Origin of the sequence: Nonomuraea sp. NPDC052129, assembly GCF_040680095.1 — a bacterium.
Taxonomy (GTDB): Bacteria; Actinomycetota; Actinomycetes; order Streptosporangiales; family Streptosporangiaceae; genus Nonomuraea.
Genome location: NZ_JBFAVX010000053.1, coordinates 1 through 55,491, shown reverse-complemented (window position 1 = coordinate 55,491; position 55,491 = coordinate 1). Strand labels below are relative to the sequence as shown.

The window sequence follows — 55,491 nt, the reverse complement described above, 5'->3', positions numbered from 1 at the left end:
GACGTTGTACGGCGGTACCCGACCGTCGTCGACTATCTGAGCGCACGCGCCGAGCGCGACACGTTCTTCGCCGGGCTCTCCGACCTCGACGGCGGCGACGTCGTGCGCCAGGCCATCGAGGAGTACCTGCACAAGTACGGCATGCACTGCCAGGGCGACATCGACATCACCAGGACGCGCTGGAGCGAGGACCCCACGCTGCTCGTCCCGCTCATCCTCGGCAACATCAAGAACTTCCCGCCCGGCGAGCGCGAGCGCCGCGTCGAGCAGGGGCGCGCGGACGCCGAGCGCTCGATGAACGACCTCCTGGACCAGCTGAGAAGCAAGGTCGGCGGCCGGAAGGCGAAGAAGGCCGCGCGGCAGATGAGCCTGGTGCGCCACTTCATCGGATACCGGGAGTACTCCAAGCACGCGTGCCTGCAGCGCTACGGCCTGTACAAGCAGGCGCTGATGGGCGAGGCCAGGAAGCTGGTGGCGCAGGGCGTGATCAAGGAGCCGGAGGACGTCTACTTCCTGTCGCTGGAGGAGTTCAGGCAGGTGGTCAACAGCGGGCGGCTGGACTACGCCGTGATCACCGAGCGGCGGGAGGCGCACGAGACGTACCAGAAGCTGACCCCGCCGCGAGTGATCACCTCGGAGGGCGAGGTGATCAACGGTGAGTACGACGCGGGCGACCGGCCCGAGGGGGCGCTGGCGGGCATCCCGGTGTCGTCCGGCGTCGTGGAGGGCCGCGCGCGGGTCGTCCTGAGCATGGAGGACGCCGAGGTGGAGGAGGGCGACATCCTGGTCACGGTCTTCACCGACCCGAGCTGGTCGGCGCTGTTCGTCTCGGTGAAGGGCGTCGTCATGGAGGTCGGCGGGGTGATGACGCACGGCGCGGTGGTCGCGCGGGAGTACGGCCTGCCGTCGGTCGTCGGCGTGGAGGGCGCTACCCAGCGCATCAAGGACGGGCAGCTCATCCGGGTGAACGGCAGCGAGGGCTACGTGGAGCTGCTGTCCTGATCGTCCGCACGGTCGATCTTCGTTGTGTCGCGTGGCTCGACGTACGGCTCCCGTCCAGGAGACTGACCGGCCTCGATGGCGCGTTCGCGGGCGAGCTCGGCGTCGAACTCCACGCCGAGCAGCACGGCGATGTTGGTGATCCACAGCCAGATCAGGAAGACGACGACGCCGGCCAGCGCGGCGTAGGTCTTGCTGTAGGTGGCGAAGTTGGCCACGTAGAAGCCGAACACGGCGGACGCGACGATCCACACCGTGACGGCCAGCACGCTTCCGGGGGTGATCCACCGGAAGCCGGGGTGTACGACGTTGGGCGCCGCCCAGTACAGCAGGGCCAGCACGAACGTCACGACGAGGACCAGGATCGGCCACTTGGCGATGCCCCACACGGTCAGGGCGGTCTGACCGATGCCGAGGAGCCGGCCGGCCTGGTCGGCGAGCCCGCCGGTGAACACGACGGCGACCGCGCCGGCCGCCATCAGGACCACCAGCACGGTGGTGATGGCCAGACGCAGCGGCAGTGTCTTCCAGACGGGGCGGCCTTCCGGCATCTCGTACATGACGTTCGAGGCCCGCATGAAGGCCCCCACGTAGCCGGAGGCCGACCACAGGGCGATGGCCAGACCGATGACGGTGGCGAGGCTCGCGGCGCGCGGGCTCTCCTGCAACGCCTGGAGCGCGGTGTCGATGATCTGCCGCGCGGGCCCCGGCGCCATCGCGCTCAGGTTGTCCACCAGCGGCTGCGTGGCCGACTGGCCGAACACGCCGAGCAGCGAGACGACCGCCAGCAGCGCCGGGAAGATCGACAGGACCGCGTAGTAGGTGAGCGCCGCCGCCCAGTCGGTGACCTTGTCGTCCCTGAACTCCTTGACGGTCCGCTTGAGCACTCCCCACCAGGAGCGCCTGGACAACTCCGCCGGCCCTTCGACTACCTGCGTCACGATCTTCCCGCCCTCAGCTGGTCGTGGCCTGGCGGCTACCCTCGCCCTCCATCCCTACGCCTGCGACCGCTATACAGACGCATAGTAGGCTTTCTCAGCAGGCAGCGAGCTATACAAAAGGTGGCAGCGTGACGATCGCACCCGACCCCGAAGACCTCACCGCCCGCGCCCGGATCCGCGACGCGGCTCTGCAGCACTTCGGCGAGCACGGGTTCGAGCGGGCCACGATCCGGGGCATCGCCGAGACCGCCGGTGTGTCCTCCGGGCTCGTGCGCCACCATTTCGGTTCCAAAGAGGCGCTGCGCGACGCCTGCGACGAGCACCTGGCCAAGTTGATCCGCCGGATCAACGACCAGGTCCGGAGCGACCCCATGCCGAGTGACGTGAACTATGTCGCCGTCGCCCGGACCCTCCTGGGGCCCTACCAAGCGTATGTGGGGCGGGCCCTGGCCGAGGGACGGGCCGAGGCGGTCTTCGACGAGCTCGTACGGCTGGGCGAGGAGTGGATCGAGGAGTACGACAGGACCCGACCCGATCCCTCTCCGGTGCCCCGCAAGGCCAGGGCGGCGGCGGTCACCGCGATGGCGCTGTCGGTCACCGTCCTGCGCCACCACATGTCCCGGGCCATGGGCGTCGAGGTGCTGAGCCCGGAGGGGGACAAACTGCTCGCCAAGACCCTGATCGACATCTACTCACATCCCATGCTCAGCCTGGAGGACGCCGCCAAAGCCCAGGCCGCCCTCGATCAGCACGGCTGAGACTCAGCGCGGCTGAGGCTCAGAGCGGCTGAGGCTCAGCCCTGCCGAGGCGACCACCCGGCGGTCCCGGCCACTATGCGCACGGCCGCGCGGGCCAGCGGCTCCAGCCCCGCCACATCGATCTTGTCGAGAGTGTCGGCCGAGTCGAACAGGTACATCGGCGCCGACAGGAAGTGCACGAGCGGCACCCCTTCCGGATGGAAGAACGCCCCGTCGGTCGGCGGCATGGGCGAGAACACGTCGGGCGGCAGCACGAAGGACCGCCGCAGCCCCTCCTCCGCCAGCGTCTCGGCGACCAGCTTCTCCAGCCGCGGCACCCGGCTGGTGAACCACCACCTGACCTCGGGGTCCGCGGTGGGGACGAGCTCGCCGTCCACGGCCTCGCAGCGCAGCGCCGCGTGTTCGAGATGAACCTGAAGCACCACGTCGGCCAGCGCCGGGCGATGGCGCTCGATGAACGCCCTGGTGCCCGCCGCATGCGCCATGTGCCCGGACGTGAGCAGGAACATCAGGTTGTGCGGCCGCGCCGAGACGGGCACAGCGGCCCAGTGACGCGCGGCGGCCAGGACGAGCGCGATGCCCGAGGCGTCCTCGACGGCCGAGGCCCACGGCCCGTCGTGGTGGGAGCCGACGATGACCGTGTGCGGCGAGTTGCCAGGCAGCGTGGCGACCACGTTGTGCGTGGTCACCGTGTCGGTGACCGACTGGGCGACCAGCTCGCCCGTGCAGGGCAGCCGGTCCAGGAGCCGCCGGGCGTCGGCCCCGGACAGCCACAGACCGGGAATCGGCCGCTCGATCGCGTCATAGGGCACGTAGTAGTCGCGTGTCTCCCACGGCAGCCCGGTCAGTGCCCCGATGAAGCCGGCCGCGCCCGCCTCCAGCGCGGGCTCGACGACCTCCATCATCCGCGGTCCGAACGGGAGGGTCTGGACGAGCGTGTCGAAGACGCCCTCCGGGTCGTAGGACGACGTGGCCAGCGTGCTGACGTACGACTGCGGCAGCTCGGTGAAGGCCAGTTCGTCCACCGCGATGTCGCCGGGCCGCGCGTCGGCGAGCGGCGCGATCCTGGCGCGCAGGCCGTCCGTCGGCAGGGTGTGCGGGAGCGGGAACCCGGTCAGCTCCGTGCCGTCGTCGAGCCGCAGCACCCCGGTGCCGGGCTGCCAGCGGGGCACCTCCACCGGCTCCAGCGAGACCTCCAGCCCGAACTCCGTCAGCCGCTCGGCCAGCCACCGCTCGGTCCACGCGTCCGCCGGATAGCCCGGCCGCCGGATGCCCCGGGACACGACGGTCTCGATCCAGCCGAGCATCTCGGCGGCGGAAGGCACGTGATCCATGGGCTGATCCAACCATTGACAGCGGCCCTTTGTGAAGCGACAGTTTCGGTCATCCGTACAACTTGTGGAGGCTGTATGAAGCTCGTCGTGGCCGTCATCATGGTCCTGCTGGGGATCATGGCCAGACCGGCCCAGGCCGCGGACACCATCGAGGCGCACTACAAGGTCGCGGGCCCCTGGGCGGTCACGACCGCCGACGCCCCGGGTTACAAGCTCTACTACCCGGCCGACCTCGGCGCCGGAGGCGTCAAGCATCCGATCATCACCTGGGGCAACGGCACGGGCGCCGTGCCCACGCAGTATTCCGGGTTACTCAACCAGCTCGCCTCCTGGGGCTTCGCCGTGGTCGCCTCGACCGACACCACGACCGGCACCGGGTCGGAGATGATCGCCGCCGCCCAATACCTGATCGCCAGGAACACCGACAGCTCCAGCGTCTTCTACGACAAGCTCGACGTGACGAAGGTCGGCGCGGTCGGCCACTCCCAGGGCGCCGGCGGTTCGGTGAACACCGCGACCAAGTCCGGCGGTCTGATCGACACCGTCGTCCCCATCGCACTGCCCGCGCCCATCTGGGTGGGCTCGGGAGACAAGTTCTATGTCGACCAGTTGGCCTGCCCGGTGCTGTTCGTCAGCGGCGCCAACGACACCCTCATCTCGCCCAACTCGGCCCTCCAGACGTACTACGGCCAGGTCCCGGGAGCGGCGGCGAAGGCGCAGCTCAAGGGCGCCGACCACAACACGGTCCAGGGCACGGGCGGCGGCTTCCTCGGTTATGTGACGGCCTGGCTGATGTACCAGCTCCAGGGCGACACCTACGCCAGGGGCGCCTTCGCCGGCACCACCCCGGAGCTCAACACCAACGCCAACTGGCAGAACCAGGTGGAGAAGAACCTGCCCTAACGGCGCAGCGCGAAGGCGGCACGCGGGTTGCCGATCAGCGCCGCCTTGGCCACCTCACCCAGCCCCGCGGCCTCCAGCCGCGGCACGAACCGCTCCAGAAGGTACGTCAGGCCGGGCCCACCGCCCAGGCTCGGCCAGTACGACCTGCGCGCCAGGTCCATCCCGAACAGCACCCGATCCCCCAGTCCGCGCTCGGCGAGCTCGGTGACAAGCGCGACGATCTCGCTGTCCGGACCGTACTTGACGCGGCCCGGCCGGTCGAAGGCCAGATAGGCCCCTCGCTCCGCCAATGAGGCGAGATATCCGGCGTCGGGATTGTGGTCGATGTGCCCGAGCACCACCCGATCGGCCGCCACCCCTTCCGAGGCCAGCGCGTCGAGCAGCTCGTGTCCCATCGTGCCCTTGTCGCAATGGGTGACGACCGGCACCCCGGTCCGCCGGGCGGCGGCGGCCACCGCGCCGACCAGCCGCGCCACACCGCGCCCGAACGAGTGGTACGCCGTGGCGATCTTGATGGCGCCCGCGCGGGCCGACGACCGCCGCACCAGCGGCCCCACCAGCCCGTACTCGTCCATGCCCTGGTCGATCTCGGCCACGAGGAGCTCCGTGATCTCGTCGACCGAGTAGCGGTGCATCCAGTGCATGTCGCTGTAGTAACCGCTCTTGTGGAACCCGGTCACCGCGATCACGTGCAGCCCGGTCCGCTCCGCCAGTTCCTTCATCAGTGACGGACTGCGGCCGAACCCGAGCGGCGTCATCTCGACCACCGCGGAAAGGCCCAGCCGCTGCGCCTCTGTCACCTCCACCACGGCCGCGTCGAGGGAGTCGAGCCGGTAGTCCGGCTCGTTGCGCACCGGCCAGCCACCGGTCATGAACAGGTGCTCATGCGCATAGGTGATGCCAAGCTCCTCGACATCCCCCAGCACGGTACGGACGGTCACAGAAGCGCCCCTTCTTCTCGCAGCCGCGTGCGCAGCAGCTCCACGTCCACCGCCGCGGGCTCCACCCCGGCCTGTACGGCCAGCGCCGCGGCCGTCCCCGCCGCCTGCCCCATCGCCATGCACTGCCCCATGGACCGGGCGGAGGCGTGGGCGTCGTGCGTGGCCGACAGGCAGCGCCCGGCCACGATCAGCCCGCCGACCTCGACGGGGAGCAGGCACCGGTAGGGGATGCCGTAGGTGCCGAAGTCGTGGACGTACTCCCAGCGGGTGGCGGCCCCCGAGTCGTGGTCCTCGATGGGCGCGCCGCACCGCGCGATCGTGTCGGGAAAATCCCTCCCGGCCAAAACATCATCAGAAGTCAGGACATATCGCCCGACCAGGCGTCGTGACTCCCGTACCCCGATACGTACGGACGTGCTGAGCAGCACGGCCGAGCCGTACCCCGGGACCTTCGCCCGCAGGAAGGCGACATAGTCGCGGACCTGCCGCCGACCGACCCGCTCGGCCTCCGCCAGCTCGACCGGGTCGGTCGGGTCGAGGCCGGTCACCCGCGTGAGGTTGGTGTGCACGATCCCGTCGTTCACGGTCCGATGGACGGAGCCCTCGCGCCTCGGCAGGTCGGCGTCGGCCATCAGCGCGTGCAGCTCCGCCGTGCTGGTGGCGGACAGATCGACCCCGCCGAGCCGGAACGTGGCCGTCATCGGCTGGAGCCGCATCCCGGGCCGTTCGAGGGTGGCCCCGGCCCGCCAGGCGACCTCGGCGTCCCCGGTGGCGTCGATCACCACCCGGGCCTTGACCAGGAACCGGCCCGCCACGGTCTCCACGACGACACCGGTGCCCGGCACGAAGTCGCAGACCCTGGCGTGCAGGAGCGCGTCCGGGACCAGCTCGTCCCAGACCAGCTTGAGCTCCTCGGGCTCGTAGGTCACCCCGGTGCCCGCGCCGTAGGTGTTGGGCCGCTCGAAGGCGGCCCCGGCCTCGAAGAGCCGCTCGCACACCTCCCAGCCGACGCCGCCGACGACCTGCCGCGAGACGGGGCCGGGGGCGTAGAAGCCGTAGAAGGTGTCGAGCACCGCGGCACCCGTACCGCCGAGGAAGCCCGCCGACTCCACCAGCAGGCATGACGCCCCGGCACGCGCCGCCGCGACGGCGGCCGCGCACCCCGCGCTGCCTCCGCCCGCGACCACGACATCGCCTTCCCACAGGACGTTCATCGCAGGTGCCACCCTCCGTCGACGGGAATGACCGCGCCCGTGGTCCGTCCGGACGACGGGGACAGTAGCCACAGCACGGCCTGGGCGACCTCCTCCGGCTGGCACAGCTCGGCGCCGAGCGGCATCAGCGACGGCAGCTTGGCCTTGATCGCCTCGGAGGTCTGGGCGCGGCGGCTCATCGGCGTGGCCACCAGCCCGGCCGAGATCAGGTTGACCCGCACGCCGTGCGGCGCCGCCTCGCGGGCCGCGGTCCTGATCAGCGGGATCAGCGCGCCCTTGGCCGAGGCGTAGGCCACGGTGCGGAAGTCGTCGTCGAGCGACGAGGCCAGCGCCGAGCCGATCACCACGATCGACCCGCCTTCCCGCATCGCGGGGATCGCCGCGCGCAGCAGCCGGAACACCGACTCGTGGTTGACCCGGTGCACCTCGTGCCACGCCGTGTCGGTGCACTCGACCACGCCGCCGTCGCCGAGCGAGCGGCCCGACATGCCGACCGCGTGCACGACGCCGGAGATCTCCCCGTGCGCGGCCGTCGCCTGGGCCAGGGCCTTCTCCGCGTGCCCCGGCGCGGTGATGTCGATCCCGCCGGCCAGGTCCACGCCGAAGGCGGCCCCGCCGGTGGCCTCGACCGCCGCCACGCAGGCCCGGCCGATGCCGCCGTCCGAGCCGGCCACCAGTACGGCGCTCATGGCTTCCTGAGCACGGCGGCGGCGCGGCGGGCGTGTTCGAGGTAGGCCGCCTCGAACAGCTCCTCCGAGCGCGGGCCGCCGACGAGCTTGGCGCTGGAGATGACCGGCGGGACCCAGCCGCCCGCGACGAGCAGTTCGGCGGTACGGACCTTGATCTCGTTGACCACGGAGACCGCGGCCAGGGTGCTGCCCGGACCGACCGGCTCGGCCAGCCCGTCGACGGAGCACAGCGCGTCGCCGACCGGGGTGCACAGGTCGATCACCACGTCGGCGTGGTCGGCGAGCCGGGTCCCGCTGGGGTGACCAGGCTCGACGGCCGTGGTCTCCCGCATCGACGTGACGGCCACCACGGGCAGTCCCGCCTTGCGCAGCCCCATCGCCATCTCGATCGGCACGGCGTTCAGGCCGCTGACACTGAACACGATGGCCGCGTCGGTCGGCCGCAACTCGAAGTTGGCCAGGATCGCGTCAGCGAGCCCTTCGACCCGCTCGATGAACATAGCCTGCCGCATCCCGTTCGACCCGGCCACCTGCGTGTAGAACGTCATCGACAGGTCCACGATGGGATGGAAGCCGGGATAGGAGCCGTAGCGGGGGAACATCTCCTCCACACCCATCCGCGAATGTCCGGTCCCGAACGTGTGCACCACACCCCCGCCGCCGATGGCCGAGGCGGCCGTCCGAGCGGCCGCGGCGAGCGCGTCCTCCTGTGTCCGCTCGATCTCGCCGAGCAGGTCCATCGCGCGCCGTATCCATTTCATTCAGATCTCCTCCCGTAGAGCGCGGCGCCGATCGCCCCGGCCATCGGACCGAGTACGGCGGGTATCACCGCGATTTCCCCGATGAGCGGACGTCGCCGCTCAAGTTCCTTGTCCAGGGCGGATCGCATGAGATCGAGCGCGCCGGAGATCCCGCCGCCCACGACCACCGTGCCGACGCCGAAGAACGCCGCCGCGTCGCCCAGCGCGATGCCGAGCGCCCAGCCGGCCCTGGACAGCACGCCCAGCGCCCGCCCGTCGCCCGTCCTGGCTGCCTCGGCGATCTCCTTGGGCGAGCCGGAGCCGAAGGCCCGCACGATGCCCGGCCCGCCGGCGAACGTCTCCACGCAGCCCCGATTGCCGCAGCAGCACACCGACCCCCAGGGGGAGACCGTGACGTGCCCGATCTCGCCGAGATTGTCGCGCGGGCCGACGAGTATCCCGCCGCGCAGCGCCACCGCCCCGCCCACCCCGGTCCCGAGCACCGCGAACAGCACGTCGGGCAGCCCGCGAGCCGCCCCGAGGAGCAGCTCGGCGAGCCCGAACGCGCGGGCGTCGTTGACCACGGTCACCGGCACCCCGGTCAGGGCGCCCAGCCGCGAGCCGACCGGATAGCCGTCCCAGTCGCCGGGCGGGTTCGGCACGAACAGCGCGGTCCCGGTGTCGCGGTCCACGTGGCCGGGCAGCCCGATCCCGATGCTCTCCACCCGGCGGGCGGCCAGCGAGGCCACGAACGTCATCGTCTCGTCGGGGTCCGGCGGCGTGGGGACGGTGCCCTCGCCGACCACCGTCTCGCCGTCCAGCAACACCCATTTGGTGTACGTCCCGCCGACGTCGATCCCGAGCCGCGTCACAGCCCGACCCTCAGGACCCGCGATTCGAACCCGGCGTCCTCGGGCGCCGCGACCGGGCGGAACGGCTCGACGCCGAGCAGCCGCAGGTAGGCCAGCAAGGGCTGGGAGTGGCTGTGCAGGTTGGCGACGGGGTACGCCTGCATGGCCACGCCGACGTCGGCCAGGTCCCAGGTACGCCCCGGCCGCTCGGTCTCGGGCGCCAGGTAGGCGTCGGGGCCGGACAGCGTGCCTTCCCATACCTCCGGATAGGCAGCCGTATGGGCGGCCAGGGACATCCGGCGCCACCACTGCCAGCCCAGTTCGGGTGCGTGCTCGGCGGCGGCCCAGATCAGCGTCATGTTGACCGCGTACCAGATCGTGCCGACCCCGCCGGGGCCGTAAGCGCCCTTGTCGGGCCAGCGCAGCCGGGCGCCCAGCGGCGAATCGGCGGCGGAAGTCCGCTCAATCGTGTGCAACAGCTCCACGGCCCGCTCAGGCGGGGCGGCGCCGCACAGAATCGCCCAAGGCTGCACTTCCAGCCACAGGTCGGACTCGCCGACGACGGCTCCCGGGCCGTACGCGCGCCGGTACCACCGGCCGTTCCACTCCCCCGCCACCAGCTCGCGCAGCTCCTCGCCGAGCTTGCGGGCCTCGGCCGCGGTCGCGTGGTCGCCGAGCCGCTCGGCCAGGACCGCGTAGCGGGGCAGGACCCAGGCGGCCATGGCCGAGTTCAGGACCGACTCGCCGTGGGAGATCATCACCTCGCGGTCCACCCCGCTCTCGGTGATGGCCATGTCGTTCCAGTCGGCGTTCAGTATCCGCAGGTGGCCGTGCTCTCCCCGGCCCACCACGTCGGTGAGGAACCTGAACTGCCGGCGCAGGTTCGCGCCGAGCGACACCGGGGCGGCCCCGTGGACCGGGTGGTACGGCACGGGTTCGCCGAAGGCCGCCAGGTCGCCCGTCGCGCTCAGGTATTCGGCCGCCAGCCACAGGGCCCACAGGTTCTGGTCCGAGGGCCGGAACAGGTCGGTCCATGGCTGCTTGTCCGGTCCGAGCGCATAAGGCAGGTCACCGTCGGGGCCGCCCCAGGCGCACGTGTTGCGCAGCACGGACAGGGCCAGGTCCGGCTCGATGTACACCAGTGGCAGGGCGTGCTGGAGCGGGTCGCGCGCGGCGCCGTTGAAGCCGTGCCGGAAGGAGTAGCACGAGCCCTGGTCGAGGGTGTGCCCGCCGAGCACGCCGTCGGCGCAGGCCGCGCCGGTCAGCAGTGCCGCGTGCCACGGGACCTCCCGTTCGGCCTCGGGCGCCCGCGCCGCGACGGCCCGCGGCAGGCGGTCGCGCAGCGCGGCGAGGCTGCCGGCGAACGACCCCGTCACCTCGCCCACCCAGCCGTCCGTCTTGTCGTCCAGCAGCCCGTATCTCAGCTCCAGCAGGCGCTCTCCGCCGGCTGCCAGCTCCAGGGGTATGGCCAGGCGGCCGGACCCGGTCCTGGGGCCGCCGACGAGCTCCAGCTCCAGCCCGGGGTCCTCGGTCGGCTTCGCGCCGTTGATGAGCTCAACCCGGGCCGCCCCGGCCGTCCACTCCTCGGTCAGCTCCAGCCGTACCGGCTCGTCGAGCAGGTTGCGTACGTGCAGCCGGATCAGCACCCACGGGTGCTCGCCCTCGGGGCACAGCACCGTGCGGTCCAGGGCCACGCGGTCGTCGGCGACCCGGACGATCGCGAACGTCGGTCCGAAGACCCGCTCCGATGTCGAAATATCGGTTGAAAGGGTGCCGACGCGCGTCACTCCGGTGCCACGGGTGAGCCACAGCAGCCCGGTGTGCTCGTCGAACAGGTCGCTGAGCCCGTAGTTGTCCGCGACCAGCGTGATCCGCCGGTTCCCGACATGGACGAAGTGCCGCCGGGTGAGCGGGTCCAGGACGGGGTCCCACTCCGCGCGCGGGTCGCTCTCCTGGTCTGCCGTGTAGGCGAAGGCGGGCAGCCCGTACGCGGTGGTCCATTTGCCGAACGCGCTCATTTCCGTACCCCTCCCAGGGTCAGCCCCGCCACGTAGTAGCGCTGCAGCAGGAACATCAGCACCAGCGGCGGCACCGCCGTGATCAGGGCCGCGGTGCTGACCAGGCCGATGCTGAAGTCGTACTCCGTCTGGAGCTGCGAGAGCCCCACGGGCAGCGGCCAGAGGCCGGGATCGTTGGCCACGATGAGCGGCCACAGCAGGTTGTCCCACTGCGCGAGGAACTGCAGCAGGAAGAGCGTGAGCAGCGCGGGCCGCAGCAGCGGCACCCCGATGCGGAGGAAGATCCGCAACTCGCTCGCACCGTCCACCCGCGCCGACAGCAGCAGCTCATGCGGCAGGGCCAAGGCGAACTGTCGGACCAGGAACACCCCGAACGCGCTCATCATGAACGGCACGATCATCCCCTGGTAGGAGTTGATCCAGCCCAGCTCCTTGACGATGAGGTACATCGGCACGAGCACCACGATCGGCGACAGCGACAGCGTCCCCACGATGACCGCGAACAGCATCCGGCTGCCGGGGAACCTGAGCTGCGCGAGCGCGTATCCGGCGGCCGAGGAGAAGATCACTTCGAGGACGCCGATGCCGAGCGCGAGGATCAGGCTGTTGCGCAGGTAGACGGGGAAGCCGCCCTGGTCGAACAGCTGCGAGACGTGTGCGCCCAGCTGGGAGACGTCGAAGCCGAACCCGCCGAGATCGGTCGCGTCCGACGCGGACGAGACCGCGAACATCGCGTACACCGGCAGCAGCAGGACGGCCACGACCAGGGTCAGGATCGTGTTGCGGACCACCCTCACCCGTCATCGCCTCCCCTGAGCACCCTGAACTGCACGAGTGAGAGCGCCAGCATGGCCACCAGCAGGACCATCGCGATGGCCGAGGCGTAGCCCATGCGCTCGAACCCGAAGCCGGTCGCCCACAGGTAGAGCGGCAGCACCTCGGTGGCGCCCGCAGGGCCACCCTTGGTGAGCAGGAAGGCGGGCACGAACGACTGCATCGCCCCGACCACCGCGATGACCAGCACGAACAGCAGCGTGCGGCGCAACAGCGGGAGCGTGATGCGGTAGAAGACCCGAATCGGACCGGCACCGTCGAGCGCGGCCGCCTCGAACACGCTCAGCGGCAAGCCCTGCAGCCCGGCGGTCAGGATGATCACGAACAGCCCGAGGTGCTTCCACGTCGTCATGATCACCAGGGCCCAGAGCGCGAGCCCCTCGTCGGTCAGCCACGGCTTCGGCTCCGCTCCGACGAGCCCGATCAGCGCGTTCGCCAGGCCCTTGTCGGCGAAGATCACCGACCACACCATCGAGGTGGCCACCAGCGGCATCGCCGCCGGGATCATGACCAGCCCGCGGAGGAAGGCGTTGTAGCGGCCCGGCTTGCTCAGCGGCACGGCTATCGCCAGGCCGAGCACGATCGACGGGACCACGGAGCCGATCGTGTAGGCGGCGGTGACCCGGGCCGAGTTCCAGAAGCCGGGGTCGCCGAGCATTCTGCGGTAGTTGTCCAGGCCGGTCCATTCGGGCGTCCCGGAGAAGTCGTAGCTGGTGAAGCTGAGATACACGGCCGCGACGAACGGCACGAGCCAGAAGACCAGGAAGTAGACCGCCGCCGGTAGGGCCAGCAGACCGCCGGTACGCGCCTCCGCCCACCGCTGGCCCTTGCCCGAGACCTTTGTGACGGGCGGCACCAGTCGTAAGGACACCGTCACAGCGTCATCCGCATGGCCTGGTCGAAGTCCGCCGCCGCCTGCTCGGGCGTCTTCTTGCCGAAGGCCACCGCGTCGGCCGCGTCGGTCAGCGCCTTGGCCATCTCGTTCCACACCGGCGTCTGCGGGCCGAAGTCGGCGTACGGGGCCGCGTCCGCCATGATGTCCAGCGCCTTCTGGTCGGCGCCCGACAACTTCTCCCAGCCCTTGACCGGAGTGAGGATGCTGGCGTCCTTGAGCTGCTTGGCCGCGACGTCCTGGCGCTGGAGGTAATCGACGAAGTGCCAGGCGGTGTACGGCAGCTTCGACTGCTTGGCCACCGCCCAGCCCCAGGTGTAGGCCGGGGCGACCGGCTTGCCCGCGTCCCAGCGCGGCATCGGCGCGATGTCGAAGACGTCGCCGAACGTCAGCTTGGGGTTCAGCGTGGGGAACAGGTCCATCGCGAACAGCCCGGAGACCAGCATGGCCGCCTCACCGGTGGCGAACAGCCCGAAGCCGGACAGCGGGCTCGACAGCTTCGGGTTGCCCAGGCTGCCGTAGTAACGCAGCGCCTCGACCCCCGCGTCAGTGGCCAGCGTCGCCTTGGCGGCGTCGGGGCTGAGTATCGTGCCGCCCTTCCCCTTGACCAGGGCGAGCAGCTGCATCAGCGTCCACTGCGGATTGCCCAGGATCCACTGCAGGCCCACCTTCTTGCCGTCGGCCGAGGTCAGCCGCTTGCTGTACTCGGCGACCTCTTCCCAGGTGGTGGGCGGCTTGTCCGGATCGAGGCCGGCGGCCGCGAACCTGTCCTTGCGGTAGTAGAGGTAGCAGATCGTGTAGTCGGTGGGGACGCCGTAGAGCCTGCCCTCGTATGACAGCGAGCTGATCGCGTGCTCGTCGTAGTCCTGGACCAGCGCCTTCTCGTCGGCCACGCCCATGGCCTTGGGGATGATCGGGGCGAGGCGCCCCTTGCGCGCGTGACCCGGGATGGTCCAGCCGCCGATCCTGAACAGGTCGGGCGGCACGTCACCGGCGAAGGCGGTCAGCAGCTTGGCGTCGAGCTTGTCCACGGGCACGTAGAGCGGGGTGATGTCGACGCCGCCGAACTCCTGCATGTAGCTGCGCAACAGCGGGGTGAACACCGCGTCGTACGCCTTGGTCTGGTGCAGCCAGACGGAGATCTTCCCTCGCGGCACCCCGTCGGCGGGCACCGAGGCCACCGGATCGGCGGAGCCGCAGGCGGCCAGCAGGCCGGACGCCGTGGTCAGCGCGGCGGTCTTGAGCAAGTTGCGCCGGGTCATCATGGACATGCTCAACCTCCGGAACGGCGATGCCGTCCAGGTAGATGACTGTTTTTAGGGGGGTGTTACTGGCCCATCAGGGCGTTCTTGGCGTCGTTGAGCTCCACGGAGAACACGGCGAAGTCGCCGCGCGCGTGGCGGATGGTGTATTCGAGCGCGACACCGCTCTCGGTGCACGTGTTGCGGGCGGTCGCGAGCAGGGCCGCGGCCATGGGGACATGCAGCAGTTGGGCGAGCCGGTAGTCGGCGTTGACCGCGCCGATCGTCTCCCTGCCGCTCGCGGGGGCCAGTCCGTACTTCACCCGCAGCAGGTCGTAGAGCGAGCCGGTCAGGTCCTCGTCGAGGATGCCGGGCACCAGCTCGGCGGGCAGGTGGGCGCTCTCCAGCATGCAGGGCGCGCCTTCGAGCAGCCGCAGCCGCTCGACGAAGACGATCTGCTCCGTCTCCCGGACACCGAGCGCCACGGCGACCTCGGCGCCCGCCGGCTGCAGATGGGCCTTGAGCACCTGCGTCGTCGGCCTGCGGCCGAGCCGCGCCATCGTCTCGGTGAAGCCGACCGGGCCCGCGCCCAGCTCGGGGGCCACGGCCAGCGGCGCGGTGTAGGTGCCGCTGCCCTGCCTGGCCACCAGCAGGCCCTCCTGCACCAGGTCGCCGATCGCCCGTCGAGCGGTCGCCCGGCTCACGCCCGCGTACGCCATGAGGTCCTTCTCGGCGGGGATGGGCGTGTCGGGCTCGCAGTCGCGGATGGCCGCCCTCAGGCGCTCGCGCAGTTGGTAGTAGAGCGGCACCACGGCTGACGGGTCGAGGGTCAGCCGACGTTCCCAGTCGGTCATACGCTCACGTCCTAAGTTGTACGGACGACCGTATCTTTTCCGCTCGACCCGGATGGTGTCAACCACTCGTTGTGTATCGTGCTGAGGTCGAGCGCCGGTGGAGGATCTGTGCGGGGCGTCATGTGTACGGTGATCTGCGCGTCTCTCGTGCTGGGCGGCGCCGAATCCCGGCCCCACAAGGGCGACTCCCGGCCCGCCGCGAGCTCGCCGAGCACCGCCACCCTGGTCGACTTCACTGCCACCCCGGTCGGCTTCACCGCGGCCAAGGTCGACTTCAACCGTGACGGCTTCGAGGACTACGCGGTCTCAGCCCCGGCGGGCACGGTCGGCCACATCCTCAAAGCCGGATATATCGCCATCTTGTATGGGGCGGTCGGTGGCGTCGATCCGGCCCGGCGCCGGATCCTGCACCTCGACAGCTCCAACGTGGCCGGCGATCCTGTGGCCGGGGACGCGTTCGGGGCCCGCACCGCCGCCGGTGACTTCGACGCCGACGGCTACACCGACCTGGCGGTCAGTTCGTACAACCCCTTCGAGCTGGACCGGCGGTTCGTCACCCTGCTGTGGGGCGGCAAGGACGGGCTGGCGCTGGGCACCCCGCTGGTCGACCCTCCGCGCACCGACGTCCCGCCGGACCTGGTCGACCGGACCGAAGGCCGGGAGCTGGCGGTCGGCGACTTCGACGGCGACGGCAAGGACGACCTGGCCGCCACCAGCGAGCGGGGGCTGGTGAACGTCTTCCACGGCCCGTTCCCGCGTGACGGCCGCCCGGCCCGCAAGGTCGTCCTGGACGGGACCTACGAGCAGCCGACCAGGCTGGTCGCCGGCGACCTGACCGGCGACGGCAAGGACGACCTGGTCACCACGCACGCCTGGGAGGAGACGGCCGAGCCGTCCCTGTTCTGGAAGGGCGGCCCGCAGGGGCTCGCCGGGCGACCCAAGCGGCTGGACGCGGCCGCCACCGGCACCGTGGGCGACCTCGACGGCGACCACTACGGCGACCTGGTGCTGCGCGTCATCCCCAGCGGCTTCGTCGACACCCTGAAGGCCGACAAGGGCACCATCAAGGTTCTGTACGGCTCGCCGGATGGTCCCGGCCGCCGTACCCACACTCTCACCCAGGACAGCCCCGGCGTGCCGGGGAGTGGCGCGCGAGGTGACCAGTTCGGCTTCGACCTGGCCGCCGGGGACGTGGATGGTGACGGGTACGCCGACATCGCCGCGGGTGTACCCGGCAAGACCGGCGGCGGCGCCGTGCTGCTGCTCAGAGGCGGCAAGAGCGGCCCGGCCGGGGCGCGACTGTTCACCCAGGCCAGTCCGGGCATCCCGGGGACCGCCGAGGACGGGGACCGGTTCGGCGCCTCCGTCAGCCTGCGCGACCTCAACGGCGACGGCCGGGCCGATCTCGGCGTGAGCGCCCCAGGAGAAGGCGGCAAAGCTGTGAAGACCGGCGCGGCCTGGGTGCTGCCCGGTTCACCCGGCGGCTTGACCGCCGAAGGCGCCCTCTCGTTCGACCCGGCCGCCATGCAGGCGTCCGACACGGGCTCCCACCTGGGAATGTGGTCCGCCAAATAGGGCCGCCGAAGGGCTGTCCCGGCGTAGGCGCGGGCCGAAAGATCAGTTTCGGCTGAACCGACTCCCATACCCCCGCGTACCTACTCACGTCCGGACACGTGCCCCAGGAGGTGTCGTGGAGCTCAGCCTTTTGCGAGCGCAGGCGCACAGCCCTTCGTACTTCTCACTGCTGCGCGGATCATCGGGACAGCTTGCCCCGGTGGACTTCTGCATCCCGTGTAACCCTTACTTCCCGACCCCGGAAATATTCGAGCATCTCGGGAGAAACCTGGAGACGATCCTCAAGTTCTATCCGAGCGACGCGGACACGATCACCGCGGAGCTCTGTTCCACCCTCGGGCTCCACCCCAAGACGGTCGCGATGGGCAACGGGTCCACCGAGCTGATCACCTGGATCGACCACCTGCTGGTGAAGGAGAGCCTGGCGGTGCCGATCCCCACCTTCGGCCGCTGGACCGACCAGCCGATGGAGACCGGGAAGCGGGTCGACATGTACCCGCTGATGGAGGGCCACAACTTCGGCCTCGACGTCAATGACTTCGTGCGCTTCGTCCGCATGCGCGGCTCCCGTGTGGCGGTGATCTGCAACCCCAATAACCCCGACGGCGGGTACCTGCCCAAGCACGAGGTCCTGCGCCTGCTCGACCTGCTCATCGACCTGGACCTGGTGATCGTCGACGAGTCGTTCGGCGAGTTCGTGGACGCCGAGCCGTATCCGGGCGTGGCCGCGGAGGCCGCGGTCCGGCCCAACGTGATCGTGCTCCGCAGCCTGGGCAAGAACTTCGGGCTGCACGGCATCCGGTTCGGCTACATGGTCGCCAACCCGGCGCTGGCCGGGAAGGTACGCGACGCGCTGCCCAAGTGGAACCTCAACTCCTTCGCCGAGGTGGTGGTGTTCATGATGAAGCAGTGCCGGCCCGAGTACCAGGAGAGCCTCAGGCGGCTCGGCCAGGACCGGCGGGCGATGTTCCACCAGCTCAGCGCGATGCCGGAGCTGACCGTCTACGCCTCGCAGGGCAACTTCCTGCTGGTGAAGCTGCCGCCGGGGCACGACGGCGTGCCGCTGCGCGACCACCTGCTCTCCGAGCACGGCGTGTACGTCCGCGAGTGCGGCAACAAGCTGGGCACGACCAGCCAGTTCCTTCGCCTGGTGGTCCGGCCGCAGGAGGACGTACGGCGATTACTGGTCGGCATGACCCAGTATCTGTACTCCGGCAGCCTGCACGAGATTCCCGTCACCGGCCTGCACCATCGAGCCGTGAACCCGTTGTCCGCCTGACTCACCGGCGGTAACCCCGCATTCGTGGTGCCGCGCCCGTCCACCCGGGCGCGGCACCCGGCCCTACCCAGTAAGCCGACTGGACCGAGAAGGGACCACGTCGCGGTGCGCATGAAACGCAAGATCTCCTACACCGCCGCCACGGGCACACTCGCCCTGCTCACGGCGTGCGGCGGCAACGACATGACCGGCCAGGACGGCAGGTCGGGCGGCGCGCTCGGCGCCGCCACGTCGGCCGCGTCACCGTCGGTCATGTTCAACGACGCCGACGTCATGTTCACGCAGATGATGATCCCGCACCACGAGCAGGCGGTGGAGATGGCCGGCCTGGCGCCGTCCCGCGCGAGCGACATCGAGGTCACGGAGCTCGCGGAGAAGATCAAGGCCTCCCAGGAGCCGGAGATCCAGACCATGAAGGGCTGGCTGACGGCGTGGAACAAGCCCGAGATGTCCAGCCACGTGGGTCATGAGATGCCGGGTCTCATCTCCGAGGAGGCCATGGAGCAGCTCAAGAAGGCCAAGGGCAAGAAGTTCGACAAACTGTTCGCGAAGCACATGATCGTGCACCACAACGGCGCGATCGAGATGGTCCGTACCCAGGAGGCCGAGGGGGCCGACCCCAAGGTCAAGAAGGTAGCCACGCACATGGCGACCCACCAGCGGGACGAGGTCGCCCAGCTAGAGACGATCGTCGACCGCCTCTGAAGCCGGGCGCTCAGCCCACCGGGAAGCGTGTCACCCACCTACGTTGCCACGTCCAGGAGGCTGATACCGAGCATGCGCGCCCCCGTCTCGGTCCGCGGCTGGTGACGGCTGCCCGCGGCGAACACCACGTAGCTTCCCTCCCGGTACCGCGTGTCGCCCTCGATCACCTCTCCGCTGAGCACGTAGTAGCGCTCTTCCCCGTCATGTACGTCCACCTCGGGCCACTGCGTGCCGGGGGCGAAGTCGATGAGCCAGCCCCGCGCCAGCCCGGTCGCGGTGAGCCGCCGCCTGATGATGCCGGGCGCCACCTCCACCGGCTCCACGTCGTCGATGTGCAATGCCTGCCGGTCCGTTTCCATGCCGCCATCCTGGCGAGCGCGACGGGCACCCACCCAGTGCCAGAAAAGACGTCATGGAGTACTTTTCTGCCATGTCGTCAGAGCATCGCGTCGTCGCGCTGGCCAGTCCGCCCCAGGCGACGTTCGAGCTGAGCTGCGCCGCCGAGGTGTTCGCCACCGTAAGGCCGGGGCTGGCCCGCCCCTACGACTTCCGCGTCTGCGCCGAGACGCCGGGACCGCTGCCCACCCTGGCCGGTTACTCGATCACGGTCACCGAGGGCCTGGCCGCGCTGGAGAGCGCCGACACGGTCGTCATCCCCGGCTGGCAGACGCGCACGGCCTCGGGGGCCGTACTCTCCGCGCTCCGCCAAGCGCACCGGCGCGGCGCGCGGATCGCCGCCATCTGCTCCGGCGCGTTCGTCCTGGCGCAGGCCGGGCTGCTCGACGGACGGCGGGCCACCACCCACTGGCGGCTGGCGGCCGAACTCGCGGAACGCTTCCCCGCCGTCCCGGTCGATCCCGACGTGCTCTACGTGGACCATGGCGACGTCGCCACCAGCGCAGGCACCAGCGCGGGGATCGACCTGTGCCTGCACCTCGTACGGACCGACCACGGCGCCGCCTACGCCGCGAAGGTGGCCCGCCACATGGTCATGCCGCCGCACCGGGAGGGCGGGCAGCTCCAGTACGCCATCGCGCCATCGCGTGGCCGGGCGCCCGACTCGCTCGCCCCGCTGTTGGAGTGGGCGGCGGAGCGGCTCGGTGAGCCGCTGACCGTCGACGACCTGGCGGCCCACGGCGGTGTGTCGACCCGGACGCTGGCCCGGATGTTCACCGCCCAGCTCGGCACCAGCCCCGGGCAGTGGGTGCTCGCCCAGCGGATCGCCGGGGCGCGGGCGCTCCTGGAGGAGACGGACCTGTCCGTTGACGCGATCGCCGCCCGGGTGGGGCTCTCCTCGGCCACGAACCTCCGCCGCCGCTTCAACGACGCCCTGCGCACCACCCCCGCCGCCTACCGGCGCGCCTTCCACCTGCGCACGCGGACCGAGTCACCGGCCTCAGGTACGCGGGCGACGCCGAAATAGGGTCCAGGATCGGATCCTGTCTCAGCACGGCCACCTCCAGCTCCCGCAGCGGCTGGCTGGGATGAATGCCCAGCTCGTCGACCAGAGTGCGGCGCAGCCGTTGGTAGACGGCCAGTGCCTCACCCTGCCGACCGGCCCGGTACAGCGCGAGCATCAGCTGCGCGTGCACCTGTTCGTGCAGCGGATGCTGCCTGCTCAGGTCGGTCAGCTCGGGGACGAGCTGCAGATCCTGCCCGAGGGCCAGCCGCGCGCCGATGAGGGCGTGGCGCGCCTCCAGCAGCAGCTGTTCCAGCCGCTGGGCCTGCTCGTCGAACCAGGCCAGCCCGGCCAGTTCGGCCAGCGGCGCGCCCCGCCACAACGCCACCGCGGCCCGCAGCCGGTCGGCCCGCACCTCCGGGGCCGCGGACTCCATTCCCTGCCGGATGAGGCGCTCGGCGGTCTGAACGTCGGTGGCCTCCCGCTCGCCGAGGTCCAGCAGGTAGCCGGGCCGGCGGGCCATGATCGCCTCCCGGCGGTCGAGCACGCCGCGCAGGTAGGAGACATGGGACTGCACCGTCGTGGCGGCCGAGGCCGGTGCCGTCGTACCCCAGACCGCCTCGACCAGGAGATCGACACTGACCACGGCACCGGGCCGCAGCGCCAGCGCGGCGAGCACGGCCGTGCGGCGAAGCCCCCGCACCGGTCGCGGGACGTCGTCCACCAGCACATCCACTGGCCCCAACAGCCTCACCCGCATACCAATCCCCCTTCTGCACCACCAGCCCCCGTCGTCTCATACCCCGTTCCAGCCTGGTTGGAGCTCCATTACAGCCCGTGATGGCACCCTGACGGAGTCTCCACCCAGGAGGGATCAACATGAGGGTGACCGTCAAGCCCGGCCTGTCGGCCAGGACACGCATAATCAGGACAATCGCCGGGCTCTTCGCCCTGGTCATGGCCATGGTGGGCCTGGTGGCGACACCGGCCTCCGCCGCCGTCGCCCACACCATCTGCGCGCTCTCCCCGGGGAGCGCGGGCGTGTGGCGCTACGACGACGACGGCACCAGCTGGACCCAGATCGGCGGGCCCGCCGGGAAGCTGTACGGGGGCGGCTTCGGCCTGTTCGCCACCTCGCCCGACGGCAGCGGCATCTGGCGCTATCTCCACTCGTCCAATCTCTGGCAGAACGTGGGCGGCCCCGGTCTCACGTGGTCCGTCACCAACAACGCCCTCTACGGCCTCGCTACCGACCGCAGCGGCGTGTACAAGTGGAACGGCGCCGGCACCAGCTGGACCCAGGTCGGCGGCCCGGCCAACTGGCTGTACGGCGGCGGCTTCGGCCTGTTCGCCACCACCCCGGACCGCAGCGGCATCTGGCGCTACCTCAACACGCCCTACGCCTGGCAGAACGTGGGCGGCCCCGGCCGGACCTGGTCCGTCACCAACGACGCCCTCTACGGCCTGAGCCCTGACCGCAGCGGCGTGTACAAGTGGAACGGCGCCGACACCGACTGGACCCAGGTCGGCGGCCCGGCCAACTGGCTGTACGGCGGCGGCTTCGGCCTGTTCGCCACCACCCCGGACCGCGGCAGCATCTGGCGCTACCTCAACACGCCCTACGCCTGGCAGCTCGTCGGCGGCCCCGGTTGGGACTGGGCGGTCACCAACGGTGACATCTACGGCCTGAGCCCTGACCGCAGAGCCGTCTACAAGTGGACCGGATCGGGTACCAACTGGATCCAGGTCGGCGGCCCGGCCGAGCAGATCGTCCCCTGCCCGTAACGGGGTGCCGTGCACACGGACCATGGGCTCGTGTGCACGGCCCCACGGTCCGCGTGGGGGATCACCAATCGCCGCCCAGCGCCTCCTTGGCGGCCGCGATGCGGTCCTCGTTACGCCGGTAGAACACCCACTGCTTGATCTTCTTCCCGCGCACCAGCCCCGCCCCGCTGAGCACCTTCAGATGCCCGCCGCAGGTCGGCTGGCTCACCCCCAGCTTCTCCGCGATGAACAGCGAGCAGACCCCGTCCTCGACCAGGTCACCGTCACGCTGCGGCCGGAAGTGCCGCTCGGGCTCGCGCAGCCACTCGAGGATCAGCAGCCGCTTGTCGTTGGCCAGCGCCTTGACCAGGTCCACATCCAGCACCAGGGCATTGTGGCAATTAGCTAACTAGCTGTCCAGCGGCCGGTCCCGCAGCCGGGCCTTCTGGATCTTGCCCGAACCCGTCCGGGGCAGCTCGTCCACCAGGTCGAAGTAGCGCGGGATCTTGTACCTGGCCAGCCGCCCGTCGAGGAACTCCCGCAGTTCCTCGGCCGTCACCGCCGCCCCGATGACCACGAACGCCCGCCCGACCTCGCCCCACGTCTCGTCCGGCACCCCGACCACGGCGACCTCAGCCACCGCCGGGTGCTCGAAGAGGACGCCTTCCACCTCCGCCGGATAGACGTTCTCCCCGCCCGAGATGAACATGTCCTTGACCCGGTCCACGATGTACAGGTGCCCCTCGGCGTCGAACGCGCCGATGTCGCCCGAGCGCAGCCAGTCGCCATCCGCGAACGCCGCCGCGGTCGCGGTGGGGTTCTGCCAGTAGCCGGGGCTCACGTTGGGCCCCTGGACGAGCACCTCGCCCCGCTCTCCGACGGCGGCGTCGGTGAGATCGGGCCGGACCACGCGTACATCGGCGAAGAACACCGGCACCCCGGCCGAGCCGACCTTGCGCACGCTCTGCCCTGCCTCCAGGAAGGTCGCGCCCGGCGCCGTCTCGGTCAGCCCGTAACCCTGGCAGAACACCAGGCCCCGCTCCTGGTAGACGCGGATGAGCGCGGGCGGGATGGGGGCGCCGCCCGACATCAGGTTGCGCAGCGAGGAGAGGTCGGCCGTGGCCCAGCGCGGCGACCGGGCGAACGCGGCGAACATCGTGGTGACGCCGAACATCCAGGTGATGCCGTGCTTCTCGATGAGGTCGTAGCACCCGTCCACCTCCCAGGCCGGCATGATCACCGAGCAGCCGCCCTTGGCGAACGTGGGCAGCAACGTCTGGTTCAGCGCCGCGACGTGGAAGAGCGGCGCGCTGATCAGCGTCATCTCCTCGCTCGTGACATCGACGCCGATCAGCATGTTGTAGGTGTTCCACACCAGGTTGGCGTGGCTGAGCATGGCGCCTTTGGGCCGCCCCGTGGTGCCGGAGGTGTAGAGGATGAGCGCGATGTCGTCGAGCCCGACGCGTACGTCGATCGGCGCGGGATCACCCTCGGCGAGAAAGGTCTCGTAGTCCGACACCAGCAAGGGCGGGGCGTCGGGGAGCGCCCCGACCACCTCGGCGCACTCGGGCGCGTGGATCAGCACGGCCGGGTCGCAGTCGCCGAGCATGTAGGCGATCTCGGGCGCCGCCAGCCGGAAGTTCAGCGGTACGAAGATCCCGCCGAGCAGGTGCGTGGCGAACATGGTCTCCGCCAGAGCCGGGTGGTTGGGGCCCAGATAGGCGACCCGGTCCCCCGGCCGCACCCCGGCCTCGCGCAGGCGCGCGGCCAGCTTCGTCGTACGCGTGTGCACCTCGGCGTAGGTGACCGCCCGGCCCTCGAAGACGAACGCCGTACGGTCCGGCGTCATCTGGGCCCGGCGAGCCGGCCACCCTCCCACTCCCGCGTTGTTCATGGGCGTACGGCCTCCCGCGTCGGTAAGTCGCCGTGATCGCGAGGCTAAGCAGCACGATCACGCCCGTCAACAGCGTCGGTCGGCAATTTCCCAACCTGAGTCAGAGTTTTGCCGACTGTGACGGATCCGTCTACCCTCTTGCTGTGATGCTCGGCGAAGGAGACGTGCTGACGGCCCGTCCGCAGTCCCTGATGTTCAGCTTTCTCGGCGTCTACGTGCTGGGGCGCGACACCGCCGTCTATTCGGGCAGCGTCATCGACGTCTTCGCCCGGCTCGGCGTCACCGAGGAGGCGGTGCGCTCGACGCTCACCCGCATGGTCAAGCGCAACCTGCTGGCCCGGCACCGTCAGGGGCGCAGGATGTACTTCGGGCTCACTGAGCACGCGGCGGAGGTGCTCGACGACGGGCGCCGCCGGGTCTGGGAGACCGGCGCGGTCAACCGCGACTGGGACGGTGCCTGGACCCTGGTGGGCTTCTCGATCCCCGACAGCCGGCGCAGCACCCGGCACGACCTCCGCTCCCAGCTCATCTGGGCCGGGTTCGGGCTGCTGCAGAGCGGGCTGTGGATCGCGCCGGGCGCCAAGGACGTCGCGGGCATCCTCGCGCCGCTCGAACTCGGCGATCACATCACCGTTCTGACGGCGCGGGCGTTCGAGCCGACCGAGACGGCCGACCTCGTACGCAAGGCGTTCAGCACCGAGCGGATCGCCGCCCGCTACCGGGCCTTCCTCGACCGCTGGGACACTCCGCGCCCGCTCCCCTACGCGGCCGACGACCTGGCCCGGCAGCTCCTCCTGCACACCGACTGGCTGCAGCTGGTCCGCCAGGACCCGCACCTGCCGGCCGAACACCTGCCGGCCGACTGGCCGGCGATCCGGGCCGAGCAGGTGTTCCGCGCCCTGGCCCGCGACTACGCGCCGAGCGCCAGGGCGCTGGCCGACACCGTGCTGGACGAACTGACGCTCACCGCACCGGCCCGCTGACCAGCCAGCCCAGCCGTGGTGAGCTGAACCGATCAGCGGGTGCCGGCCGCCGCCCGGCGCTTGGTCCACACGTCGAAGGCGACCGCGGCCAGCAGGACCGCGCCCTTGACGAGCATGACCCGCTCACTCGGCGCGCCGACCAGCGACATGCCGTTGTTGATGACGCCCATGATCAGACCGCCGGTCACCGCGCCGACCACCTTGCCGACGCCGCCCTGTACGGCCGCGCCGCCGATGAACGCCGCCGCGATCGCGTCCAGCTCGAAGGAGTTGCCCGCCGTGGGCCCCGCCTGGTTCAGCCGTCCGGCGAAGATGATCCCGGCGAGCGCGGACAGGACGCCCATGTTCACGAAGATCCAGAAGACGACGGACTTGACCTTGATGCCGGACAGCAGCGCCGCCTGCAGGTTGCCGCCGATGGCGTAGATCCGCCGGCCGAACACGGCGCGGTTGGTCACCAGCGAGTACCCCAGCACCAGTGCCGCGAGCAGGATCAGCACCCAGGGCAGGTTCTTGAACCTGGCCAGCTGCACCACCACGGCGAGGATCACCGCGGCGGCCGCGGCGATGCGGAGCAGGAAGATCGGCAACGGGTCCACGCTCTGGCGGTAACCCAGCCGCGCCATCCGGCTGCGCCACTGGCTGGCGGCCATGCCCGCCACCGCGATCAGGCCGAGCAGCAGGCTGAACAGGTCGGCGCCGCCCAGCGGGCCGAGCCCGATGTTGCCGAGATAGCTGTCGGTGAAGCCGTTCGACAGCGTACGGACGGCGTCAGGGAACGGTCCGATGCCCTGGTTGCCCAGCACGGTCAGCGTGAGCGCGCGGAACAGCAGCATGCCGGCCAGCGTCACGATGAACGCCGGGATGCCGTAGTAGGCGATCCAGAACCCCTGCCACGCGCCGATGAGCCCGCCCGCGACCAGCGTGATGACCAGCGCCACCGGCCACGGCACGCCGTAGTTGACCATCAGCACGGCGGCGATGGCCCCGGTGACGGCCACGACGGAGCCCACCGACAGGTCGATGTGCCCGGCGATGATGATCAGGATCATCCCGATGGCCAGGATCAGGATGTAGGAGTTCTGGACGATGATGTTGGAGATGTTCTGCGGCTGGAGCAGCGCCCCCTTGGTGAGGAAGGCGAACAGCACGACGATCAGCGCGAACGCGACATAGATCCCGCTCTGCCGTACGTTGAACGACAGCCAGGATGATTTGCCCGCTTCCCGCGGCGGAGGCGGCTCTTGCCCGGTGGGCGCCGGCCCCGCGGCGGTGGATGAGGTACTGCTGCTCATCGGATCTCGTCCTGTCCTTTCGTCATGTACTGCATGAGGCCCTCCTGCGTGGCCTCCTCGCGCGGGACCTCACCGGTGATCCGGCCGGCCGACAGCGCGTAGATCCGGTCGCACAGGCCCAGTAGTTCCGGCAGCTCCGATGAGATGACCAGAATGGCCTTGCCGTCGTCGGCGAGCCGATTGATGATCGAGTAGATCTCGTACTTGGCCCCGACGTCGATGCCCCGGGTCGGTTCGTCCAGGATGAGCACGTCGGCGTCCGTGAAGATCCACTTCGACAGGACGACCTTCTGCTGGTTGCCGCCGCTGAGCTTGCCGGTGACGCTCAGCACGCTGGGCGCCTTGATGTTCATGCTCTTGCGGAACCCCTCGGCGACCTGGTGCTCCTCGTTGTCGTTGACCCAGCCACGGCGGGCCAGCTTCGGGAGCGCGGCGGCGGAGATGTTCCGCTTGATGTCCTCGATCAGGTTGAGGCCGTACCTCTTGCGGTCCTCGGTGGCGTACGCGATGCCGTGGCGGATCGCGTCCTGCACCGTCCGGATCTCTATCTGTCGGCCGTCCTTGTAGATGCGGCCGGAGATGTCGGTGCCGTAGGTGCGGCCGAAGACGCTCATGGCCAGCTCCGTACGGCCGGCCCCCATGAGCCCCGCCAGGCCGACGATCTCGCCCTTGCGCAGGGTGAGGTTGGCGTTGGAGACCACCACCCGGCCACGCTGGGCCGGGCTGTGCACCGTCCAGTCCTCGATGCGCAGCGCCTCCTCGCCGATGTGCGGCTCGTGCGGCGGGAAGCGGTGCTCCAAGGCGCGGCCGACCATGCCGGAGATGATGCGATCCTCGGTGACGTGGTCGGCGACCATGTCGAGCCGCTCGATCGTCCGGCCGTCGCGCAGGATGGTGATCGAGTCGGCGATGTCGATGACCTCGTTGAGCTTGTGCGAGATGATCACGCAGGTGATGCCCTCGTCACGCAGCCCCCGCAGCAGGTCGAGCAGGTGCGCCGAGTCCTCGTCGTTGAGCGCCGCGGTCGGCTCGTCGAGGATGAGCAGGCGCACCCGCTTGGACAGCGCCTTCGCGATCTCCACGAGTTGCTGCTTGCCGACCCCGATGTCGGAGATGAGCGACACGGGGTTCTCCCGCAGCCCGACCCGGTTCAGCAGCTCGGCCGCATCATGGTTGGTCCGGTTCCAGTCGATCAGGCCGCGAGTGGCCTGCTCGTTGCCGAGGAAGATGTTCTCGGCGATGGACAGTTGCGGGCACAGGGCCAGCTCCTGGTGGATGATGACGATCCCGCGGTGCTCGCTGTCACGGATGTCGGCGAACCGGCACGGATCTCCCTCGAAGAAGATCTCGCCCTCATAGGAGCCGTGCGGGTAGACGCCCGACAGCACCTTCATGAGCGTGGACTTGCCCGCGCCGTTCTCGCCGCAGATCGCGTGGATCTCGCCCTGCCGTACGGACAGGTTGACGTCTTGCAGCGCCTTTACTCCGGGGAAGGTCTTGGTGATCCCGCGCATCCGCAGGATGTCATCAGTCATGACGTCAGCCCAGCTGAGACTTGGTGTAGTAGCCGGTGGTGACGAGTTCCTTCTCGTAGTTGGTCTTGTCGACGATCAGCGGCTGGAGCAGGTACGACGGCACGACCTTGTTGCCGTTGTCGTAGTCCTTGGTGTTGTTGACCTCGGGCTTGCCGCCCTTGAGCACGGTGTCGGCGATCTTCACGGTCACGTCGGCCAGCTGCCGGGTGTCCTTGTAGATGGTGGAGTACTGCTCACCCGCGATGATCGACTTCACCGACGCGAGCTCGGCGTCCTGACCGGTCACGATCGGGTACGGCTGGCCGGAGGTGCCGTAGCCGTTGCTCTTGAGCGCCGACAGGATGCCGATCGACAGGCCGTCGTAGGGCGACAGGACGCCGTCGACCTTGGTGCCGCCGCTGTAGGTCTTGGTCAGCAGGTCTTCCATGCGCTTCTGCGCGGTGGCCGGGTCCCAGCGCAGGATGGCGACCGTCTTGAAGTCGGTCTGGCCGCTCTTGACGGAGAGCGTCTTCTTGTCGATGAACGGCTTGAGAACCGACATGGCGCCGTTGAAGAAGAACGTCGCGTTGTTGTCGTCGGGCGAACCGGCGAACAGTTCGACGTTGAACGGGCCCTTGGCGCTGCCCGCGGAGCCGTCGGCGTTGAGCAGCTTCAACCCGACCAGCAGCGACGTGGCCTGCTGCACGCCGACCTTGAAGTTGTCGAAGGTGGCGTAGTAGTCGACGTTCGGGCTGTTACGGATCAACCGGTCATAGGCGACGACCGGGATCTTCTTGTCGGCCGCCTCCTGGAGCTGCGTGGTGATGGCCGTGCCGTCGATCGAGGCGATGATCAGGAGCTTGGCGCCCTTGGTGATCTGGTTCTCGATCTGGTTGACCTGGGTCGGGATGTCGTTCTCGGCGTACTGCAGGTCGACCTTGTAGCCGAGCTTCTCCAGGCTGGTCTTGACGTTGTCGCCGTCGTGGATCCAACGCTCCGACGACTTGGTCGGCATCGTCACGCCGACCAGGGCGCCGGCCGAACCGGCCGAGGCGCTGGCGGCGGCGTCCTTGTCGACCGTCTTCTCGGCCGAGCCGCACGCGGTCGCGACCGTGGCTAGCGCCAGGACGGAGACCACGGTCGCGAATCGTGGAAATCTCATGTTTCTCCTTGCGGAAATGGGGAGGTGCCCGTGCGTCACGGGAGACAGCCGATCCCGCGAGTGTTATCGCTAACATTTCCGGTGTCAAGCGCAGCCGATAACGTAGACGTAACACAACCTTCACGGTTGAAGTGGCCCTGGGCCTGCGGCGCGGGCAGATGCCCGGTGGGTTCGGCGGGTTCGTGGACCTCGAAGTCACAGGCCAGCGGTGTCAGCCGGAAGGCCGGCCACTTCAGAGCGCCGGCGCGGCAGCGCGGCCTTCATATGGGACAGAAACTGACCTATATGCCCTCTAGCGTCGGGCTACCCGCTTCGAAGGAGAGATCATGGCCGTTCCCGAGGGCTACACCACCGTGACGCCGTTCGTCGCCTGCCGCGACAGCGCCCGGTTCATCGACTACGTCAAGGAGGCGTTCGGCGCCGAGGAACTCGGCCGAGTCACCGATGAGGAGGGCCGCATCGGTCACGCGGAGGTCCGGATCGGCGACGCGGTGGTGATGATGTTCGACGCCGTGCCGGACTGGCCGCCGACGCCCGCGTTCCTGCGCCTGTACGTGGACGACGCCGACGCCGTGCACCGGCGGGCCGTCGCGGCCGGCGGCACCTCGGTGACCGAGGTCACCCACCTGTACTGGGGCGACAAGGTGGGGCGGGTGCGCGACCCGCTCGGCAACCTGTGGTGGATCCAGACCCGCGTCGAAGAGGTCGGGCCGGAGGAACTCGAGGCGCGCCTCAGCGACCCGGCGTTCATCAAGGCGATGGAGTATGTCCAGAGCGCCGACTTCTTCCCGCGCTGACGGCTATGGCCGGGATCGAGGTAGTACACACTGTGGGGATGGAGTTCTTCTGCTACCACCGCGATCGGCCCAGCTCGGTGGCGCTGCGCGACGAGCTGCTGGAGGAGCACTGGTCCTACATGGACGGGTACGCGAAGGAGATGATCGCCCGCGGCCCGACCTTCGCCGCCGACGACGACGAGACGCCCACCGGCAGCGTGCACATCCTCGACCTGCCCGATTCCGCCGCCGCCCGCGCGTTCGCCTTCGACGAGCCCAACTACCAGGCCGGCGTCTACCGTGACGTGCTGCTGCGCCGGTGGCGCAACCTGCTGGGGCGCACCATGTGGGACTTCCCCGGCGGCCGGACCGGTGGCAACAAATACCTGGTGCTCGGCCTCGGCTCGGGGCAGGCCGCCGATCTCACCGTGCCACCCGGCCGGGACGAGCTGATCGCGTACGGGCCGCTGCTGGCCGACGACGGCACCACCTGGCTGGGCACGGCGGCGCTGCTCCGGGCGCCGGACCAGGACGCGGCACGCGCCATCCTGACGCCGGACCGGTACGCCGACATCGAGGTCCACGACTATGACTTCGGCGGGCGGCCGGACAGCTGGCCGACGGTTCCTCAACCTTCCGCATCGCGGCCATGACCGCGCAGTCCCCCGCCACACCACTGCCGACCCTCGGGCCGAAGCTGATCAAGGCCGAGATCCTCGTGGTGTTCTCCGTCTCGCTGGGGGCCAGCGGCCTCCTGGCGCTCGTCCGGCTGATCGGCGCGCTCACGGCGCCCGAGCAGCTGAAGGGTCAGCAGGCCGTGCTCGTCCGGTCGCTGGCTCCGGGGCGGCCCTGGCTGGACCTGACGTTGCAGCTCGTCGACATCGCGATCAGCGTGGCCCCGGTCGCGCTCGTCGCCTACCTGCTGGTCCGCTCCGGCGAGTCGATGCGGACCATCGGTGTCGACCTCCGCGAGCCGCGCCGCGACCTGGTGCGCGGCGCCCTGCTCGCGGCCGCGATCGGCGGGTCCGGGCTGGCCTTCTACCTGGTCGTGTACGCCATCGGGATCAACCTCTCGGTGGTCGCCGGGCAGCTGCCCGACGTGTGGTGGCGGATCCCGGTCCTGCTGCTGGCCGCCGCGCAGAACGGCGTGCTCGAAGAGGTGCTCGTCAGCGGCTACCTGCTGCACCGGCTGGAGCAGGCGGGATGGGCGCCGTGGCGCTCCGTCGTGGTGGCGGCGCTGCTGCGCGGCTCGTACCACCTCTATCAGGGGTTCGGGGGTTTCGTCGGGAACGTGGTGATGGGGCTGGTGTTCGGCCGTCTGTACCAGCGCTGGGGCCGGGCCATGCCGCTCGTCGTCGCGCACACGCTCATCGACGCTGTCGCCTTCGCCGGCTACGCCGCCCTGCACGGCAAGGTGAGCTGGCTCCCCTGAGCGGGCAGCCCGCTCACCCGAGCGAGGGCGAGCCTGTTCCCCTGAGCCCGCTCACCTTGCCGTGCGGGCGTCACTCCGGCGCTCCTCTCGTGCGGGCTCGGCGATACTCCGCCACGACCAGATCCGTGAGCTCCTGGAGCGAAGTCCGCGCCGTGGGCTTGTCGAAGGTGATCGTGCCGTGCTGGAGGAGGTTGACCCGGTCGCAGACCTCCAGGATCTGGGCGTAGTTGTGCGCGATGATCACGATGGACACCTCGCCGCGCGCCTTGAGGTCGCTGACCAGGTCGAGGATCAGCGCGCCCTCCTTGGCGCCCATAGCGGCCAGCGGCTCGTCGAGCAGCAGGATCCGCGATCGCGAGTACACCGAGCGGGCCACGGCGATCGCCTGCCGCTGCCCGCCGGAGAGCTTGGCCACCTCGACGTGGACCGAGGGTATGCGGACCCCCATGGCCTCCAGATGCTCGGCGGCCAACCGGCGCATGCGCCGGTTGCTCAGCAACCGCCCGAACCCGACGTGCTCGCGGCCCAGGAACATGTTGTGGTAGACGCTGAGCTCGTTGATCAGCGCCAGGTCCTGGTAGACGATGTCGATGCCCAGCGATCGCGCCTGCCGTACGGACTTCAGCGCGATCTCCTCGCCGTCGAGCAGGATGCGCCCCGAGTCAGGCTGGTGAAACCCGCACAGGAGCTTGACCAGCGTGGACTTGCCCGCGCCGTTGTCGCCGATGAGCCCCAGCACCTCCCCCTGCTCCAGGGTCAGGCTGACGTCCTGGAGCGCAGTGACCGCCCCGAACCGCTTGGACAGGGACTCGGTACGGAGGATCGCGGTCATGTCCGTCCCGCCCTTCGCAGCCGGGTCAGGGAGACGTTCGCGATCATGGACAGCAGGATCGCGGCGCCCAGGATGAGGAAATACGGGTTGGCGGAGATGCCGATGAGGTTCATCCCGTTCTGGAGCTCGGCCAGCACCAGCGCTCCGAGCGCGCAGCCGATGATGGTCCCGGACCCGCCCGCGAGCGCCGTGCCGCCGATCACCGCCGCCGAGACCGCGGTGAACATCAGTCCGGTGCCGCCGCCGATGTTCGGGTCGATGGTGTGGATGCGGAACGCCTCGATCAGCCCAGCGAACGCTCCCAACGTCCCGCCAATCATGAAATTTCCTATCTTGATGCGGCCGGTGCGCACGCCCGCCTCCGAGGCGCCCAGCGGGTTGCCGCCGACCGCGATCGTGTGCAGCCCCCACCGGGTCCTGGTCAGCAGGATGTGCAGCACGATCACGATGACCACGGCCCAGCCGAGGTGCGCCCAGTTCGCCGCGCCGAGCCACTGCCCGATCGTCCCGTCCACGGCGGCGGGGATCTCGGCCGGATAGGCGTGCGAGGTGGTGAGCACCACACCGGTCACCGCGTAGAAGGTGCCCAGCGTGGTCACGAACGACGGCACCCGCAGCACGACGGTGATGAACCCGTTCCCGAACCCGATCGCGGTCCCTGTCGCCAGCGCCAGCAGGATCGCCGGGATCGCGGGCACCCCCCAGAAGTCGATGGCGTAGTGCATCATGAACGGCGCCAGCGCCGCCACCACCCCCACCGACAGGTCGATCTCGCCGCTGACCAGCAGCAGGACCGTGCCGCACGCGACGATCGCCGCGGGAGCGGTGGCCTGGGAGATGTTGACCAGGTTGTCGTAGGAGACGAAGACGTCCTTCACCGACACGAAGTACAGTCCCAGGCCGATCGCGACCACCAGAACACTGGCTTCCCGGTGCCGCAGGAACTCCTCGCGGATCCTGCGCATTCGGAGCCTAAGCATGAGGGATGGCACCGGAGCGTGGCACGAGCTTCTGCGCGGTGTCGGAGCCCTCGAAGCGGGTCTTGGTGGTCTGGTAGGGGCCGACGTTGTCCCTCGTCACGAAGAGCAGGCCGGTGTTGGTCTCGGAGGGGAAGAGCAGCCCGCCGGACAGCTTGTAGAGGTACAGGTAGAGCACGGGCAGGAAGCCCTGGAGGTAGGGCTGCTGGTCGATGGTGTAGTCGAGGTCACCGTTCTTGATCGCCGTCAGGGTCTCGGGTACGAGGTCGAAGCCGCCGGCGACCTTGAGCCCCTTGCTCCGCATGCCGTACTTCTTGACCGTCTGCCCGATCGACTGGGTGGATCCGGCGTCGACGGCGAGCATCCCGGCCAGGTTCGCGTGGCCCTGGGCGTACGCGTCGATGATCGACAGGCCCTTGGTGATGTCGGCGTTCGTGCCGACCGGGGTGAACTTGACGGGTTTCCCGGAGTCCTTGATCGCCTGCTGGGCGCCGTCGATCCGCGGCTGGATGTTGAGCGCGCCGGGAGTGGCGATGAATCCGACGATCTCGCCGGAGTCCACCTGCTGGAGGGCCCGCTGGCCGAGGGCGTACCCAGACTCGTAGAGCCCCTGGCCGATGTAGGCCAGCCGCGCGCTGCCCTTGTCGTCGCGGGCACCGTCGGCGTTGTACGACACCACGGGGATCCCCGCGTCCAGCGCCTTGGCCACCGGCTCGCGGAAGGCGGCCTTGTCCACCACTGCCACCGCGAGCCCGTCGGCCTTGGCCGAGATGGCGGTATTGCAGGCGTTGACCATCTCGGCCACGATCGAGTCCTTCGAGCCGGTCCACTGGAAGTCGGTGCCGAGCAGCGCGCACGCGTCCTGCGCCCCGTACTGGGTGGGGGTGAAGAACGGGTTCGTGGTGACGTGGCAGACGAGCACGAACTTCCACTTCGGCGTGGCGGGGAAGTCTCCGGGAGCGCCTGAGCCACCGGAAGCGGCGGGTTTGCCCTGGCTGGAGGTGCACGCCGCCAGCAGCGCGGACGCCGCCGCCGAGGCGCTGACCAGACCGGCGCCGGAGAGCAGGCGCCGCCGGGCGACCGGGGTGAGGCCGAGGGTTTCGACTGCCTCTTCGACCTTGGGAGGGATCTTTTCCATGTGCTCGACCTCTAGTTCCTGACGGATGGGTCCAGGGGTGATCGCTTCCCCCGTCAGCACGCCCAATGAAGAAGCTAAGAGGTTTTCGGAGTGTGTCAATGGGCCATCCTTGACTGACCTGCCGGGAGTGTTGGTAAATCATTTATTTCCGACCGGTAAACTCCTCTTTGCAGGAGTTACGATCTACGTGACACGCGGGGCGGGTGTGTGAGACGAGCCTCGTGGGGACGTACTCATGTCATGCCTTGCCGACGCGCACCGACCTCTGGGAGACCCGATGACATCGCCCGCAGACGCGCTCCGGGGGAGCGGAGATCCGGAGATCGAGCGCCTGCTCGCACAGTTCAACGCCGACGTCGCGCAGGTGGAGCAGCTCAGAGACCGGATCACCGAGGTGCGCGGCCGGGGCGAGGCGGCGGACGGTCGGGTGGTCGCCGAGACCGCGCCGACCGGCGCGCTCGTGAGCCTCACGATCGATCCGCGCGCCATGCGGCTGGGCTCCGACGAGCTGGCCGCCGCGATCCTCGAAGCGGCCGAGGCGGCGGCACGCAACGCGGAGGAGGAGATGACCGACCTGGTCGATCCGTTCATCGCGGACACCGTGCTGGGGTCGACCCGTCGCCCCCGGGACAGCCGGTAGCCGGCTGATCTCCCATGGCCATCAGTCCCGCACGCGGTGCGATCTATGGCGTCGGCTCGGTCGGCATCGCCGCCTTCGTGTTCAAGATGCTCGCGGTCGACTACCCCGACGGCGATCCGGCGAAGGCTCGGCAGGCCGCCGCCGTCTGGGCGCGGCTCGCGGACCGGCTGGAGCAGAGCCAGAACCGGACCTACCCGTTCGCCGAGGCAGTGTGGAAACGGAACGGCGGCGAAGGGATCGAGGCCTACAAGAAGGCCGTGACCGCCGGGCTCTATCCGAACCCTCCCGCGCTGGGCTATGCCGACAAGCTCGCCCAGCGCTGCCGGCAGAACAGCACGGCATGCGAGGAGTACGCGGAGGCCATCGAGAAGGCACAGCACGCGTACTGGTCCCTCGCCCTGGCCAACCTCGCCAGTTTCATGTTCATCACCACCTTCCCCTGGCAGGCCGGGGCCGCCTACCAGATCACCCAAATCCTCATGCGGCGGGCCGAGGCGGGCCTGCTGGCGAAACTGCTCGAACACAACATCGCCCGGATCGTGCTGAGCAAGCTCACCGAATACAGCATCGGCAGCGCCTTCTTCGCGGTCGGAGACGTGGGCGTGGTGGCTGGGGTCAACGCGCTGCGCGGCGAGGACACGGGCTCGTGGAGCGACAACGGGAAGCAGATGCTGAAGGAGTTCACCGCGTCGGTCGCGTTCTACGGCGCGTTCGACGCCGCCATGCCGGCGGCCAGAGCGATGAGCAAGAACGCCGACGTGCAGTACTTCATCAGCCGGATGGTAGGCGGATCCACCTACGGCGCCACGTACGACGCCCTGAACGGGGAGAGCGGCGGGGACCTCGTCCCCACCTGGAAACAGACGCTCGGCAGGGTGCTGCTCTATTTCACGATGGCCCACAAACCAGCGGGATGACGCATGGCACCTGAACCTGACCCCAAGCCGCCGGAGCGGCCGGATACCGTCACCGTCACGCCCCCGGGCGGGGACTACGACTCGCTCTGGGAGATCGCCCAGCGGCTCTTCGAGGACCCCTCACTCTGGGAGAGCATCTACCAGGCGAACCGCGACGTCCTCGACAACCCCAACAACGTGCGGCCGGGCATGCGACTCCGCCTGCCGATGGAGATCTACCCGGGTCACATCAGGGCCGCCGCAGGGGGCTTCGACACCGAGAAACACGATCTCGGCGAATTCGTCAACGCCGCGGCGGCGGAGCTGAACGCCATCGGCAACTTCTGGGGCGACGACAAGCTGGGGACCACCTTCTTCAAGGGCGAAGGCGGCCGCATGGGCTACGAGGCCGTGTCAGGTCAGATCATCGAGGGCATCGACGCCCTCCAGGACGCCCATCACGAGATCCCGAAGCGGCTGCGGCTCGTGGCCGACCGGACCGAGGTCACCGACTGGGAGAACGTGACCACCGTACTCGCGGCGCTGCCCACGCCTGACCCCGATCGGCCGATCTGGGGCGAGCCACACCGTTAACGGCGGTCAGGGCAAGTGTTGGCGGCAGTCCGGACGAGTAGCTGTGGTCAGGACGAGCGCGACAGCACCGAGCGGACGGCCTCCGGGGTACGGCCGACGACGGCCGCCCCGTCCCCGGCGGTGATGATCGGGCGCTGGATGAGCATCGGGTGGCTGGCCAGCGCCTTGATCCAGCGGTTGCGGTTGGCCGCGTCGCGGGGCCAACCGGCGATGCCGAGATCGGTGGCCGTGGCCTCGCCGAACCGGGTGATGTCCCACGGTTCGAGGCGCAGCCTGGTGAGCACCTCGCGCAGTTCGAGCTCGTTGGGCGGGTCGTCGAGGTAGCGGCGGATGGTGTATTCGGCGTTCTCGGTGTCCAGGAGTTCGAGCGCGGAGGTGCACTTGGAGCAGTCGGGGTTGATCCAGATCTCCATGCTGACTTCCTTTGGGGATGCGAGGAGCGCGGAGCCATCCGGCAAGGCGTCCCATGGAGAAACAGGGGGCGCACTGGACGTGGCCAACCCCCTATTTCACTAGCAAGTGTTAGCCATACGGATTACCACGTCAATCTGCGACACCGCTTGTACGGCTTCCGCAACCCGGATACGCGCCGCGTCGAGCCGGGGTTCAGCCGCCTCGCCCACCACGGCATAGAGCACCTCGGTCACAGAGAGTGACAAAACGGGCGTCACTTAAGTAAAATCCCAAACCACCTCTTACGGCCGCAAATCCCCGGCCGAGCAGGGGCTCCCGACGCCTCAGGCCTCCCTCTGGTTTACCCCCATCACACATTGATGTCCGAAATTTCATGACAAAGGGTGCCTGGCACCGACAGAATGCGGAACGCCCACCCGCCGTCCATCCATACGGAGGACACCCATATGCGTAGACCCCTAGGGGTACTCGCGTGTGTCGTGAGCCTGGCCACCCTCGGTGCGCCGGTCGCGACGGCTCACGCCGCGACGGTGCCGCAACCCGCATGCCGCGTGACCGTGGCCAAGCCGCAGGTCACCGCCGCCGGAAAGATCCAGACATCCGCCACCAGGCGCGGCTGCGAGGGCAGCGCCCTCGTCCGCGTCCGCGTCATGCGAGCGGTGGCCGGTCCCGACCGGGTCGTCAAGAGCGCGTCAGGCAGGGGCATCAGCCCCCGGGTCACGGTCTCGATGCTGTGCGCTCCCGGTGTCTACTACGCGGTCGCCACCGACTACGCCGGCAACTCCGGCAAGTCGCGGCCGGTCCGGCTGTCGTCCTGCACGCCGACCACGCCGACTCCGACTCCCACCGACACGACCACGCCGACGCCATCACCGTCGCCGTCGCCGACGAGCACTCCCACTCCGACCGACACGACCAGTCCGCCGACTGACGTGGTGGGAACGGCCGACGAGAACGAGGTTCTGCGGCTGACCAACGCGGAGCGGGCGAAGGGCGGCTGCAAGCCGCTCAAGCACGACACGCAGCTGCACAAGGCCGCCTTCGGCCACTCCTCCGACATGGCGACCAAGAACTACTTCAGCCACACCTCGCAGGACGGCCGCAGCTTCATGGACCGCATCCGCGGGGCGGGCTTCACCGGCGGAACGGGCTGGGCCGAGAACATCGCCATGGGCCAGCCGACCCCGGCCTCGGTGGTCACCGGCTGGATGAACAGCGCGGGCCACAAGGCCAACATCATGAACTGCAAGTACAACCTCATAGGTGTCGGCGCGGCCAAGAACTCCAAGGGCCAGATCTACTGGACCCAGGACTTCGCCGCCAAGTAGCGGCCGCCCGAGCAGAACGATGCCCCGCGGCCGGCCGCCCGGCCGCGGGGCATCACCTTGTGTCAGTGCTCGCCGTGTCAGTGCTCGCCGGGCCACCCGGCTGGGCGCTCGTCAGGCCTGACGCCACTCCGCAACGCTGCCAGGCTCGTGCAGGTGCAGGTCGGGGGCCCCTTCCAGGGCCTTCTCCTCGCCACCGGGCGTGTACGTGACGATCAGCCGCAACGGCCGCCAGGTCGAGTTGAACGTCGAGTGGTAGGCACCCGCCGGGATGTGCACGGTGTCACCCTCCTTGATCGCGAACGGCTCACCGTCGTCGACCATCTGCGACGCCTCACCCGAGATGACGTAGATGATCTCCTCGGCCGTCGGGTGGTTGTGCCGGGCGTGTCCCTGCCCGGGATTGATGATGACCTCGCCCAGTGTGCTGCTCGCCCCCTCGATGGCCGACGGGGTGACGAACCACTTGATGGACCCCCAGTCGAAGGCCATCGTGGGCACGGAGTCCGGACTGACGTGCATGGCAGCTCCTCAGAAGTTCAGCGCTTTGAAGGCTCGTACCTGCTCGGTGATGGCCCGCTCCGTGGGCAGCCGCTCGACGGACGAGGCGCCGAAGAAGCCCACCACGCCCTCCGTGTGCGACAGGACATGGGCCGCGTCGGCGGGCTCGGCGATCGGGCCGCCGTGGCAGAGCACGAGGATGTCGGGCCGCACGGCCGCCGCCGCGTCGCGCATGGCCTGCACCCGGGTCACGGCCTCGTCCAGGGTCAGAGCGGTGCCCGCGCCGATGCTGCCCTTGGTGGTCAGCCCGACGTGCGGGACCAGCACGTCGGCGCCGGCCTCGGCCATGGCGCGGGCCTGGTCCTCGTCGAAGACGTATGGGGCCGTCACCAGGTCGCGCTCGTGGGCCAGCCGGACCATCTCCACCTCCAGGTCGTAGCCCATGCCGGTCTCCTCCAGGTTCTGCCGGAAGACGCCGTCGTACAGGCCCACGGTGGGGAAGTTCTGGACGCCCGCGAAGCCCATCGCGGCCAGCTGGTCGAGGAAGCGCGGCATGACCCGGAACGGATCGGTGCCGCAGACGCCCGCGAGCACCGGGGTGTCGGCGACGACGGGCAGCACCTCGGCGGCCATCTCGACGACGATCTGGTTCGCGTCGCCATAGGGCAGCAGCCCGGCCAGCGAGCCGCGCCCGGCCATCCGATAGCGGCCGGAGTTGTAGATGATGATCAGATCGACGCCGCCGGCCTCGGCGCACTTGGCCGACAGACCCGTGCCCGCGCCCGCGCCGATCACCGGCCGCCCCTCCGCGACGGTGCGGCGCAGCCTGGCCAGCACCTCCTGCCTGGTCACGAGGCATCCCCTCCGAGCTGCCTGGATCCCATTCCGAGCTGCCGGGTCATGCGGAATCCTCTCCCGAGATCAGGCGATGCAGCCGCTCGGCCATCGCCCGGCCGAATTCCGGATCGTTGATGTGCAGGTCGAACCGCTTGGTCGCGGGAAAGGCGGCCAGCGCCTCGAAGCAGGCCGCGTCGGCCTTGGGATCGTGGAAGTCCATGCCCGGCGCGTCCAGCGCGGACACGCCGCCCAGCGGGACGAACAGCTCCGTCGGGCCGCTCGCCGCGCCGAGCTTGGCGGCCACCCGGGCGCCCAGCTCGGCCATCTCCTCCGGCGTGGTGCGCATCAGCGTCACGGTCGGGTTGTGCACGTACAGCAGCCGGCCCGCGAACCGCTCGGGCACGGTGTCGCGCGGGCCGAAGTTGACCATGTCCAGCGCGCCGGGGGCGACCACCTGCGGCACGCCGTGCGCGCCCGCCGCCGTCAGCCGCTCGGGCCCGGCCGACAGCACCCCGCCGACCAGGTCGTCCGCCAGTTCGGTGGTGGTCAGATCCAGCACCCCGGCCAGCAGCCCGCTCGCCGCCAGTCCCTCCAGCGCCCGGCCGCCCGACCCGGTCGCGTGGAAGACCAGCACCTCGTAGCCGAGCTCGTCCAGCCGCTCGCGCGCCGCGTCCACGGCGGGCGTGGTCACGCCGAACATCGACGCGCCGATCAGCGGCCGTTCGTCGCTCTGCGTCGTACGCACCGCCCTGGCCAGCTGGTGTGCCTTGGCCATGCCCGCTGACGCGGCGGCCGCGTTTCCGAGAATCGCCCGGGAGACCCGGTTGACGCCGGCGATGTCGACCACGCTGTACATCAGCGTGACGTCCCTTGCTCCGACATAAGGCGACACGTCGCCCGACGCCATCGTGGACACGATCAGCTTGGGCAGGCCGATCGGCAGGTCGCGGACGGCCCGCGCGGCGATCGACGAGCCGCCGCTGCCGCCCACGGCCAGCACCGCGTCGACCCGGCCCTCGGCGTACAGCCCGGCCAGGATCGCCGCCGCGCCCTCGCCCATGGCGGTGACGGCGGCCCCGCGGTCGCCCCCCTCCTGGAGCGCCCGCAGGTCACCTCCGGCCGCCTCGGCCACCTCCGTGTTGGAGACGTCGGCGAGCAGCGGCACGCCGGACTCCTTCACTCCCGTGTCGACCACGAGCACGTCGCTGCCCAGCTCCACCAGCCGGTTGCGCAGCCATGCGTACTCCTCGCCCTTGGTGTCGAGCGTCCCGATCAGTACGACGGTCGGCATCTCACGCCACACCCCTCTGTTCGAAGACCTTCTTCGCCACATTGATCGCGTTGATCGCCCTTGGGAAGCCCGCGTACTGGACGCAATGAATGATCACCTCGACGATCTCCCCGGGCGTGAGGCCCACATTGAGCCCCGCGTTGATGTGCCCGGTGAGCTGAGGTTCGACGCCACCGATGTTGACCAGGGAGGCGATCGAGGCGATCTGCCGCTGCTTGAGGTCCAGGCCGGGGCGCGAGTAGATCTCGCCGAAGTTGAACTCCACGCCGTAGCGCCCGAGGTCGGCGCCGGGTCCCGACAGCGCGTCGAGCAGCCGGTCGGCCGCGCCCTCGCCGTACACCTCGTCGTACTTCGCTCTGCCGCTGTCCATCGACATCAGATCGAGTGACCTCCGTCCTGGGGCAGGATGACGCCGGTCAGGTAGGCGGCGGACGGCAGGCAGAAGTGCACGATGCTCTCCGCCAGGTCCTCCGGACTGCCAAGCGTCCTGGTGGGGATCTGGCCCAGCAGGGCCTCCCGCTGCTCGGGCGTGTCCCGGTCGCGGCCCGGCGTGTGCTGGGCGCCGGGGGCGATGCAGTTGACCGTGATGCCGTCAGTGGCGTACTCGATGGCCAGGGCCTTGGTCAGGCCGACCACGCCCGCCTTGGCGGCGGCGTAGCCGCTCGCGTGCCGGACCAGGCGCCCACCGCGCAGGGCCGCGATGGAGGCGATGTTCACGATCCGCCCGCCGCCGCGTGCCAGCATCGACGGTACGACCGCGCGGGTCACGTTGAAGACACTGGTCAGGTTGACGTCGACCATCCGCTGCCACTCGGCGGCGGTCATCTCGTGGAAGGGCCGCACCATGCCGCCGCCCGCGTTGTTGACCAGGATGTCGATCCCGTCCCAGGCCCGGATCACTTCGTTGATCGCGCCCTGAGTCGCGTCGAGGTCGGTGATGTCGGCCTTGAGTTCGAGTGCCTCCCGCCCGGTCTCGCGTACGGCCGCGCCGAACAGCTCCAGTCCCTCGGCCGCCACGTCCAGCCCGGCGACGTCGCAGCCCTCCCTGGCCAGCACCTGGGCGAACACCTTGCCCATGGCCCCGCCGGCGCCGGTGATCACGGCCTTCCTGCCTGCCAACCTCATAACGCAACCTTTCACTTGAGCGCTCCGGCGGTCATGCCCTGAATGAAGTGCCGCTGGAGGAGGAGATAGAGGGCGATGATGGGGATGCTCGCGAGCGTCACCCCGGCCGCGATCATCGACCGGTCCACGCTGTACTCACCGACGAAGAACATGATCCCGGTGGAGATCGGGCGCAGCCCCTCGTCCTGGCCGTACAGCAGCGGGATCAGGAACATGTTCCAGGTGAACATGAACTGCAGCACGACGAGCGTGATGATGCCGGGCCTGGCCAGTGGCAGGACGATGCGGGTGAAGACCCGCCACTCGGTGGCGCCGTCGATCCGGGCCGCGTTCGAGATCTCCTCGGGCAGCCCCCGGAAGAACGCGCGCATCAGGAACACCCCGAAGGCGAGGCCGAGCGCGACGCTCGGCACGATCACCCCCCAGTACGTCCCCAGGATGCCCAGATCCCTGACCAGGTAGTACTGCGGAATCATGATCGACTGAAACGGGATCATGATGCCGAGCAGGAAGGCGCCGAAGATGATCCGCTCGCCGGGCAGCCGGCGGGTGCCCAGGGCGTACCCGGCGAGGCAGGAGAAGAAGGTCACCAGCGGCACCACGAAGGCGGCGTACAGCACGGAGTTGCCGATGTAGGAGCCGAACCGGCCAGTCGTCCACGCCTCGGCGAGGTTCTCCCAGTGCAGCGCGGTCGGGATGCCGAACGGGTCCTGGTTGATCTCCGACGTGCTCTTCAGCGCCGAGAACCAGATCCACAGGAACGGCATCACGAACAGCAGTGCGAACAGCCCGAGTATCAGGTACCTGGCCGTCTTCACGGTGATCGTCATGCGCGCTCCCTGAGCCGGACCACCGCGACCGACACCAGCAGCGAGATCACGGTGAGCACCAGCGACAAGGTGGAGCCGTAGCCGACCTCGTTCTCCATGAACGCCTTCTGGTAGGTGTAGGTGGCGATGAGCTGGGTGGCGTTGTCCGGGCCGCCCTTGGTCATGATCCAGACGTGGTCGAACGCCTGGAAGCCGTGGACCAGCAGCAGCACGGTGACGAGCGTGATCGCGTTCGACAGCTGCGGGATCACCACGTGACGGAAGCGCTGCCAGCCGTTCGCGCCGTCCATCCGGGCCGCGTCGAGCAGGTCGGTGTCCACGTTGTGCAGCGCGGCGGTGAAGATCACGAAGGCCAGCCCGACGGTCGCCCAGACCGAGGCCACCATCACCGCGTACAGGGCGAAGGTCGGGTCGCCGAGCCAGCCTCTGGTCCACGATTCGAGGCCCACCGCCTCCAGCGCCCGGTTGAGGATGCCGAAGGCGGGGTTGTAGATCCAGCTCCAGACGATGCCGACGATGATCGCGGGCAGCACCTGCGGCATGAAGTAGATCGTGCGTAACGCCGTGAAGCCCCGTGGCCGGTTCCACACGAACATGGCCAGCAGCAGCGCCACGCCCATCGTCAGCGCGGTGCCCACGACGACCCAGACGAGGTTGTGCCCGAGCGAGCGCCAGAACAGGCCGTCTCCGAGCATCCGCTGGAAGTTGGCCAGGCCGACGAACCGCTTCTCGGGGCTGGCGCCGTCCCAGTCGGTGAGGCTCAGGTAGACCGACTGGGCCAGCGGCCACAGGATGAAACCCGCGTACAACAGCCCGGCCGGGACCAGGAAGAGGTAGCCGAGAGTCCGGCCGGACGGCGACGGGGTGACGCGGGCCCCGCGACGCGTAGCGGTAAGAGTGAGCGTCATGAGGTCACGCCCGCCTCCCACGCCTTCTGCAGCTCCTCCGCCTGCTTGGCCGGGGTCTTGTCCCCGGCGACCACGGCCTGGAAGCCGCTGGTCATCGCGTTGAGGAAGCCGGGCGCGGCCAGGCCGTGGTTGACGGCGTAACCGATGTTGGTCTTGGCGTCCCCGCCGCCGGTCTGGGCCGCCTGCATGGCGAGCTTCTGCAGCGGGCTGAGGTTCCAGCCCGCGGAGTCGAACGGCACCGGCGGGAAGATCTTGGCGCCCTCGACCCAGAGCCGTACCGCCTCCGGCTTGTAGAGCGAGTCGAGGAACTGGGCGGCCACGTCCGCGTTCTTGCTCTTGGCCGAGATGTAGTAGGCCGAGCCGATGCCGCCGGGATAGACGCGGGGTCCGCCGTTGACCGAGGGCATGGCCATGATGCCGATCTCCTGGCCCTGCATCTCCTTCTCGATCGTGCCGACCGCCCAGGTGCCGTTGAGGTTCATCAGCGCCTTGCCGGCCAGGAAGAGCGACTGGGCGTCGGGGCCGCCGAGCGAGTTGAGATCCTTGATGAAGCCGCCGGCCTTGACCAGGTCGACGAAGAAGAGCTTGATCGCCTCGACCAGCTGCGGGGTGTTCCAGCTGCCCTTGTTGTCGAAGATCAGGTCGCCCATCGGCTGGGCGCCCGCGAGGTTGTTGGCCATCATCGAGAAGGCCCACCAGCTCGGGTAGACGTCCGACTGGCCGTACGCGATGGGCGTGTAGCCCTTCTTGGCGGCGGCCGAGGCGAAGGTCAGTAAGTCCTCGAAGGTCTCGGGGACGGTCAGGCCCGCCTTGTCGATGAGGGTCTTGTTGTAGAACAGGACGGTGTTCTCCGACTCGTCGGGCAGGCCGTAGAGCTTGCCGCCGAGCGACGCCTCCCTGATCGCGAACGGCGTCAGCCGGTCCAGCCAGCCGTACTTCGCGGCGACGTCGTCGAGCGGCTTGATCAGGCCCGCCTCGGCCAGCACTCCGGCGTTGCCCGCGCCGACCTGGTAGTAGATGACGTCCGGGCCGGTGCCCGAGGCCAGCGCGGTCTTGCCGACCGTGGTGAGCTGGTCGCCGGTCTGCGAGGTACGGGTGATCGTCGCACCCTTGAACAGGTCGTAGACCTTCTTGACGGTCTCGTTCTGCGGGGAGGTGGTGAACTGGTCCCACACCTTCAGGCTCGCGCCGGCCGTACCTCCGCTCGCCGGTGCGGGGTCCGTCCGGCCCCAGCCGCAGGAGCTGAGCGTCACCGCCGCGGCGGCCAGGCCACCGGTGCGGAGGAAATCGCGGCGCGTGGGGGTGTTCAAGGCGTTGTCCTCTCATGTGCGGCCCAGGGGGCCGTGAAACGGTGCTGTCCGGAGGCCACCGAGCACACGACCGTCCCGTCACGCCGTTCGAGGACGGTGACGTGGGCGGTGGACTCGATCGCCTCGGGATCGCCGGTGGGGAGGTGCACCGTGGCGTCCGTCCCCGGGGGGATCAGCACGTCCACCGTGAGCACGCCGTCCGTCACCGACCATGCGGACTCGACTCGCCCCCGAGCGGTCTCCTGCACGGCGCGGGCCCGGGTGAGCTTGCCACCCGGCCGCGGGCGGATCACCAGACCGGCGTACGCGGATGAGTCCGCCGTCTGGCCGATCCCGGCGACTCCTCCGTAGAGCCAGTCGCCGATGGCGCCCAGGCTGTAGTGGTTGAAGGAGTTCATGGTGGCCGCCTGGAAGCCCCGGTCGGGGGTCCAGCCGTCCCATCGTTCCCAGATGGTCGTAGCACCGTGCCTGACGGAGAACAGCCAGCTGGGGAAGGTCTCCTGGTGGAGAAGTTCGTAGGCCAGGTCGGCGCGGCCGATCCTGGTGAGCACCGGGCACAGCAGCGCGACCCCGAGGAAGCCGGTGGTGAGATGGCCGTCGTGCGCGGCGATGTCACGCACCAGGTGCTCGGCGGCCACTTCGGCGGGCATGAGGCCGAACTCGATGGCGAGCAGGTAGCAGGTCTGGGTGTCGCCGTGGATGCGGCCGTCCGGTGCGACGAACTCCTGGTTGAAGGCTCTTCTGATCGCCGCGGCCAGCTGCTCGTACCGTTCGGCTTCCGGCCTGCCGAGGATCCGCGCCGCCTCGGCGACGAGCGTGGCCGACTGGGCGAAGTAGGCCGTGGCCAGCACGTCGCGCGGGGTGTCCACGCCGATCTGGAGCCAGTCGCCGTAGTTCCTCCCGGTACGGCGGCGCCAGATCAGGTCGGGATTGTGCCGTTCGATCTGGTCCACCCAGGCGGCCATCGCGGGCAGGCAGCGCTCCAGCACGCGGCGGTCGCCGTACAGGCGGTAGAGCGACCAGGGGACGATCACGCCCGCGTCGCCCCAGCCCGGCGCGCCCTCCCTGGTCAAGCAGACCAGCGGCGCCACGTCGGGGAAGGATCCCTCCGCGTCCTGCCCGGTCAGCACGTCCTCCATCCAGTCGGCGAAGAAGGCGGAGACGTCGGCGCCGCGGGCCGCCGTGGGGAGGAAGACCTGCGCGTCCGCCAGCCAACCGAGCCGCTCGTCGCGCTGGGGGCAGTCGGTGGGCACCGAGACGAAGTTGCCGCGCTGGCCCCAGCGGATGTTCTCGTGCAGCTTGTTGACCAGCGGGTCGTCACAGGAGAACTCGCCGGTCCACGGCAGTTCGCTCTGCAGCACCCGCCCGGTGACCTCGATCCGCCCGTCGAACCCGGTGATCTCGACGTAGCGGAAGCCGTGGACGGTGAAGGCGGGCTCGTACACCTCCACCGGGTCGCCGCCGCAGACATAGACGTCGGTGGCCTCGGCGCGGCGCAGGTTCGCCAGGTGCAGGGCACCGTCCTCCTCCAGGATCTCGGCGTGGCGGAGCTGGATCCGCCGCCCGCGCTCGGCGCCGTGGACGGTGAGCCGGACCCGGCCGACCATGTTCTGGCCCAGGTCGGCGATGGTCTCGCCACCGGGTCCGCGCAGGACGCGCATGGTCGGGAGGTCTTCGACCACGCGTACGGGGGCGCTGCGTGACCAGACCAGCTCCGAGGTGTCCGTGCCGGTGACGGCCACGGGCGTCCAGGCGGCGTCGTCGTAGCCCGGACCGTCCCAGCCGTCCAGCCTGGCGCGGGCGTCGTAGTACTCGCCCATCAGCAGGTCGGAGTGGCGCAGCGGGCCCGGCGACTCGCGCCAGTCCTCATCCGTGGCGATCACATGGCGGGATCCGTCGGCGAACTCCAGCACGAGCTGGGCGATGAGCGCGGGCGCGTCGCCGTACAACTTGCCCGCCTTGCGGGGGTCCATCCCGACGAAGCCGCTCCACCAGCCGTCGGCGAGCAACGCGCCCAGGACGTTCGGCCCTTTCTGCAGCCGCGCCGTGACGTCGTAGGACTGGTACCTGATCCGGTGCCGGTAGTCGGTCCAACCCGGTTCGAGCTCGGCGTCGGAGACGCGCGCGCCGTTCAGCGAGAACCGGTGCAGGCCGCGGGCGCTGGCGTGCAGCCGCGCCCGCACGGGGAGTTCCGCGAGGTCGAAGGCCCGGCGGAGGTGGGCGCACGCGGTCAGCTTGCGGGTGGTGAACGAGCGGTCGTCCTCGACCGGCGGCTCGAAGACCGGCTGCGCGCCGTCGTCCCTGGCGATCCAGGCCGCGCGCCAGCCACCCATGAGCCCCGTCTCGAACCACGAGTCCGTACGGCCCGCCACGGCTCCCCACGCGTCGCGCACCTCCACCGACCAGTCGTAACGGGTCGAGGGCCGGAGGGGCGCTCCCTCGTAGACGACCTGGTGCTCGCCGGCGCCTCCGGTGTCCCAGACGACCTGGTCTCCGGCACGCACGATCAGCCGGTAGGCGGTCTGTCGATCGCCGTGGTCGTCGGAGCGGAGCTTCCAGGACAGACGGGGCGCGGTCTCGTCCATGCCGAGTGGCTGTTCGAGGAACTCGCAGGTGAGGCCGTACGGAGACAGGCTGGGCATGGTCTTGACCACTTCCCTTCGCAGGCCCACAACCGATCTGAATCGTTTTAAGAGGGCCGGTGTGGCGCACGTTACATCGATGTTGCGCGATTGGTCAACCGGTTGACCAATGCCGCTTTTGAGACGTACCGTCCCATGTCATGGACTACGCGCTACTCGGCCCGACGGGCATCAGGGTGTCGCGGCTCTGCGTCGGCACGGCGACGTTCGGGGTGGCCCCCAGCGCCGCCGACGCCGCCGGACTCGTGCGCGGCGCGCTGGACCATGGGATCAACTTCTTCGACACCGCCAACGCCTACGGCAACCGCCCGCAGTTCGACCGCCCCGGTGTCCCACCCTGGACCGAGCGCGAGTCGGCCGAGGAGATACTCGGCCGGGCGCTGGCCGGCCGGCGGGACGAGGTCGTCCTGGCGACCAAGGCCCGCGAGAGCGTCGGACCCGGCGTCAACGACCGGGGCCTGTCGCGGCGGCACCTGATCCAGCAGCTCGAACGGAGCCTGCGCCGCCTCCGTACCGACCACGTGGACCTCTACTACGCCCACCACCCCGACCCCGACACGCCACTCGAACAGACGCTCGCCACGCTCGACGACCTGGTCCGGCAGGGCAAGGCGCGCCATGCGGCGCTGTCCACCTATCCCGCGTGGGAGACCGTCCAGGCCCTGTGGATCTGCTCGGCCCGCAACCTGCACGGCCCGGTCTGCGCCCAGGTGCGCTACAACCTGTTCGACCGCACGCCGGAGGCGGAGCTCGTCCCCGCCTGCCGGCGCCTCGGGCTGTCTTTGGTCGCGTTCAGCCCACTGAACGGCGGCCTGCTGGCCGGGACCGGCGGGCGGGAGTACAGCGGGGAGCGACGCTGGGGCGGGGGTGGCTTCTCACCCGAACACCTGGCGACGGCCGAGCGCCTGGATTCGCTGGGTGCCGAGTGGGGCCACCCGCCCGCCCACCTGGCCCTCGCCTGGCTGCTGTCCCGACCGGCGGTGGCCAGCGCGGTCATCGGCCCGGAGGACCTCGCCGAGCTCACGACCAGCGTGGCCGCCGCCGACCTACACCTGGAACCGGCCCAGCTGGACGCGCTGACCGCCGTCCCGTCGTACCCACGCACCGCCCAGAGCCTGCTCAGGCTGCGGAAGGGTGAGCGATGACCGTCTCCTTCCTGCTCGCCGGGCCGCATCTGGACCGGGTACGACTCGGCGGGCTGCTCCTGCTGCGCCGGGTGGGCGTACTGGTCAGGGACGGCCGGTGGATGACCGTGCCGGGGCGACTGCTGCGGACCGACCCCGGCACGACCGCGAACTCGTCATCACTCTCCCTCTCGCTGGATGTGCGGCACGGCGCGGACTTCAGCTGGCGCGGGACGGCGACCGTCACGGAGGACTCACTCACGTTCGAGTTCGACGGTCGGGCGGAGCGCGACTTCGAGCGAACCAGAATCGGCCTCTGCCTCATCCACCCGCCGCATCTGGCGGGCACCCCGGTCGAGGTCAACGGGCAGGCCGCCGGGGAGTTCCCGCAGCGGATCAGCCCGCATCAGATCTTCACCGGCATCAGGACCATGCGCTACCGGGACGGTGGGGCGCTGGTCACGATCGAGCTGGACGGCGAGACCTTCGAGACCGAGGACCACCGGAACTGGAGCGACACCGGCTACAAGACCTATGGGACGCCGCTCGGCCTGGGCCGGCCGGTGACGGTACGCCGCGGCGACCACGTCCACCAGCGCCTCCACCTCACAGTCACCGACCACCCACTGTCCCTGCCACGCCCGCGCCGACGCCGGATCCGCCAGCGAAGCGGAGGGACGCTCCCGTCGGTGGGGCTGTACCTGAGGCGGCCCCCGGTGGACGGGCGAAAGCTTGCCGGGCCCTCGTTCCTGCACGGGACCGTGGATCTGGACGAGCCAAGGTGGCGCGAGGTGGCCGACCGGTTCTCCGCCGCCGCCAGGGCAGCCGGGGCGACGCTCACGCTGAGCGCCGTCTGCTCGTCCCCCGACCAGGTGGCCGCACTGCGTGACGTCCCGGGCCTCGACACACTCCTGGTGTTCGACCGTACACACGGCACACCCCGAGAACTCGCCGAGGCCACCCGCGGGGCCTGCTCCGGTACGCCGGTGCGGATCGGCGGCGGCAGCCGAACCCACTTCGCCGAGCTGAACCGGGCCGTGTCTCTACCGTCCGACCTGCTCGACCTGGTCTGCTTCCCCATCGCGGCCCAGACCCACCACGACGACGAGGCAAGCGCGCGGGAAACGCTGGCGGTCCACCCATTGCTCGTCGCGCAGGCCGCCGAACACGGCCTGCCCGTGCTCGTGGGCCCGGTCGGCCTGCTCCCCACCTTCGGCTTCGCCGCCCCGCGCGGCGCACACGATCCCGCGCCGTCCGCCCTCTTCCGTACGACCTGGCTGACCGCCGCCCTGATCACCCTCGCCAACGCCGGAGCAGCCGCGATCTCCGTCGACGCCTGCGATACCGCCGGGACCCCCACCGCCCCCGCCGCCGAGAGCTACGCGGACGACCAGAACACCGGCACTGACGCCATGCCGTCCGGGCTGCGGCATGTGCTCACCGCCCTGCGTCCCTTCGTAGGAGGGCAGCTCGTCGACCCCGGGCTCCCGGCGGGTCTGGTCGGCTTGGCCGTCCACCATGGCGGACGACGGCTCATCCTGGCAGCGGCGCTGGACGCCGACGGCGGCGGCTGCGGCTGCGGCGACCACGGTGGCGGTGGCGGTCACGCCGAGCCGGTCTTCATCGACACTCGCGGCCACGCCGTCACCACGATCACCGGTGGTGGCGACGCGGGCGGCATGGTCGTACAGGAGCATCCGCCCGGCACCGAGACGACGGCCCTCACCGCGCCGGCCGTCGCGATCCTCATCTCACCCCGCAAGCCTCACACCCGCAGGACCCCGCCCTCAGAAGGAGACCATTGATGCCCTTCAGGATCGGCCTGACCCGAGACTTCCTGACCGACGACGGGCGGATCGGCTGGGGTGACATCGGCCTGTCCGCGCTCGACGCGGCCGACGGTGTCGAATGGGACTTCATCGAGGCCGTGGACGGTGACATCCCGCCCGAGGCGGTGCGGGGTTATGACGCCCTGATCGTCCTGACCCCAAGAGTCACCGCCGACACGCTCAAGGGTGCCGACCGGCTGGTCCTGGTCGCCCGGTTCGGTGTCGGCTACGACAACGTGGACGTCGAGGCGTGTACCCGGCACGGCGTGCTGGTCACCATCACGCCCGACGGCGTGCGCGGGCCGGTGGCGGTGTCGGCGCTGACGATGCTGCTCGCCGCCGCCCACCGGCTCGGCGAGAAGGACCGGCTGGTACGCGCGGGACGGTGGCACGACAAGCTGGACTACATGGGGACCGGCGTCACCGGCAGGACGCTCGGCCTGGTCGGCTGGGGCAACATCGGCCGCGAGCTGTCGCGGCTGTGCGCGCCGCTGGGTATGCGGCAGCTCGCCGCCGACCCGTACGCCGATCCCGAGCGGGCGGCGGCGGCCGGTGTCACGCTCGTCGAGCTGGACACGCTGCTGGCCGAGGCCGACTTCGTGGTGATCACGTGCGCGCTCACCCCGGAGACCCACCACCTCATCGACGCCGGGCGGCTGGCCGGGATGAAACCGACCACGTATCTGGTCAACGTCGCCAGAGGTCCGATCGTAGACCAGGCCGCGCTCACTGAGGCGCTCATCCAGGGGCGCATCGCGGGGGCGGCGCTGGACGTGTTCGAGGTCGAGCCGCCCGATCCGGCCGACCCGCTGCTGGCGCTGGACAACGTGCTGCTCAGCCCGCACGCCGTCGCCTGGACCGACGAGCTCGCGCTGGGCAACGGGCGCGGCGCCATCCAGGCCGCCCTCGATGTCGCCGCCGGACGCGCGCCGGCGTACCCGGTCAACCCGGCGGCACTCGACCACCCACGTCTCTCCTCAAAGGCCCTCCGATGACCGACCCGTCTCGCCGTGAAGGCCCTCCCGTGACCGATCCCATACCCCGCCTCTCCAGACTCTCGAGAAAGGTCCTCCGTTGACCGGTCCCATCAAGCAGGCGCTCCACAGCGGTGAGCTCGTACTCGGCACCTTCGTCTTCGAGTTCGCGACCACGGGCATCGGCCGGCTCGTGGCGGGCGCCGGAGCGCAGTTCGTCATCTATGACGCCGAGCACACCGGCTGGGGGTGGGAGACCCTCGGCAGGGTCGTGGCCACCACCCGGCCGACCGGCGTCGAGCCGTACATCCGCGTCCCCACCGCCGAGCGCACCCAGATCTCCCGCGCGCTGGACGCCGGCGCGCGCGGGATCATGATCCCGATGGTGGACTCGGCCGACCAGGCGCGGGACGTGGTGCGCTGGGCGAAGTACCCGCCCGACGGGGTACGGGGGGCGGCCTTCGGGGTCGCGCACGACGACTACGTCGTCACCGACAACGTGGCCTACATGCGTGACACCAACGCCCGGACCATGGTGATCACCCAGATCGAGACGGTCGCCGGTCTGGAGTCCGTGGAGGAGATCGCCGCGGTGGACGGGGTGGACGTGCTCTGGGTCGGGCATTTCGACCTGACCAACAGCATGGGCATTCCCGGACAATTCGACCATCCCGACTACCTGGCGGCGCTCGACCGGGTGGCCAAGGCGGCGCGGGCCGCCGGCAAGTTCGCCGGGTTCATGGCCGGGAGCAAGGAGGAAGCCGCCATGCTCATCGCGCGCGGGTTCAAGATCCTCGCGTACGGCGGCGACCTGTGGATCTACCAGGCGGCGCTGCGGACCGGGTTGCGCGAGGTCAGGGAACTTGGCTGACTTCGACCACGTCGACCACGTCGGGATCGCCGTCCACGACGCCGACCAGGCCCTGCCCTTCTATGTGGAGCGGCTGGGCATGACGGTGATCGGCGACGAGCGGGCGGAGGATCCCGGGGTGCGGCTCACCTACCTCGACGCGGGCAACGTCATGCTCCAGCTCGTACAGCCGTTCAGGGACGGGCCCGTCGCCCGCTTCCTGCGGGAACGCGGTGAGGGGCTGCACCACGTGTGCTTCAGCGTCGCCGACATCGAGACGACGCTCGCGGGCCTGCCGGGGCAGGAGAGCGCCCAGATCTTCATGGGCGGCCGGGGCCGGCGAGCCTGTTTCCTGCTGGGGGAGCCGAACGGCGTCCGCGTGGAGCTGACCGAGCGGGATCCGGTGCGATGAGCCGGATCATCGTCCTGGACGACGATCCCACCGGCACCCAGGCCGCGGCCGACGTGCCGGTGCTGCTCGACCCGGAAGCCGAGCTCCCCGCCGACCCGTCGTACTACGTCCTCACCAACACCCGCGCCATGGAGGAGGGCCGGGCCGTGAGCCTGGTACGCCGGCTGCGCGACAGATGCGGTGACGACGCCGAATACGTCCTGCGCGGGGACTCCACCCTGCGCGGGCACGTGTTCGCCGAGGCCGACGCGCTCGGGGCGGCCGACGGGGTGCTGGTGTTCGTCCCGGCCTATCCCGCCATCGGGCGGGCGACGCTCGGCGGGGTTCACCGGGTCATGGTGAACGGCCGCTGGATGGTGGCCGCCGACACCGAGTTCGCCGCCGACCCGGTCTTCGGCTACTCGGCCAGGACGATGACGGAGTGGGTCAGGGAGACCGGCGGGCGCGCGGCGACGACGGTCCCTCTGGAGACGGTACGGCGCGGCGGTCTGGATCCGGTGCTGCGCCGGGCCGTACCGGGTGCGGTCGTCGTCCCCGACGTGGAGACGGACGCCGACCTGGCGGCCATCTCCGCCTCGATCGACGCCGCCCGATCCGCGAACGTCCCCGTGGTGCTGCGCTGCGCCGCGCCCCTGGCCGCCATGCGCGCGGGACGCCTGGCGTACGGGCTGCTCGACCGGCCGCTACACCGCCGTCCCGGCGGCACGCTGGTCGTCTGCGGGTCCCACACCGAGGCCGCCGGCGCGCAACTTGCCGCGCTCGCCGCAGAGCTTCGTGTTCCCGTACGTACGGCGTCCACCGAGGCCGCCCTTTCCGAACCGGAGGCAGAGGGCCGCCGGGTCGCCGGACTCGCCCGCTTCGACCTCGCCGAACGGGGTGTCGCCCTCGTCGCCAGTGAGCGGGCCAGGCACTCCCGGCACAGTACGCTCGGGCACGGCGCCAAGGTCATGGCCGCTCTATGCGCTACGGTGACCTCGCTCCGTCCGCACCTCACTGCGGTGATCGCCAAGGGTGGCATCACCTCGGCGCAGGTCGCGCGCGACGGGCTGGGGGCGGATCGCGCGCGGGTGCTGGGACCGCTGCGGCCCGGCGTGGCCGTTTGGGAGATAGGCGTACCCGGCGGGGCTACGCTCTCCTACGCCGTCGTGCCCGGGAACGTGGGCGACGAGCGAACCCTGGTGGACGTGGCGGACGCCTTCGGGCTGCTGGGACCTTCGGGTCGACGAGCCTTCGGGCCGATAAAGCCCTCGGGCTGATGAGGCCTCTAGCTGATGAGGAAAGGAAGACCGTGGCGGAGTCCGAAGGCAAGGCCAGGCGCGCGGGGAGAGCGGAGACGGCGTCCATCTCCCTCGCCGCGCCCCAGCGCGAGAGCACAGTGGTCGACATCGCCAGGCAGTTGCTGTCTCAGCTGCTCTCGGGCCACCTCGCGCCGGGCACCCGGCTGCCGTCCGAGCGCCAGCTCTCCGAAACGCTCGGCGTCGGACGCTCCACGGTCAGGGAGGCGCTGAAGGCCCTGGACGTGCTCGGCATCATCGAGGTACGACAGGGAGACGGCACCTATCTCAGGCAGAGCACGTCCAGCCTGCTGCCCAGCGCCATCGAATGGGGTCTCATGCTGGGCCAGCCTCAGGTCCTCGACCTCATCGAGGCCCGCAAGCACATCGAGGTGGTGATCGCCGAGCTGGCCGCCGAACGCGCCGACGCCGCGGCCGTCGAGGAACTGCGCGCCCACCTGGCCGACATGCGCGCCGCCCAGGACAGCACGGCCTTCGTGGAAGCGGACGTCGCCTTCCACCTCACGCTGGCGCACGCGGCGGGCAACTCGGTCCTCGACGACATTCTCGGCAGCATCCGCTCGCTCCTGCGGGTCTGGATCCGGCGGGCGATCCACGAGGCGGGAGAGACCCAGACCACCATCGCCGAACACGCGGCCGTGCTGGCCGCGATCGAACAGCGCTCGCCGTCGGCGGCCGTCACAGCCATGCGCGGCCACATGGACGCCGCCAGCGGCCGCCTGCACCGCTCCTTGCAGGACGACGAAACCTGACGCCTCCAGGCGGGACGACGAGACCTGACGTCGCCCGGCAGGACGACGAGTCTCCCCTGCAAGGACGACGAAGCCTGACGTCCGGCCAAGAGCGAATGATCTCGGCCGGCGCGAGAGGCGACATAGCGGACAACCATGCGGTACCTTGATCGACGTCGGTTGAAACGACGGCTGATATGCCGGTTGAGCAGGAAGGGAGCGAGGAGCGTATGACCGCCCGTTGGGTGGCCGCTGTTGTGCGCGGCATCTCCTCCTCTGTCCTTCCGGGCTGCCCGGGAGCCGGTCACTGCCGCTGAGCTCGGCCGTTCTCCGCGGGAGCCCTCTCTTCCGATGAAGGGTTCCGTTGAACACCACACCGCTCGACATCACGCCGTTCAACATCACTACGCGGGCGGAAACGCCCGAAGACGCCGCTGCCATCCGCGCGGTGAACCTGTCGGCCTTCCCCACCCCGCTGGAAGCCGACCTCATCGAGGCACTGCGCCTCGACCCGGCCTGGATTCCGGGCCTGTCCTGGGTGGGGGTCGCCCCTGACGGGGAGATCGTCGCCTTCGCCCTCCTCACCCGCTGCCACGTCGGGCAGGCGCCCGCGCTGGCCCTCGGGCCGGTGGCCGTGTCGCAGGCCGTACAGAAGCAGGGGGCGGGCGCGGCAGTGACCCGCGCGGCGCTCCAAGCGGCCCGCGAACTGGGCGAGAGTGCCGTGGTCGTGCTCGGGCATCCCGAGTACTACCCGCGCTTCGGGTTCACGATCGCCTCCGGGCACGGCATCGGCGTGTCCTTCGACGTGCCCGATGAGGCGTTGATGGCCATGTCGCTGGACGGGAGCCCGCTGCCGGCGGGCACGATCCGGTACGCGCCGCCGTTCGGCGTGTGATCCCGCGCTGAGCCAGCGCTGAAAAAGCCCGCGCCGCCGTACCAGCTCAGCTCCTTGGCGGCCCCGGCCGCCCCCGGGGGCGGCTCCGCCCCCGCGGAGCCCGGCACGCCCGCCCGCCGGCCCTGCGGCCGGCA

56 protein-coding genes (1 of these 56 only partly in view) are annotated in these 55,491 nt (G+C 70.0%); 24 read left to right on the top strand and 32 right to left on the bottom strand.

The features are described from left to right. Window positions 1–1,002 carry the 3' portion of a rifamycin-inactivating phosphotransferase gene (gene rph / locus AB0L53_RS56235; protein WP_364014345.1) on the top strand. Its footprint begins 1,632 nt before the window's first position, so the window shows 1,002 of its 2,634 coding nt (coding positions 1,633–2,634); the start codon falls outside the window, past its left edge; the stop codon is at window positions 1,000–1,002. On the opposite strand, the gene AB0L53_RS56230 is transcribed toward rph, so the two are convergent. Further along, window positions 981–1,940: a YihY/virulence factor BrkB family protein gene (locus AB0L53_RS56230; protein WP_364014342.1), complete on the bottom strand. Its 960-nt coding sequence runs from the start codon at window positions 1,938–1,940 to the stop codon at window positions 981–983. The genes rph and AB0L53_RS56230 overlap by 22 nt on opposite strands. A gap of 128 nt (window positions 1,941–2,068) precedes the next feature. Between AB0L53_RS56230 and AB0L53_RS56225 the strand changes: the two genes are divergently transcribed. Next, the gene (locus AB0L53_RS56225) at window positions 2,069–2,698 is read left to right on the top strand and encodes a helix-turn-helix domain-containing protein (protein WP_364014339.1); all 630 of its coding nucleotides are present in this window, start codon (window positions 2,069–2,071) and stop codon (window positions 2,696–2,698) included. Window positions 2,699–2,733: 35 nt separating this feature from the next. On the opposite strand, the gene AB0L53_RS56220 is transcribed toward AB0L53_RS56225, so the two are convergent. Then, window positions 2,734–4,032: a M28 family peptidase gene (locus tag AB0L53_RS56220; protein ID WP_364014336.1), complete on the bottom strand. Its 1,299-nt coding sequence runs from the start codon at window positions 4,030–4,032 to the stop codon at window positions 2,734–2,736. Window positions 4,033–4,107: 75 nt separating this feature from the next. Between AB0L53_RS56220 and AB0L53_RS56215 the strand changes: the two genes are divergently transcribed. Further along, a complete protein-coding gene (locus AB0L53_RS56215) occupies window positions 4,108–4,935 on the top strand; it encodes an alpha/beta hydrolase (protein WP_364014333.1) in 828 nt (275 codons plus the stop codon). Here AB0L53_RS56215 and AB0L53_RS56210 read toward each other — a convergent pair. Genes AB0L53_RS56210 through AB0L53_RS56165 form a run of 10 tightly spaced genes read right to left on the bottom strand, consistent with a single transcriptional unit; the run spans window position 4,932 to window position 15,209 of the window. Then, complete coding sequence (locus tag AB0L53_RS56210; RefSeq protein WP_364014330.1) at window positions 4,932–5,876, bottom strand: hypothetical protein; 945 nt, start codon at window positions 5,874–5,876, stop codon at window positions 4,932–4,934. The two genes, AB0L53_RS56215 and AB0L53_RS56210, sit on opposite strands and share 4 nt — an antisense overlap. Next, on the bottom strand, window positions 5,873–7,090 hold the full coding sequence (locus AB0L53_RS56205; RefSeq protein WP_364014327.1) for an FAD-dependent oxidoreductase: 1,218 nt from the start codon (window positions 7,088–7,090) through the stop codon (window positions 5,873–5,875). Before AB0L53_RS56205 ends, AB0L53_RS56210 begins: the two co-directional genes overlap by 4 nt. Next, window positions 7,087–7,779, bottom strand: a complete 693-nt coding sequence (locus tag AB0L53_RS56200) for an SDR family oxidoreductase (protein WP_364014324.1) — start codon at window positions 7,777–7,779, stop codon at window positions 7,087–7,089. The genes AB0L53_RS56205 and AB0L53_RS56200 overlap by 4 nt, the downstream gene beginning before the upstream one ends. Beyond that, window positions 7,776–8,540 (bottom strand): SIS domain-containing protein, encoded by a 765-nt coding sequence (locus tag AB0L53_RS56195; RefSeq protein ID WP_364014322.1) that lies wholly within the window; start codon window positions 8,538–8,540, stop codon window positions 7,776–7,778. The genes AB0L53_RS56200 and AB0L53_RS56195 overlap by 4 nt, the downstream gene beginning before the upstream one ends. Continuing rightward, window positions 8,537–9,391 (bottom strand): ROK family protein, encoded by an 855-nt coding sequence (locus AB0L53_RS56190; protein WP_364014319.1) that lies wholly within the window; start codon window positions 9,389–9,391, stop codon window positions 8,537–8,539. Before AB0L53_RS56190 ends, AB0L53_RS56195 begins: the two co-directional genes overlap by 4 nt. Further along, on the bottom strand, window positions 9,388–11,388 hold the full coding sequence (locus AB0L53_RS56185; protein ID WP_364014316.1) for a hypothetical protein: 2,001 nt from the start codon (window positions 11,386–11,388) through the stop codon (window positions 9,388–9,390). Before AB0L53_RS56185 ends, AB0L53_RS56190 begins: the two co-directional genes overlap by 4 nt. Continuing rightward, window positions 11,385–12,185 carry a carbohydrate ABC transporter permease gene (locus AB0L53_RS56180; RefSeq protein ID WP_364014313.1) on the bottom strand — a complete coding sequence of 267 codons (801 nt, stop codon included), beginning with the start codon at window positions 12,183–12,185 and terminating at the stop codon, window positions 11,385–11,387. The genes AB0L53_RS56185 and AB0L53_RS56180 overlap by 4 nt, the downstream gene beginning before the upstream one ends. Then, the gene (locus AB0L53_RS56175) at window positions 12,182–13,093 is read right to left on the bottom strand and encodes a sugar ABC transporter permease (protein ID WP_364014310.1); all 912 of its coding nucleotides are present in this window, start codon (window positions 13,091–13,093) and stop codon (window positions 12,182–12,184) included. The genes AB0L53_RS56180 and AB0L53_RS56175 overlap by 4 nt, the downstream gene beginning before the upstream one ends. Window positions 13,094–13,095: 2 nt before the next feature. Then, complete coding sequence (locus tag AB0L53_RS56170) at window positions 13,096–14,385, bottom strand: substrate-binding domain-containing protein (protein WP_364014307.1); 1,290 nt, start codon at window positions 14,383–14,385, stop codon at window positions 13,096–13,098. A gap of 56 nt (window positions 14,386–14,441) precedes the next feature. Then, window positions 14,442–15,209, bottom strand: coding sequence for a GntR family transcriptional regulator (locus AB0L53_RS56165; protein WP_364014304.1), 768 nt, complete (start codon window positions 15,207–15,209; stop codon window positions 14,442–14,444). A 108-nt stretch (window positions 15,210–15,317) separates the two neighbouring features. On the opposite strand from AB0L53_RS56165, the gene AB0L53_RS56160 reads away from it, so the two are divergent. The 3 genes from AB0L53_RS56160 to AB0L53_RS56150 all read left to right on the top strand — a co-directional run bounded on the left by AB0L53_RS56160 (window position 15,318) and on the right by AB0L53_RS56150 (window position 18,768). Then, the gene (locus tag AB0L53_RS56160) at window positions 15,318–16,784 is read left to right on the top strand and encodes an FG-GAP-like repeat-containing protein (RefSeq protein ID WP_364014301.1); all 1,467 of its coding nucleotides are present in this window, start codon (window positions 15,318–15,320) and stop codon (window positions 16,782–16,784) included. A 115-nt stretch (window positions 16,785–16,899) separates the two neighbouring features. Then, on the top strand, window positions 16,900–18,063 hold the full coding sequence (locus AB0L53_RS56155; RefSeq protein WP_364014298.1) for a histidinol-phosphate transaminase: 1,164 nt from the start codon (window positions 16,900–16,902) through the stop codon (window positions 18,061–18,063). 111 nt (window positions 18,064–18,174) lie between these two features. Beyond that, on the top strand, window positions 18,175–18,768 hold the full coding sequence (locus AB0L53_RS56150; RefSeq protein ID WP_364014296.1) for a DUF305 domain-containing protein: 594 nt from the start codon (window positions 18,175–18,177) through the stop codon (window positions 18,766–18,768). Between the two features lie 38 nt (window positions 18,769–18,806). Here AB0L53_RS56150 and AB0L53_RS56145 read toward each other — a convergent pair whose 3' ends face one another. Then, window positions 18,807–19,127, bottom strand: coding sequence for a cupin domain-containing protein (locus AB0L53_RS56145; RefSeq protein WP_364014293.1), 321 nt, complete (start codon window positions 19,125–19,127; stop codon window positions 18,807–18,809). Window positions 19,128–19,198: 71 nt separating this feature from the next. Here AB0L53_RS56145 and AB0L53_RS56140 point away from each other — a divergent pair, with 71 nt between their 5' ends. After that, a complete protein-coding gene (locus AB0L53_RS56140) occupies window positions 19,199–20,191 on the top strand; it encodes a helix-turn-helix domain-containing protein (protein ID WP_364014290.1) in 993 nt (330 codons plus the stop codon). Here the strand turns inward: AB0L53_RS56140 and AB0L53_RS56135 are convergent. Then, the gene (locus AB0L53_RS56135; protein WP_364014287.1) at window positions 20,088–20,927 is read right to left on the bottom strand and encodes an AfsR/SARP family transcriptional regulator; all 840 of its coding nucleotides are present in this window, start codon (window positions 20,925–20,927) and stop codon (window positions 20,088–20,090) included. The two genes, AB0L53_RS56140 and AB0L53_RS56135, sit on opposite strands and share 104 nt — an antisense overlap. A 119-nt stretch (window positions 20,928–21,046) precedes the next feature. Between AB0L53_RS56135 and AB0L53_RS56130 the strand changes: the two genes are divergently transcribed. Continuing rightward, window positions 21,047–21,952: a hypothetical protein gene (locus tag AB0L53_RS56130; RefSeq protein ID WP_364014284.1), complete on the top strand. Its 906-nt coding sequence runs from the start codon at window positions 21,047–21,049 to the stop codon at window positions 21,950–21,952. Between the two features lie 61 nt (window positions 21,953–22,013). Here the strand turns inward: AB0L53_RS56130 and AB0L53_RS56125 are convergent, their stop codons facing one another. Both AB0L53_RS56125 and AB0L53_RS56120 read right to left on the bottom strand, forming a co-directional pair. Next, window positions 22,014–22,316: a metalloregulator ArsR/SmtB family transcription factor gene (locus AB0L53_RS56125; RefSeq protein WP_357939213.1), complete on the bottom strand. Its 303-nt coding sequence runs from the start codon at window positions 22,314–22,316 to the stop codon at window positions 22,014–22,016. Window positions 22,317–22,340: 24 nt separating this feature from the next. After that, window positions 22,341–23,825 (bottom strand): long-chain fatty acid--CoA ligase, encoded by a 1,485-nt coding sequence (locus AB0L53_RS56120; RefSeq protein WP_364014281.1) that lies wholly within the window; start codon window positions 23,823–23,825, stop codon window positions 22,341–22,343. A 146-nt stretch (window positions 23,826–23,971) separates the two neighbouring features. Here AB0L53_RS56120 and AB0L53_RS56115 point away from each other — a divergent pair, with 146 nt between their 5' ends. After that, window positions 23,972–24,808 (top strand): PaaX family transcriptional regulator C-terminal domain-containing protein, encoded by an 837-nt coding sequence (locus tag AB0L53_RS56115; RefSeq protein WP_364014373.1) that lies wholly within the window; start codon window positions 23,972–23,974, stop codon window positions 24,806–24,808. A 32-nt stretch (window positions 24,809–24,840) separates the two neighbouring features. On the opposite strand, the gene mmsB is transcribed toward AB0L53_RS56115, so the two are convergent. From mmsB to chvE, 3 genes are read right to left on the bottom strand one after another with little or no spacing between them, the layout of a single operon-like run. Then, entirely contained in the window at window positions 24,841–26,103 is a 1,263-nt protein-coding gene (mmsB, locus tag AB0L53_RS56110) for a multiple monosaccharide ABC transporter permease (RefSeq protein ID WP_364014278.1), read from the bottom strand. Next, window positions 26,100–27,638 carry a multiple monosaccharide ABC transporter ATP-binding protein gene (mmsA, locus tag AB0L53_RS56105; RefSeq protein WP_364014275.1) on the bottom strand — a complete coding sequence of 513 codons (1,539 nt, stop codon included), beginning with the start codon at window positions 27,636–27,638 and terminating at the stop codon, window positions 26,100–26,102. Before mmsA ends, mmsB begins: the two co-directional genes overlap by 4 nt. A 4-nt stretch (window positions 27,639–27,642) precedes the next feature. Beyond that, entirely contained in the window at window positions 27,643–28,779 is a 1,137-nt protein-coding gene (gene chvE / locus AB0L53_RS56100) for a multiple monosaccharide ABC transporter substrate-binding protein (RefSeq protein WP_364014272.1), read from the bottom strand. Window positions 28,780–29,105: 326 nt separating this feature from the next. On the opposite strand from chvE, the gene AB0L53_RS56095 reads away from it, so the two are divergent. The 3 genes from AB0L53_RS56095 to AB0L53_RS56085 are packed head-to-tail and all read left to right on the top strand — an operon-like array spanning window position 29,106 to window position 30,987. Beyond that, on the top strand, window positions 29,106–29,576 hold the full coding sequence (locus tag AB0L53_RS56095) for a VOC family protein (protein ID WP_364014269.1): 471 nt from the start codon (window positions 29,106–29,108) through the stop codon (window positions 29,574–29,576). 38 nt (window positions 29,577–29,614) lie between these two features. Then, window positions 29,615–30,208 (top strand): YciI family protein, encoded by a 594-nt coding sequence (locus AB0L53_RS56090; RefSeq protein WP_364014266.1) that lies wholly within the window; start codon window positions 29,615–29,617, stop codon window positions 30,206–30,208. Beyond that, on the top strand, window positions 30,205–30,987 hold the full coding sequence (locus AB0L53_RS56085) for a CPBP family intramembrane glutamic endopeptidase (protein ID WP_364014263.1): 783 nt from the start codon (window positions 30,205–30,207) through the stop codon (window positions 30,985–30,987). Before AB0L53_RS56090 ends, AB0L53_RS56085 begins: the two co-directional genes overlap by 4 nt. Window positions 30,988–31,057: 70 nt before the next feature. Here AB0L53_RS56085 and AB0L53_RS56080 read toward each other — a convergent pair whose 3' ends face one another. The 3 genes from AB0L53_RS56080 to AB0L53_RS56070 are packed head-to-tail and all read right to left on the bottom strand — an operon-like array spanning window position 31,058 to window position 33,934. Beyond that, complete coding sequence (locus AB0L53_RS56080) at window positions 31,058–31,819, bottom strand: ATP-binding cassette domain-containing protein (protein ID WP_364014260.1); 762 nt, start codon at window positions 31,817–31,819, stop codon at window positions 31,058–31,060. After that, a complete protein-coding gene (locus AB0L53_RS56075; RefSeq protein WP_364014258.1) occupies window positions 31,816–32,784 on the bottom strand; it encodes an ABC transporter permease in 969 nt (322 codons plus the stop codon). The genes AB0L53_RS56080 and AB0L53_RS56075 overlap by 4 nt, the downstream gene beginning before the upstream one ends. Window positions 32,785–32,791: 7 nt before the next feature. After that, window positions 32,792–33,934 (bottom strand): sugar ABC transporter substrate-binding protein, encoded by a 1,143-nt coding sequence (locus AB0L53_RS56070; protein ID WP_364014256.1) that lies wholly within the window; start codon window positions 33,932–33,934, stop codon window positions 32,792–32,794. A 277-nt stretch (window positions 33,935–34,211) separates the two neighbouring features. On the opposite strand from AB0L53_RS56070, the gene AB0L53_RS56065 reads away from it, so the two are divergent. Genes AB0L53_RS56065 through AB0L53_RS56055 form a run of 3 tightly spaced genes read left to right on the top strand, consistent with a single transcriptional unit; the run spans window position 34,212 to window position 36,064 of the window. After that, a complete protein-coding gene (locus tag AB0L53_RS56065; RefSeq protein WP_364014253.1) occupies window positions 34,212–34,574 on the top strand; it encodes a YbaB/EbfC family nucleoid-associated protein in 363 nt (120 codons plus the stop codon). Between the two features lie 14 nt (window positions 34,575–34,588). Then, window positions 34,589–35,491, top strand: coding sequence for a hypothetical protein (locus AB0L53_RS56060; protein WP_364014250.1), 903 nt, complete (start codon window positions 34,589–34,591; stop codon window positions 35,489–35,491). A 3-nt stretch (window positions 35,492–35,494) separates the two neighbouring features. Then, window positions 35,495–36,064, top strand: coding sequence for a LysM peptidoglycan-binding domain-containing protein (locus tag AB0L53_RS56055; RefSeq protein WP_364014247.1), 570 nt, complete (start codon window positions 35,495–35,497; stop codon window positions 36,062–36,064). 47 nt (window positions 36,065–36,111) lie between these two features. On the opposite strand, the gene AB0L53_RS56050 is transcribed toward AB0L53_RS56055, so the two are convergent. Further along, window positions 36,112–36,477, bottom strand: coding sequence for an ArsC/Spx/MgsR family protein (locus AB0L53_RS56050; protein WP_358439534.1), 366 nt, complete (start codon window positions 36,475–36,477; stop codon window positions 36,112–36,114). 447 nt (window positions 36,478–36,924) lie between these two features. Between AB0L53_RS56050 and AB0L53_RS56045 the strand changes: the two genes are divergently transcribed. After that, entirely contained in the window at window positions 36,925–37,806 is an 882-nt protein-coding gene (locus AB0L53_RS56045; protein ID WP_364014243.1) for a CAP domain-containing protein, read from the top strand. A gap of 111 nt (window positions 37,807–37,917) precedes the next feature. Here the strand turns inward: AB0L53_RS56045 and AB0L53_RS56040 are convergent, their stop codons facing one another. Genes AB0L53_RS56040 through AB0L53_RS56000 form a run of 9 tightly spaced genes read right to left on the bottom strand, consistent with a single transcriptional unit; the run spans window position 37,918 to window position 47,247 of the window. Next, the gene (locus tag AB0L53_RS56040) at window positions 37,918–38,325 is read right to left on the bottom strand and encodes a cupin domain-containing protein (RefSeq protein WP_364014241.1); all 408 of its coding nucleotides are present in this window, start codon (window positions 38,323–38,325) and stop codon (window positions 37,918–37,920) included. Window positions 38,326–38,334: 9 nt separating this feature from the next. Further along, the gene (locus AB0L53_RS56035) at window positions 38,335–39,156 is read right to left on the bottom strand and encodes a phosphoenolpyruvate hydrolase family protein (RefSeq protein ID WP_364014238.1); all 822 of its coding nucleotides are present in this window, start codon (window positions 39,154–39,156) and stop codon (window positions 38,335–38,337) included. A 46-nt stretch (window positions 39,157–39,202) separates the two neighbouring features. Next, on the bottom strand, window positions 39,203–40,432 hold the full coding sequence (locus tag AB0L53_RS56030; RefSeq protein WP_364014235.1) for a Tm-1-like ATP-binding domain-containing protein: 1,230 nt from the start codon (window positions 40,430–40,432) through the stop codon (window positions 39,203–39,205). Between the two features lies 1 nt (window position 40,433). Continuing rightward, window positions 40,434–40,808, bottom strand: coding sequence for a carboxymuconolactone decarboxylase family protein (locus tag AB0L53_RS56025; RefSeq protein WP_357939177.1), 375 nt, complete (start codon window positions 40,806–40,808; stop codon window positions 40,434–40,436). Beyond that, window positions 40,808–41,557: an SDR family NAD(P)-dependent oxidoreductase gene (locus tag AB0L53_RS56020; protein WP_364014232.1), complete on the bottom strand. Its 750-nt coding sequence runs from the start codon at window positions 41,555–41,557 to the stop codon at window positions 40,808–40,810. The genes AB0L53_RS56025 and AB0L53_RS56020 overlap by 1 nt, the downstream gene beginning before the upstream one ends. 11 nt (window positions 41,558–41,568) lie before the next feature. Next, on the bottom strand, window positions 41,569–42,387 hold the full coding sequence (locus tag AB0L53_RS56015; protein ID WP_357939173.1) for a carbohydrate ABC transporter permease: 819 nt from the start codon (window positions 42,385–42,387) through the stop codon (window positions 41,569–41,571). Further along, window positions 42,384–43,295, bottom strand: coding sequence for a sugar ABC transporter permease (locus AB0L53_RS56010; protein WP_364014229.1), 912 nt, complete (start codon window positions 43,293–43,295; stop codon window positions 42,384–42,386). The genes AB0L53_RS56015 and AB0L53_RS56010 overlap by 4 nt, the downstream gene beginning before the upstream one ends. Continuing rightward, window positions 43,292–44,605 (bottom strand): extracellular solute-binding protein, encoded by a 1,314-nt coding sequence (locus tag AB0L53_RS56005; protein ID WP_364014226.1) that lies wholly within the window; start codon window positions 44,603–44,605, stop codon window positions 43,292–43,294. The genes AB0L53_RS56010 and AB0L53_RS56005 overlap by 4 nt, the downstream gene beginning before the upstream one ends. After that, window positions 44,602–47,247, bottom strand: a complete 2,646-nt coding sequence (locus AB0L53_RS56000; protein WP_364014223.1) for a family 78 glycoside hydrolase catalytic domain — start codon at window positions 47,245–47,247, stop codon at window positions 44,602–44,604. Before AB0L53_RS56000 ends, AB0L53_RS56005 begins: the two co-directional genes overlap by 4 nt. A 140-nt stretch (window positions 47,248–47,387) precedes the next feature. Here AB0L53_RS56000 and AB0L53_RS55995 point away from each other — a divergent pair, with 140 nt between their 5' ends. The 8 genes from AB0L53_RS55995 to AB0L53_RS55960 all read left to right on the top strand — a co-directional run bounded on the left by AB0L53_RS55995 (window position 47,388) and on the right by AB0L53_RS55960 (window position 55,357). Next, window positions 47,388–48,392, top strand: a complete 1,005-nt coding sequence (locus AB0L53_RS55995; protein WP_364014220.1) for an aldo/keto reductase — start codon at window positions 47,388–47,390, stop codon at window positions 48,390–48,392. Beyond that, window positions 48,389–50,176, top strand: coding sequence for a hypothetical protein (locus AB0L53_RS55990; protein WP_364014217.1), 1,788 nt, complete (start codon window positions 48,389–48,391; stop codon window positions 50,174–50,176). Before AB0L53_RS55995 ends, AB0L53_RS55990 begins: the two co-directional genes overlap by 4 nt. Next, a complete protein-coding gene (locus AB0L53_RS55985) occupies window positions 50,176–51,195 on the top strand; it encodes a hydroxyacid dehydrogenase (protein WP_364014214.1) in 1,020 nt (339 codons plus the stop codon). The genes AB0L53_RS55990 and AB0L53_RS55985 overlap by 1 nt, the downstream gene beginning before the upstream one ends. Window positions 51,196–51,274: 79 nt before the next feature. Beyond that, window positions 51,275–52,045: an aldolase/citrate lyase family protein gene (locus AB0L53_RS55980; protein WP_364014211.1), complete on the top strand. Its 771-nt coding sequence runs from the start codon at window positions 51,275–51,277 to the stop codon at window positions 52,043–52,045. Further along, a complete protein-coding gene (locus tag AB0L53_RS55975) occupies window positions 52,038–52,436 on the top strand; it encodes a VOC family protein (protein ID WP_357939157.1) in 399 nt (132 codons plus the stop codon). Before AB0L53_RS55980 ends, AB0L53_RS55975 begins: the two co-directional genes overlap by 8 nt. Next, window positions 52,433–53,692, top strand: a complete 1,260-nt coding sequence (locus AB0L53_RS55970; protein WP_364014207.1) for a four-carbon acid sugar kinase family protein — start codon at window positions 52,433–52,435, stop codon at window positions 53,690–53,692. The genes AB0L53_RS55975 and AB0L53_RS55970 overlap by 4 nt, the downstream gene beginning before the upstream one ends. 32 nt (window positions 53,693–53,724) lie before the next feature. Then, window positions 53,725–54,483: a FadR/GntR family transcriptional regulator gene (locus tag AB0L53_RS55965; RefSeq protein ID WP_364014204.1), complete on the top strand. Its 759-nt coding sequence runs from the start codon at window positions 53,725–53,727 to the stop codon at window positions 54,481–54,483. Window positions 54,484–54,826: 343 nt separating this feature from the next. Further along, window positions 54,827–55,357, top strand: coding sequence for an N-acetyltransferase (locus AB0L53_RS55960; protein ID WP_364014201.1), 531 nt, complete (start codon window positions 54,827–54,829; stop codon window positions 55,355–55,357). Window positions 55,358–55,491 lie beyond the last annotated feature (134 nt).

Coding starts and splice junctions, on each gene's coding strand:
- AB0L53_RS56195 (WP_364014322.1), bottom strand. CDS start 8,540: ATGAAATGGATACGGCGCGCGATGGACCTGCTCGGCGAGATCGAGCGG.
- AB0L53_RS56040 (WP_364014241.1), bottom strand. CDS start 38,325: ATGCACGTCAGTCCGGACTCCGTGCCCACGATGGCCTTCGACTGGGGG.
- AB0L53_RS56050 (WP_358439534.1), bottom strand. CDS start 36,477: ATGGAGATCTGGATCAACCCCGACTGCTCCAAGTGCACCTCCGCGCTC.
- AB0L53_RS56185 (WP_364014316.1), bottom strand. CDS start 11,388: ATGAGCGCGTTCGGCAAATGGACCACCGCGTACGGGCTGCCCGCCTTC.
- AB0L53_RS56145 (WP_364014293.1), bottom strand. CDS start 19,127: ATGGAAACGGACCGGCAGGCATTGCACATCGACGACGTGGAGCCGGTG.
- AB0L53_RS56000 (WP_364014223.1), bottom strand. CDS start 47,247: ATGCCCAGCCTGTCTCCGTACGGCCTCACCTGCGAGTTCCTCGAACAG.
- mmsB (WP_364014278.1), bottom strand. CDS start 26,103: ATGAGCAGCAGTACCTCATCCACCGCCGCGGGGCCGGCGCCCACCGGG.
- AB0L53_RS56090 (WP_364014266.1), top strand. CDS start 29,615: ATGGAGTTCTTCTGCTACCACCGCGATCGGCCCAGCTCGGTGGCGCTG.
- AB0L53_RS56135 (WP_364014287.1), bottom strand. CDS start 20,927: ATGCGGGTGAGGCTGTTGGGGCCAGTGGATGTGCTGGTGGACGACGTC.
- AB0L53_RS56150 (WP_364014296.1), top strand. CDS start 18,175: ATGAAACGCAAGATCTCCTACACCGCCGCCACGGGCACACTCGCCCTG.
- AB0L53_RS56080 (WP_364014260.1), bottom strand. CDS start 31,819: ATGACCGCGATCCTCCGTACCGAGTCCCTGTCCAAGCGGTTCGGGGCG.
- AB0L53_RS56060 (WP_364014250.1), top strand. CDS start 34,589: ATGGCCATCAGTCCCGCACGCGGTGCGATCTATGGCGTCGGCTCGGTC.
- AB0L53_RS56085 (WP_364014263.1), top strand. CDS start 30,205: ATGACCGCGCAGTCCCCCGCCACACCACTGCCGACCCTCGGGCCGAAG.
- AB0L53_RS56200 (WP_364014324.1), bottom strand. CDS start 7,779: ATGAGCGCCGTACTGGTGGCCGGCTCGGACGGCGGCATCGGCCGGGCC.
- AB0L53_RS56215 (WP_364014333.1), top strand. CDS start 4,108: ATGAAGCTCGTCGTGGCCGTCATCATGGTCCTGCTGGGGATCATGGCC.
- AB0L53_RS56120 (WP_364014281.1), bottom strand. CDS start 23,825: ATGAACAACGCGGGAGTGGGAGGGTGGCCGGCTCGCCGGGCCCAGATG.
- AB0L53_RS56075 (WP_364014258.1), bottom strand. CDS start 32,784: ATGCGCAGGATCCGCGAGGAGTTCCTGCGGCACCGGGAAGCCAGTGTT.
- AB0L53_RS56170 (WP_364014307.1), bottom strand. CDS start 14,385: ATGTCCATGATGACCCGGCGCAACTTGCTCAAGACCGCCGCGCTGACC.
- AB0L53_RS56140 (WP_364014290.1), top strand. CDS start 19,199: ATGTCGTCAGAGCATCGCGTCGTCGCGCTGGCCAGTCCGCCCCAGGCG.
- AB0L53_RS56130 (WP_364014284.1), top strand. CDS start 21,047: ATGAGGGTGACCGTCAAGCCCGGCCTGTCGGCCAGGACACGCATAATC.
- AB0L53_RS56015 (WP_357939173.1), bottom strand. CDS start 42,387: ATGACGATCACCGTGAAGACGGCCAGGTACCTGATACTCGGGCTGTTC.
- AB0L53_RS56065 (WP_364014253.1), top strand. CDS start 34,212: ATGACATCGCCCGCAGACGCGCTCCGGGGGAGCGGAGATCCGGAGATC.
- AB0L53_RS56115 (WP_364014373.1), top strand. CDS start 23,972: ATGCTCGGCGAAGGAGACGTGCTGACGGCCCGTCCGCAGTCCCTGATG.
- AB0L53_RS55970 (WP_364014207.1), top strand. CDS start 52,433: ATGAGCCGGATCATCGTCCTGGACGACGATCCCACCGGCACCCAGGCC.
- AB0L53_RS56165 (WP_364014304.1), bottom strand. CDS start 15,209: ATGACCGACTGGGAACGTCGGCTGACCCTCGACCCGTCAGCCGTGGTG.
- mmsA (WP_364014275.1), bottom strand. CDS start 27,638: ATGACTGATGACATCCTGCGGATGCGCGGGATCACCAAGACCTTCCCC.
- AB0L53_RS56025 (WP_357939177.1), bottom strand. CDS start 40,808: ATGTCGATGGACAGCGGCAGAGCGAAGTACGACGAGGTGTACGGCGAG.
- AB0L53_RS56055 (WP_364014247.1), top strand. CDS start 35,495: ATGGCACCTGAACCTGACCCCAAGCCGCCGGAGCGGCCGGATACCGTC.
- AB0L53_RS56070 (WP_364014256.1), bottom strand. CDS start 33,934: ATGGAAAAGATCCCTCCCAAGGTCGAAGAGGCAGTCGAAACCCTCGGC.
- chvE (WP_364014272.1), bottom strand. CDS start 28,779: ATGAGATTTCCACGATTCGCGACCGTGGTCTCCGTCCTGGCGCTAGCC.
- AB0L53_RS56205 (WP_364014327.1), bottom strand. CDS start 7,090: ATGAACGTCCTGTGGGAAGGCGATGTCGTGGTCGCGGGCGGAGGCAGC.
- AB0L53_RS56030 (WP_364014235.1), bottom strand. CDS start 40,432: ATGCCGACCGTCGTACTGATCGGGACGCTCGACACCAAGGGCGAGGAG.
- AB0L53_RS56095 (WP_364014269.1), top strand. CDS start 29,106: ATGGCCGTTCCCGAGGGCTACACCACCGTGACGCCGTTCGTCGCCTGC.
- AB0L53_RS55985 (WP_364014214.1), top strand. CDS start 50,176: ATGCCCTTCAGGATCGGCCTGACCCGAGACTTCCTGACCGACGACGGG.
- AB0L53_RS56020 (WP_364014232.1), bottom strand. CDS start 41,557: ATGAGGTTGGCAGGCAGGAAGGCCGTGATCACCGGCGCCGGCGGGGCC.
- AB0L53_RS55990 (WP_364014217.1), top strand. CDS start 48,389: ATGACCGTCTCCTTCCTGCTCGCCGGGCCGCATCTGGACCGGGTACGA.
- AB0L53_RS56220 (WP_364014336.1), bottom strand. CDS start 4,032: ATGGATCACGTGCCTTCCGCCGCCGAGATGCTCGGCTGGATCGAGACC.
- AB0L53_RS56010 (WP_364014229.1), bottom strand. CDS start 43,295: ATGACGCTCACTCTTACCGCTACGCGTCGCGGGGCCCGCGTCACCCCG.
- AB0L53_RS55995 (WP_364014220.1), top strand. CDS start 47,388: ATGGACTACGCGCTACTCGGCCCGACGGGCATCAGGGTGTCGCGGCTC.
- AB0L53_RS56045 (WP_364014243.1), top strand. CDS start 36,925: ATGCGTAGACCCCTAGGGGTACTCGCGTGTGTCGTGAGCCTGGCCACC.